This window comes from Daejeonella lutea (assembly GCF_900168015.1).
Taxonomy (GTDB): domain Bacteria; phylum Bacteroidota; class Bacteroidia; order Sphingobacteriales; family Sphingobacteriaceae; genus Daejeonella; species Daejeonella lutea.
Genome location: NZ_FUYR01000005.1, coordinates 57,672 through 115,342 on the forward strand (window position 1 = coordinate 57,672; position 57,671 = coordinate 115,342).

The window sequence follows — 57,671 nt, forward strand, 5'->3', positions numbered from 1 at the left end:
ATCTTAAAAATGTTCATTAGGGCAAAAATAACAAATTAAATTCAGCCCTGCGGATGCTTATGCAAATTGACTATGCTCTGACTTAGCTTCTTATAAAGGTCCTGCAATTCAGGTTGATCCTTCAGCATTTCAAGGTGCGAATTTATGATCTCCATGTCCTCACGGACAGCCGGACCGGTTTGAACGGATACGGGATCATACAATTGCACTTTATGAGCTGTTTCAGCTATCAGGGGCCTTATAAGATCAAAGTCCAGATTCTCTTCTTTGAGTAAATTTTGAGAAACTGCAAACAGGTGATTAGTAAAATTACATGCAAATACCGCCGCTACATGCAAGGCCTTTCGCTGAGCAGAGGAAAGTTCTGTTACCTTTTCTGAAATACGGTCTGCGATGGCCCTTATGGCTGCTAAGTCGTCCGGATTATTTGCCTCGATCGCTATAGGAATTTGTCTGAAATCGACCGCCTTATTTTTAGAGAAAGTTTGTAAGGGATATAAGACGCCGATATGATCGGATACACCTATTAAAGCATCGATGGACGTTGAACCCGAAGTATGAACAATCAGTTTATCTGTTAGATCCAAAGATTTTGCAAGCTCTGTGATTGCGCTATCTTTTACGGCAATAATGTATAAATCAGCGGATCGGTTTATATCATCTATATCAAAAATCGCTTGAGAAGCAAGGGTATCCGCCAACTGCTTTGCATGTTCAAGATCACGACTCCAAACCTGGTCGATTGTTTGCCCGGCCATCTTAAAAGCACGGCCTAAGTGTGTAGCAACATTGCCACTTCCTAATAAAACGATATTCATCAGGCTGCCTTTAACTCTTTATTTCGTCGGAAAATAGAAAGCAGGAAACCAACGACCATAATAATCGTTCCGCCCCAGAAGAAATTTATATAGGGAAATTCTATTGCTTTTAACACGACCCAACTCTTCTCCGCTTTAGGTTTCTGATATACCATAAGCTCAAGTTTATCTTTATCCGGATAAACATTTGTAAAACGCAACTTCAATCCTGCCTCATCAACCTTTTTGCCAAAGTCAAACTTTGACCCGTCCTTCAGGAGATAAACTGGTTCCGAGTTGTAAGTCTTACCATTTGAATTGATTTCCAATTGCATACCGATAGCTATATCCTGCGCGGTAACAGGAATATTCTGAATTTTCGCCGCACGGTTTATCCCCTTAACAGTAATGAATCCCTCACGGAAACGAACAGTATCGCCCACATTAACTTCATGATTAACTGGTTTTTCATAGCTTTCATCATCTGAATGCCCTTCATGATCCTCGTGGTCTTCCTCTTTAAGTGGTACACTGCTCACGTGTGTGTAAATATCATGGAACAAATAATGACGTGTATCCGGTGAAGCAATGATTTGCCTCATCTTTGCATTTTGCTGGGCATTGGGATACAAATTGAAGTTCTCTTTAACCTTACCGCTAACTGAGTCAACAACCTGGTAATTTATTCTATAATAGGTGTTGACGCCTTCGGTAGAATCCCCTTTATAAGTTACTGTGTACCGATCCATCTTGACAGGCTCGTCTTTATAAAGGATAATGTTTTCGCGAGGATTGTTGCTTTTTGCAAATTCATCGCCAAAGCCAATTCCTGTATTATTGACAGAGATCACATTGTTTGTTGCTGCAGCAATCAAAGCCCCCACGAGCAATAATGCAAACCCTATATGTGCAACCGCCGAACCTGCAAGCCGCCATTTGCCTTTAAATGCATCTCCGAGAATTTTGGCGTTTGCAAGAATAGAAAAAACTGCTGCATATGTAAGGATGATGTACATAAAGTTGGTGTACACCTTGGTGATATATACTGCCGCGGCTGTTATGAACAACGACAACACAAGCGAAATAGCGATGCTGACGAAAAATTTCTTGGCGTCGGTATTTTTGTATTTTAGATATTGAGAAAATGCAGATATAAATGCTATAACGACAGCAAATGGTACCTGCCACTTATTATAATGCTGAATTACATTAGGGGGAGGTGCGATCTCTGTGCCGAACATGGCATTAAAAACAGGTACGGAGGTAGTTGCAAGAATCTGTATACATGCAACTGATAATACCAGCGCACCGATGAATAACCAAAACTCTCTCGAATAGGTTTCCTCATCTTTCTTTGTAATAGGTAATTCCTTCCATCGGATAACTAGGAACGCGATCATCAAGCCAAAGAAAACCAACACGTAAGATACAAGATGCCAAAACATCCCGAGATCGGTAAACGCATGGACCGATGTTTCTCCAAGTATACCACTTCGCGTAAGAAACGACGCATAGAGAACAAGAACAAAGCTAATAAGCACTAAAAAAGTTGCCGTGAAGTATGAGTGCCCCGAATTTTTATAAGCGATCAACACGTGAACAGCAGCAATTAAGGTTAACCATGGAATGATTGAAGCATTTTCAACCGGATCCCATGCCCAAAAACCTCCAAAGTTCAGCGCTTCATAGGCCCAGAAGGAGCCCATAATGATGCCCGTACCCAGAATCATTACAGCAAAAAGAGACCATGGCAAAGCCGGTTTTATCCATTCGCTATAACGTTTTTCCCATAATCCGCCTATGGCGTAAGCAAAAGGAATTATCATTGAAGCAAATCCAAGAAATAAGGTAGGGGGGTGTATAACCATCCAATAGTTCTGTAGTAGCGGGTTTAGGCCGTTACCATCAGTAATTAGTGTCAAATAGTCTGGTCGGGAAAAAATAGGCCCTGGGACGGCGTCGCGAAGCAAAATAAACGGCGAACTTCCTATCCTCTGACCGAACAACTCAACTCCGACCAGCATTGATGCAATAAAAGCCTGCGACAGCATAACAGTCGTCATAACTGAGTTTTCCCAGGTTTTGCCCCTCAACACGATAATGGATCCTAAAACACCTTGCCAGAAAGTCCACAACCAGAAACTACCTTCCTGCCCTTCCCAGAAAGATGAGATTATGTAGTATACCGGGAGAGTTTTAGATGAATGTGCCCAAGCGTAGTGATATTCAAACAGGTGATTATAAATGATGTAAAATAGGCAAGAACCGATACCAACAACCGAAAGCAAGTTTAAACTGAAAGCAGTTCTCGCAATCTTTTGCCAACCGGCCACTGATTGTTTTTGAAAAGTATCTCCGTGAGAATTAACTGTTGCAAAGTAATAACTTACCGTTGCCAGCAAAGCTGAGCAGAACGATAGGATGATGAAGAATTGACCTAGCTTGCCAGGAAGAAGGTTTTCTCCAATAAATTGTACGTCCATTAAGATTTAGATTTTTGCGGTAGTAGCAGATACTTCAGTAACTTCTACCTCGTCTTTGGTGTATTTAGATGGGCATTTCATCAAGATTTTCGAAGCGTGAAATTCATTACCGATCATCTTTCCTGTCAGAACGATTTGCTCGGAACGCTCAAAATCTTGTGGTTTGGAACCGCTGAATACTACCTTGCACTCCTTACCGTCGTTATCTTTGAGGTAAAAGGAAAAATAGTTGGCATCTTGAACAGGATTGTAAAAAAGTTCTTTTTCTTTGTTTAATTGGCCTACAACATGCAATTCCGATTCAGTTTGACGAGCGTCAGTGAATGAACCGTATGTACTCGAATCTGCGTAGGTGCTGATGATGACACAGATAGCAATAGCTATAATGATCATACCTGCGATAGAACTTTTCTTCATTGTTGTGAATATTAGAACCTAAACGGCGATTGCCACCACAAAAGTACTAAATGCTAAACTTTTGAAGCAATTCTAACAACAATGTTTCTATATTAGAATCATTCTAAATAAGTTATACGTTTTACGTTGTACGTTCTAAGTGTCTAAACGCTGCACCAGCCGTCAAGGTCTAAAACGTGGTTGTTATACGATTTATAACGCTGCGCTGACCGCCCAGGCGTAAAACGTACAACGTAAAACGTATAACTCAATTATGGCCAGATTCCCATATTCATGTATGACACGGCAACTTTGTTAATTGAACTAACAAAAGCGGCAGTACGAAGGCTATCAATTCTGGAATTTTCCATTTTGATCTCACGAATCTCATGATATGAGCGAATCATTGTATCCTCCAAGCCTGAATTAACGAGCTCAAGTTCTGATGCACCTTTAATGATCATACTTCTTTGAGTTGCATCGAGGGTTACGCCTGTAGATTTTTCAATTGTGTTGACAAGATTGAGATTTGCATTCTCTTCATAACGCTTGTCCATACGGCCAAACGCAACATGCGAAAGGTTTTTCAACCACTCGAAATAGGATACGGTAACACCTCCGGCATTGCAGTACATATCAGGAATCAGAATACAACCTCTCTCAATCAAAGCAGACGCCGCATCAGGAGTAGTAGGTCCGTTTGCAGCTTCAGCTATAATTTTTGCCTTAATATTTGCAACGTTATGTTCTGTAAGTTGATTTTCAAGAGCTGCAGGAACTAAGATATCGCATTCCTGTTCAAGACCCTCAGAAGAATTCTTAAATTCTTTGTGAGCCTTTGAAAATCCAAGGATTGAACCTGTTGTTTTTCGATGATTAAAAACTTCATCAAGATCGAACCCTTCGGAACTGTAAATTGCACCCTCAAATTCGCAAATACCCACGATCGTGGCGCCAAATTCTGTAAGGTATTTGATGGTGTAATATCCTACGTTACCCATACCTTGAACAATTACCCGCTTGCCGGATAAACCTGCTTCAAGACCAAGTTTCTGCATATCTTCAGCAACGCTTACGCATTCGCGGATGGAAATGGCAACACCACGACCAGTAGCTTCTTTTCGTCCAGCAATACCATGAAGCGCCAGCGGCTTTCCCGTCACGCAACCCAGGGCATCCAGCTGGCCCGGATTCATTGTCTGATAGGTATCGGCTATCCAGCTCATTTCTCTCTCACCGGAACCATAATCAGGAGCAGGTACATCTATTCCGGGTCCAATAAAATTCTTTTTTATCAGCTCAACGGTGTACCGGCGTGTAATATTCTCCAACTCCGCAACCGTGTATTCTTTAGGATTAATTTTAATACCCCCTTTGGCTCCACCAAAAGGCACGTTGACAATCGCACACTTATACGTCATCAATGCTGCAAGAGCCATCACCTCATCCTCATTCACCATTTCACTATAACGAATCCCACCTTTCGTTGGTGACTTGTGATGAGAATGCTCAACACGCCATGCATCAATCACCTCAAATCCATTCCCTCTTCGAATCGGAAAACGGAAGCGGTATACACTGTTACATGATCTGATCTGATCAAGCAATCCTTCAGGATGTGATGTAAATTGCGCTGCATGATCAAAAAACTGGCAGACGTCTCCAAAAAAAGATGTTTCGGAATGCGCTGCGTCTATAGACTTAGCCATACTGTAAATAAATTTATTTAATAATTGGTTTATGCAAAGTTGAAAGAAATTAATTGATACTAAAAATGAAAATCACTTAGTGTACCAAGTACATTTTCCAAACCAATTCAAAAAACTTAACAGACAGATTTTAAAGGCAGATTTTTTACTTCTGTTGCTTCTCGATTTTTTTTAGCCTGTTGTCTATTGAGAACAAATAGAATGCCAGTCCAATGAAAATTGCGGCCAACACCGCCACCACAACATATATTTTGCCGGAGCTCCGTAGCTCTGTCGCCATTTCAACTTCAGAGCTTCCCTGTGCGAAAATTGAGGCCGCCGTCAAGCATAAAAAACAGATTACAAAAAGGAATTTTTTCATTGTTATAGTTTTGGGTATTATGTATCAAGTATCGAATATCGAGGCTGGCGTTTAACCTGAAGATCCGCCGCTCTCAACTGTCAACTTTCGAAATCAACTATTTAAGTTTTCTTGTTTCCGAATCCGGAATCTAAGATTTGTAATCCACAGGCTAACCAGAATCCATCCTAGACATGCAGGATAAAAAACAGGCCTTAACTCCGGAGCCATATCTTTTGTATTAAAACCCGGGTTTCCACCGTTTCCGGGATGCAGGGAATCTGTCATGCGCGGCAACACGAATAATAAGACAACCATAATAGGAAAAGCAAAAACGTTGTACACTGAAGATATTTTGCCTCTTTTTTGCTCCTCGTCCATTGAATTACGAAGAACCAGATATGCCATATAAATCAAAAGCGCAATAGCGGAGCTGTTTTGCTTCGGATCGTTACTCCAGGGTTCGCCCCAAGTAAAATTCGCCCAAATCATGCCGGTTATTAATCCCAATATTCCAAATACGATCCCAACGTTGGCGCTCTCTACGGCCATCAGATCATCATTCTCATTGCCTTTGTTGAGATATTTAATGCTGTAGACAAATGATACGGCCAGCATGGTGATCATTGCAAACCACATCGGAACATGAAAGTGAATGTTTCGGATTGATTCGTTAAGGATAGGCTTTGCGGGCACATGAAAAAGAAACCCGCCAATGATTGAAAAAAGTACCAGCACTATGGCCAAAATTTTCCACCAGCTTTTGTTCATAAGATAATATTGGTGAGCAAATGTAATATATGTTAAATTGATTTTTGTAAAAACAGAGGCAAATTGCGAGTGTCAGTGTAATTTTACTAATCTCGCCACAAGTAGGGGAACAAAAGAAGCGAAGTGGTAATTACGATGACATTGATAGCCAGCAAAATTGCAATTTCATCATATGAAACTGCTCTGTCTAAACCATCCAGTGCGTTTTTAGATAATTTTATCAAAACCAGCAGCAAGGGTATGACTACGGGAAAACTTAGTATCGCCATCAAAGCCCCTCCGTTCCCCGCTTTTGATGCAATTCCCGATATCATAGTAAATACCGATGCAAAGCTTATACTCCCTAACACAACCGCGAGCATATAAAAAAGCGGATCACCCACCGGATTTTTAAATACAAGGGAATAGAAGCCCAAAGCGATTATTGACAAGAGTAGCATCAATAAAACATTATAGATAATTTTGGATATTATAATTGCGTGGGGGCCTGCAATGGTGTAATAATAGAGTTGTCTGCCCCTACTTTCCTGCATAAAGCTTTTAGTGATCGCATTCACCGACGCGAAAAGCATAATGATCCAGAATAATGCGTTCCAGGTTGGAGGATTGCTAATTTCCCTGAATGACAGATAACAGACAAATACCGTTGAAACCACATAGAGGAGAATGCCATTGAGTGCGTAACGCGAACGCCATTCAAGCATTATTTCCTTTCGGATCAGAAATTTAATCTGGTGAATGAGGGTCATTTCAGGCAAAGATAGAGTTTGTTTTTGCATAATAATCGTAATTTGAGACATGTATAGTTCACTCCTCGATACACAAATCGGCAAGCTTGTCATCAGATCAAATGATCAGGAGGTCTGCTTCGTAGGCTTTCCCAGTGAAATTCCGGACGAAACACCAAATCAATTAACTCTTTATGCATTAGAGCAATTCAAATCCTACTTTAATGGAATTTCCTGTTCCTTTGATTTCAAAATGAAACAACACGGCACACCATTTCAGCAGTCTGTGTGGGATGAGCTGACCAAAATTGACGCCGGGAAACCTATAAGTTACGCCCATTTATCAAAGTTGATGAATAATCCGCTAGCGATCCGTGCAATAGCTTCTGCAAATGGAAAGAATAACCTAATGATCGTAGTTCCATGCCACCGGGTTATTGGAAGTAATGGTGACCTGGTAGGTTTTGGAGGCGGACTTTGGCGTAAAAAGTGGCTACTGGATCACGAAGCAAAAATGCTTGGGATCGGACAGACTAGCCTGGCATTTTAGGACTTGTCTTCAGGGAAACCTTCTCCTTGCCTGAAAATAAAATTATAATAAAAGTTCCCGCAAACATCAAACCCCATCCGATCCATTTAAACTTTATCATTCTTGTGGCTGCTGCAGCAAGTTTCTTTAAAGGAATAAAGCTGAAATAATCGTTCGCCTTAAAATATACTGCTGTAAGTGTGAAAACAAGCATCAATAATAATAACCATCCGGAAAAACGGAGGAGGCCTTGCTTCCGTGTTACCGCTGCAATAAGGGCAAGGGCACTCAATGAATATACGATTGATGCGAGTACAGTATCAATGTCCCAGTAATTCCAATTACCAAAAATTGGGACTCGTAACATGGGGCACATGCCACCAACCAATACGAGTATCACACCCAGAAGTCCCGTATAATTTTTAGCTGTCATATCGTAGTTTCTAACCTTTCAAGGCAGAATGCGGGGCATTTCCGTCAGTAAGCTCCATCTTCTCAGCAAAGTGGGCACAGTAATCGCGAAGGTCTTCCACAATGGCTTCCTCACCGGTGGCACGTAAAAAGCTATCACCCATCGTCTGCAGAGTTTCGTAAAAAAAGCGTTTCATCTCGTCAACGGGCATATCTTTAGTCCAAAGGTCAATGCGAAGAGAATTTTTATAGTTGTGATCCCAAAGTGCGAGCATCATGGATTTTACTGGCAACGCCTCTTTATTTTGAGCATCGGTAGATTCCCAAAGGATGTTTTCCGGTACGTTCTGTTCGTCTAGTTCAATGGTGAGTTTTATTTCAGCCTTTTTCATGTGTATTCGGGATATGAGAAACGAGCAGCTCAAGTGCCCGCTCGTAAATATTTTAATTTTTTTAACTGAATTGGGTTTTAATCAAAACAATTAATACGGCGACAAATATGAGAAATAGTAGTTCAAATAACCAAATTCGTTTCAGATCGACAATTAATCTTCTGAACAGCAAATCTGAAATTAAACTGACGAGTAACAACCCTGCCAGTGGTACAAGGCCGAGGAATCGCCAGCCATTTTCGTCGGGAAAAAGCAAAAGATAAGTCATGCTTACCAGTAGAATGGAGGAAAAGATGTTAAGCGGAGTCAAGCGTAACCTCATTTCTTTTTCTTATCCTTTTTATGTACGGCATCAAACTTTACACTCTTTCGCTTTCTGACTCCGCCAGGTTTATTGTTTCTAACTTTTGCAGTGGCACCAGCCTTCACAGCCGGCTTGGCTCCTTTAGAGTTTTTAGCCTTCTTTTCATGGAAGGCACCTTTAAACTCAGGGTCATCACGCCGCTTTTGTAAGTCTATCTCACGGGCTATATCCTGACGCTCCTCATATGGGGTATCGTCAATAAAAACTCCGTCAGGAATTTCAATTACCGGAATCTGCTGACGGATCAGCTTTTCAATTTTTTGGACGTAATATTCTTCCGATGGGCTGCAGAATGTGATTGCATCACCCGTTTGCAAAGCTCTCCCCGTTCGACCTATTCTGTGCACGTAATCTTCAATAATTATTGGCACGTCGAAATTTACGACATGGCTAACATCCGTAACATCCAGACCGCGCGACGCAACATCCGTCGCAACCAGAATTCTGATGTCACCATCTTTAAATGCATTAATCGAATTTATACGGGTATTCTGACCTTTGTTCGCATGAATCACTCTAACCTGCTCGGCGCCATACCGGCGTTCAAGGAAATGAAAGATGTTATCAGCTACTGTTTTTGTCTTACAGAATATGATAAGCCGGGTAAAGTCTTCAGTATCTTTCAGCAAATGCTGAAGCAAGTTAAGCTTAGTTTTGAGGTTCGGAACTTTATAAAGGACCTGACTAACTGTTTCGGCGGGAGTGGCTTGTGCAGCAACCTCAATTACAGTGGGATGCTTCAGGAAATCCCCGGATATTTTATGTACCAGGTCACTCATTGTTGCCGAGAAAAGAAGATTCTGTCTCTTTCTAGGAACTACTTCTAAAATTCGATGAATAGATCCAATAAATCCCATATCCATCATCTTATCTGCTTCATCCATGACCAGAAACTTCAAATACTGCGTATTAATGTTTCCGGCAAGGTATAGGTCTAAGAACCTGCCTGGAGTGGAAATAATTATGTCTACTCCTTTTTTAAGCTCAGCAATCTGGGTTTTTGGACCGAGTCCTCCGTATAACACAACAGTACGCAGATCGGTATACTTAGCGAAAGTTCGAACATTCTGTTCAATCTGCATTGCCAGTTCACGCGTAGGGGCAATAATTAATGAACGTGCGTCATTTCCCTGAGCATATTTAAGTTTCATCAGCATCGGCAGCACAAAGGCCGCAGTTTTACCTGTTCCGGTCTGCGCAATGCCCATGATGTCCTGCCCCGACAAAATAGGCATGATCGCTTTTTCCTGTATCGGTGTTGGCAAGGTATAGCCCGCGTCTGCAACAGCATTCAGGATCTGGCGGTTAAGCTTAAAGTCTTCAAAAGATAATGACATTTGGCAAAGGTAGGGATTAGCAATGAGCTATCGTTATCGGCTACTACACATAAAAAAAGGCGCACCTTTTCGATGCACCTTCTTTTATTGCTTATGGAGGTGATTAAAAGTGGAACTGAACTCCAATTTGCGGAGTAAAGAAATTAGTTCCGATGGAGAACCTGTCATAACCAGCACCTTTAACTTCGTTTCCAGCAGAATCTTCTACACGATAATTGTTGTAAGAAATACCTCTGAATGCGAACTCAATTCCAATTTTCTTAGTCGGAAAATAAGCAAAACCAGGAGATAGCGCTACGCCGACTGCAGTAGATGAACCTACTTTTGCACCAGCCTCACCATTTGCGTCTGTTGCTTTAACCGTTCCAAATGCCAAAGGCACAGCAGCCTGGCCAAAAAATTTGAATTGATCGCTTAATCCAACATAATATCTGCCAAAAGGACTTACAACGAATGCCTCATTGTAACCGCTTGGGCTTGCTGTTCCAACTTTAGAATAGTTGTAGCCAACACCTGTTCCCAAGGCGAAATTATCAGATACAAAATATCCTAAATTTGGAACCAACGACAAAGTTTCAGAGGCCTTAGCACCATCTGCGTCAGATTTTTGTGAGTCATAAGAAGCTGTTCCACCAAGAATCCATTTTCCTTTTTCGGTTTGTGCATTTGCGCTCAAGGCAATTGCAACTACTGCTGTTAATGATAAAATTAACTTTTTCATAATTGTGTATTTTAAAATAAATAAGTCGTTTACTTTCGACTACATGACAAAATTAGTCGAAAATTCTTACTCGCAAAATTAATTTATCATCACCAAAAAGACTGTTTTTGTAAGTGACTGATCTACTGCCAATATTATTTTCGTATTACTTAATGATTACGCTTAAGTGACAATAGGGTACAAAAACGAAGAATAGTTGATATTAAAATTTTAGAAGAACAAATTGGGCTGCCATTACAGAATCTTCAGAAAGAAAAATTAAACAATTCGGATTTAAATTTGTATTTTTAGAATTATAACAAACTTTAGTCGAATGGCAGACATTATTCCAAAAGATGAAATACTGATTAAGGAGATTCTAGAAGCTGCCCGGGAACTCTTCTCCAGATACGGACTTAAAAAAACCACAATGGACGATGTGGCACGGGCTGTTGGCAAAGGGAAAAGCTCCCTTTATTATTACTACACGGGAAAAAATGAATTATTTGAGGCCGTAGTACTTGATGAACTAAAGAAGATCCTTAAAGATATTCGTATTGCAATAAACGGCGAACCATCGTCAACCGGCAAACTTAAAGCATTTTTAGTTGCGCGTCTCCAATTGAAAGATAAAATGCATAATCTGGGAAAGGTTATTCATGATGATATCTTCGACAACTTCAAGGAAATTTGCCGCCTTAAAGGGGAATTTGAAGCTACTCAGGTGGAAATTGTCCGTGAAATCGTTTACGGAGGGGTCCAGTCTGGTGAATTCAGGGAGATGCCTACTGATGAAATTGGATTCTTCAGTCGATGGACGGTGGCTGCATTTGGTGGATTGGAGTTGCCGCTTAGTACTTCTCCACGCCTGATTGCTGATAAAAACTCGATAGACAAGATCGTAGATTTTATCCTTTTTGGAATTGGGCGGTGATACCATTCTTTACCGGAAGCGTACTTATATTTTTGTGCCCATAATTTCCGAAGTTTGCAGGATTAAAATCCCTGAATAGCAATGATCTCAATCCTCATAAAATCTGCCACAATTATAAACGAAGGAAAATCTTTTAAAGGAGATTTACTAATACAGAATGGAAGAATTGCGAAGGTTGGCGATCGCATTGATGCGTCTGCTGATAAAATAATTGACGCCTCCAATCTTCACCTCCTTCCAGGCTGCATTGATGATCAGGTACATTTTCGCGAGCCCGGGCTTACACACAAGGCAGATATTTATACTGAAAGCCGTGCCGCCGTTGCCGGTGGTATAACTTCATATATGGAAATGCCGAACACTGTACCTAATACACTAACCCAGGCCTTACTCGCAGACAAGTTTGAAATCGCCTCACGTACATCAGCCGCGAATTATTCATTTTTCATGGGAGCTGGCAATGACAATCTCGACGAGGTCTTAAAAACCGATCCTAAAACAGTGTGCGGCATCAAAGTTTTTATGGGTTCATCTACTGGAAATATGCTAGTTGATAATGAAAAAACTCTTGAGGGAATTTTTAGTAAAGCTCCGATTTTGGTTGCGGTTCATTGTGAAGATGAAGCGACGATTCGTGAAAATGCGCTGAATTTTCAAAACCTGTATGGAGACAATATCACTCCCGAGATGCACCCGCAAATCCGAAATGCAGATGCATGCCATAAATCCTCCTCTTTCGCAGTAGCATTGGCAAAAAAATACAACACACGTTTACACATCCTGCATATATCCACCGCGCTGGAGACTCACCTTTTTGAAAACAAGTTACCATTATCCGAAAAACGAATTACTGCTGAGGCCTGCATCCATCATCTTTGGTTTTCGGACAAGGACTATCCTAAAAAAGGCAACTGGATAAAATGGAACCCTGCGATTAAATCAGGCGAAGACAGGCAGGCAATTCTTGAGGCTGTTTTGGATGGAAGGATAGATGTTATAGCTACTGATCACGCACCTCATACTATAGAGGAAAAATCGCAAAGCTACATTAAAGCGCCTTCAGGCGGCCCGCTGGTCCAGCATGCTCTGATTGCGATGCTACAACTTTACGAACAGGGGAAGATCAGCCTGGAAAAGGTGGTTGAAAAAATGGCACATAACCCTGCGATATTATTTCAGATTGAGAAAAGAGGATTTATTCGTGAAGGATATTGGGCTGATTTGGTATTAGTCGATCTGGCTAAACCGACCGAGGTCAGCAAGGAAAATATACTCTCAAAGTGCAGGTGGAGCCCGTTTGAAGGATTAATCTTTAGCGCTTCAGTTGACACAACTATCGTATCAGGAAAAATAGCTTATGAAAAGGGCCATGTTATTGACGACGTCAGAGGCGAGCGGCTGATGTTCGACAGGGTTAAGCATTAAGCAGGGATACTAATCAAAATGTAATAATAATCCCCAACCTTCTCAATTGCTTCTAAACTAAGTACATTTGCCCCAATTATGGCTACAGTTTCAATTAACCTCGCTACGGGATCGATTCAAAAGGAAGAAATTATTGTTGGAATAGATCTGGGAACTACTAATAGTCTTGTCGCTTTTATTAACCCGGAAGGAAATCCGCAAGTGATTAACGATACTGGTAAAGGTGTACTTGTACCTTCAGTAGTACATTTTCAACAAGACGGAAGCGTTATTGTAGGTAATGATGCAAGGGAATATCTAATCTCCGATCCCCAAAATACCATCTTTTCAGTCAAGCGCCTCTTAGGTCGTTCGTACACGGATATTCAAGCACACAGCGATACGTTTTCCTATAAAATAATTGACGACAACACTGAAAGTCTTGTTAAGATCAACGCTGGCGGTAAATATTATACACCGATCGAACTTTCCGGAATGATCTTAAAAGAGCTGAAAGATCGTGCCGAACATGCCCTCAAAACAGCAGTAAACAGGGCGGTTATTACCGTACCAGCTTATTTCAATGATAGCCAAAGGCAGGCGACACGAGATGCCGGTAAACTAGCTGGCCTGGATGTGCTGCGTATCGTAAATGAACCGACCGCTGCAAGCCTGGCTTATGGCATTGGGCTTAATCCCGAGGAAGAAAAAACCATTGCGGTTTATGACCTTGGCGGCGGGACTTTCGACGTATCCATTTTGAAGATACAAAACGGGATTTTCGAAGTTCTTTCAACTAACGGCGATACTTTTCTGGGGGGTGATGATTTTGATCAGGCAATCGTAAATTATTGGATTGAATCCAATGGACTTGGCGAAAATATTGATAAAGGCCTTCGTCAGGCCCTGCGTTTAAAAGCTGAAGAGGCAAAAAAAGCGTTGAGCACACAAAATTTATTCAACGATCAGGTTAACGACATTCCTTGTGCTATCACGAAAATAAAATTCGAGGAACTTATTAGTCCAAAAGTTGAACAAACTATCAAATGTTGCCAAAATGCTTTGGCTGATGCCGGGCTGAAGGTTGACGATATCCAGGAGGTAGTTATGGTGGGAGGCTCGACCAGAACTCCTATTGTAAAGCGAAAGGTCTCAGATTTCTTCGGCAAAGTTGTTCACGACAAAATAAATCCTGACGAAGTTGTTGCTCTTGGCGCGGCCATTCAATCGGACGTACTGGCTGGCAACAGAAAAGATATTTTATTGCTTGACGTCACTCCGCTGTCTCTTGGGATTGAAACTATGGGCGGACTTATGGACGTGATCATTCCACGAAATGCAAAAGTTCCGAGCAAAGCTGGGCGACAGTATACTACATCAATCGATGGACAGGCTAACATGAAAATTGCTGTTTATCAGGGTGAACGAGATCTGGTGAAAGAAAATAGAAAACTTGCAGAATTTGACCTAAAGGGTATCCCGGGAATGCCTGCTGGCTTTCCTAAGGTAGACATTAATTTCCGCCTAAATGCCGATGGTATCCTCACTGTAGAAGCTGTAGAGCTCCGCTCCGGGGTTAAACAAGAAGTAGAAGTGAAGCCTACATATGGATTAACCGATCAGGAAGTCGAAAAAATGCTGATTGACAGCATAGAGAACGCGAAGGAAGACGTTAGCAAAAGGATGCTAATAGAATCTCGAACGGAAGGTGAACAAATGATTTATACAGTTGAACGCTTTCTTGAAAAAAACAAGGATCATGTTTCCGAACAAGAATTGACAGATACTAAAAAGCTTTTAGAGGAACTAAAAAAAGCTCTTAGCTCCGGTGACAAAGATCAAATTCATAAAGCAATTGATGAGCTTAATGAATTTACAAGACCATTTGCCGAGCGATTGATGAATGTGGCAATTAGTGCCGCTATGAAAGGGAAGGCTATTGAGTAAAAATAGTATGGTGTAAGTTGCAGCAATTAACTTGGAACGGCTGAAGTTACCGCTAGCAAAAAACCAGGAAGCAATGAAGTCTTCCTGGTTTTTTTACTCGTTGATACGATAGCAAAATAACACAGCACGGAGAAGTCTATTAAATCCCCGCTTCGCGAATAATCTCCTGTTCACGGAGACCTTCTATGTTATTTTTCTTTTCATAATCATCCTTCGCTTCCTCGAAGCTGGTCAATATTTCAGCTATTTTATCCAGATTATCTGCTACGTTCTGATGCATTTCGGGAAGAACTTTCTCAAGAGTTTTATTACCCAGATCAAAGTTATCTATTTCAATTTTGCCAATCTTCTGAACAATTGCAGTCTGGCTGTTCTTTAAGTCTTCCAGTTCATGCGTTATTTTCTCCATTAGATCGAATTTTTTCAACTTATCCATATTCTTTATGATTTGGTTTAGCAGGATAATGCAATTATGCTGCCAGTATTAGGATTGGTTATCACCTTGAATGGAATTTCTACCATCTAAGATTGTCAGGATTGAAAATTTATGTTGTTTGAGCTGTGACTCCCCCCTACTACCACCAGATACGGCCCTTGTGGAGCGCAATGAGGAAACTGTGGGTATTTACAGGATGTTTCAATTGGTTTAACGAATGAATTGAACTAATAACTTAGTTTGAATAATAAATTTTGTATCTTGAATAAAATTTCCGCTATGAAAAAAATAGTTGTCCTCATCCTGGTACTAATTGCATCCCATGCTCATTCTCAAGTTAAAGAGGCTGATAATCTACATTTGCTCGACCTTTTTCAAAGTCAGCGGTTTATCGAGGCATCAGAATATCTCAAACAAGTGTATCAGGAACCAATATCCGATAAGAAAATATTATCCCGGTTCGGTTACAGCCTGAAGATGGCGGGGAAGTTAACCGAGGCCGAAGGCTACTATCGCAGAATTCTCGAAAAAGATTCTACAGAGGTTTCTACACTATTTAGTCTGGCAGGGATTAACCAGACGAAAGGAAATTATAAAAAAGCGGGTGACTATTATAAACAGATACTCGCTATCGACAGCAACAACTTCGCCGTTTACAGTCGATTAAGTGACATGATTGAAAGCTCTGAGGGTTTGGTCTTTGCAACACCATATCTTGCCAAAGCGAATTCCCTTAATCCTTACGATGGCGACATTGCGTATAGCTATTCTAAGGTATTAAAATCGGTCAAGCAATATAAATTAGCTGGTGCAGTTCTGGATACTGCTATTGCTGCGGACACAACCAACATGTTCCTTTTACGTGGGAAAGCTGAGCTGGCCTATGCAGAAGATAAATGGCCCGTAGTAATTGAAATAGTAAACCGCCTGATTGCGCTGGGAGAAGAGAATGCACTTCAACTTAAAATGCTGGGAGAGGCCTACTATTCAGTCAAAAAATATACCCTGGCCATCGAGATCCTTTCCGGTCTTGAGGAAAATGATCAGCAAACAGAATCATCTTTATACTTTATCGCCATGAGTTATAAATCTCTTGAAAATTATCCCAAAGCAATTGAATATTTTAATAAAACCCTGAAAGAAAGTATCAGCCCCAATACATCTGAATATTACGCCTTGATCGGTGATTCCAACCAAAAAAGGAATCAAATGAAGTCTGCCCTGGCATCCTATCAAAAAAGCCTGTTTTTCGAAAATAAACCAATGACGATTTATTCAATGGCTACTATTTATGATCAAAAACTAAACGATAAAGCAACAGCTTTAAAATATTACAAGCGATACCTTGAAGCCAAGCCACCGAAGGATCATGAAAGTTATATAGAGTATAGTAAATACAGAATCGCACAATTAGGAAAATAATAAAGAGGGTAATAGATCCCTCAAATCAAGCCGGGATCAGGCTTGATTCATCAATCGTGCGACATACTTGCCGATAATATCAAACTCAAGATTTACGGAATCGCCCTGCCTCAAATTCTGCATGTTAGTATGCTCGAAAGTATATGGGATTATTGCTACAGAAAACGAATTTGCCCGCGAATTAATTACTGTCAAACTTATACCATTGACGCAAATGGAGCCCTTTTCAACCGTTACATTTCTTAAGGCAGCATCATAGCTGAACGTATATTCCCAACTGCCTTCAAGTGCCCGAACCTCATCGCAAATAGCAGTTTGATCGACATGACCCTGAACGATATGTCCGTCAAGACGTCCGTTCATTTGCATACAGCGCTCGAGATTTATAATATCTCCAGGCTTAAGTGATCCGAGGTTGGATTTTTTAAGCGTTTCATCAACAGCTGTAACCGTATGCGCACCATTTTCAATAGCAACTACTGTTAAGCAGACACCATTATGAGATACCGACTGATCAATTTTGAGTTCCTGAGAGATTTCTGACTTGACCGTGAAATGAATATTTCCTTTATCAGCCCGAACACCTATCAGGTGACCTAAATCTTCTATAATTCCTGTAAACATTTATCGAACCTTAATATTCTTTTCTATGCTTTTTCCAAGCTGATGTAGACTCAGTTGAGTTTTCCAATAGCGCGGAAGGGCTATCATTTTTCATGAATTTTGCAGCAATTACCGCGGCGATCATCGCTTCCTCCTCGTCACTGCTTTTTAAATCATCCGGTGAAAAATATTTACTTACAAAATGAGTGTCAAAATCTCCGCTAATAAATGCGGGATGCTGCATAACATATTTACCGAAGCCCAAAGTTGTCTGGATTCCGGTTATTGTATACTCGTCAATTGCCCTGATCATTCGTTCAATTGCTTCCTGGCGATCCTTACCATGGGTAATGAGCTTTGCTATCATCGGATCATAATAGATTGGGATATCCATACCCTGCTCAAATCCATCATCTACCCGTACTCCTGGGCCTTTTGGTGTAATATAGGTCTGCAGGTTTCCTATGTCAGGGAGAAAATTATTTGCAGGATCCTCGGCGTATACACGTACCTCGATAGAGTGGCCGTTAATTATCAGATCATCCTGTGTAAAACTCAATTTCTCGCCCCGGGCAACTCTGATCTGCTCTTTTACCAAATCGATTCCCGTGATCATTTCGGTAACCGGATGCTCAACCTGCAGCCGGGTATTCATCTCCAAAAAGAAAAAATCAAGATTTTCATCCAGGATAAATTCCACCGTTCCTGCTCCTGTATAATTACAGGAGCGTGCAGCATCGACCGCGCTTTGTCCCATTTTGTTACGTAGCTCCGGACTAAGTACCGATGAAGGTGCCTCTTCAACCACCTTTTGGTGACGTCGCTGGATTGAACAATCGCGTTCAAAAAGGTGAACAATGTTCCCATGATTATCCCCCAGAACCTGGATTTCAATATGCCTTGGCGAGGAAACATAGCGTTCAATAAAAACTGATCCATCCCCAAAAGCAGATGTAGCTTCAGATACTGCAAGATCCATTTGTTCGATGAAATCTTCGGCTTTCTCGACTATTCGCATGCCTTTACCACCGCCACCAGCCGCAGCTTTGATAAGAATAGGAAAGCCAATCTCAAGGGCTCTTGCTTGGGCGAGCGGAATATCCGTTATGGCCTCCTCTGTACCAGGAACCATCGGAATGTTATATTTTAGAGCAGCGGCCTTGGCAGACAGCTTATTTCCCATTATTTCCATCGCCTCAGGTGATGGGCCGATCAGTATCAAGCCAGCGTCTTTCACCTTTCGGGCGAACGCAGCATTTTCAGAAAGGAAGCCATAGCCGGGATGTATTCCTTCAGCGCCAGTTGCTTTACATGCATCAATGATTTTATCGCCGAGCAGATAAGATTGTGAAGAAGCAGGTGGTCCGATACAAATGGCTTCATCTGCATATCTGACATGTAAGGCATTACGATCTGCCTCAGAAAAAACAGCCACTGTTTTAATTCCCATTTCAGAAGCAGATCGCATAATTCGAAGCGCTATCTCACCACGATTGGCAATTAGAATTTTTTTCATCAATAAATTATCATTTTATCTGCTAATCCACTATTTATCAGATCACGATCCCGTGACGGGACTAATGGTGGAATTGCATTAGCAAAGATACGCCATTTAAAATCCTTTGATGCCGATAGTTGATGATCTTAGTGGATCTTCTTTAAGATTTCGAAAGTATACTCAAGCATGGAATCATTTAAGTCAAGGTGCGTTACAAAGCGTATCATTTGCTTCCCGAAGGTATTGCATTTGATACCCGAATGATTTAGATGCTCAACAAAGTCTTCTGACTTGTAATGGCCATCCAGTTCAAAAATCACAATATTTGTGTCAACAGGCATAACACTCTTTACATACGACAGACCTCCCACGGTTTCTCCTAATACTTTTGCCCGCTTGTGATCTTCAGCAAGTCTTTCAATATTATTATCAAGAGCATAAATGCCCGCTGCGGCCATGAATCCAGCCTGCCGCCATCCTCCTCCCATAACCTTTCGTACTCTTTTTGCCTTATGAATTAACTCCTTACTTCCCAGCAAAACTGAACCCACGGGTGCACCAAGCCCTTTTGACAAACAAACCGATATCCCATCAAACATATCCCCATACTCCTTAGGGTCATTTTTTGTTTCCACCAAGGCGTTAAAAATCCGTGCGCCATCCAGGTGAAGCGAAAGGCCTTTGAGTCTGCAAAGATGATATATCGGGGCAATTTGATCTGTGGTGTAATAACTTCCGCCCCCCCGATTTACAGTATTTTCCAAAACAATGAGGCTACTCTTAGGGTAATGGATATTATCGGGATTGATGTGGGGTTCAATTAAATCAGGGTTTAACCGTCCGCGGTCGCCATAAAGGAGGCGCACAGACGCTGAGGAGTTGAATGCTATACCTCCACCTTCATACCTGTAAACATGTGCAGTTTCATCACAAATGACTTCTTCCAAAGGATTTGTAAAACACTTAATAGCGATTTGATTTGTCATAGTGCCGGAAGGGCAAAACAGACCAGCCTCCATCCCAAAGATTTCAGCGGTTTTATTTTCCAGTTTATTTACTGTTTCATCCTCTCCGAAAACATCATCTCCAACTTCAGCGCTCATCATAGCATCAAGCATCCCTGGAGTCGGACGTGTTACTGTATCACTCCGAAGATCAACTGTCATTCTTTTTTCATCCATGGTTAAAATTAGATTTAATCTGCTTTATTAAAATATTTTTTGAAAGATTTTCATTCACAGATCTATGGTTAACACATTATTCCGAATCACTGATACACAATGAAAAGCAATGCCTGTTCCTGAGAACTACCTTTTATGCTGTACAGAATTTTATTTTGTCCATTTTTTTAACTTTCGTATAAATTCATACATTTAGCTTTTTATAAGCAAACGAAACTATGATCATTATTGCAGATGGAGGGTCTACCAAGACCAATTGGTGTTTATTGAATAAGGCTGGTCAAAAGATATATTTTAATACCCAGGGTTATAATCCATACTTTGTTGACACAAAATACATTACCGAGTCCCTACAAAATGACTTGCCTTCTGACCTTCAATTAGATGAGATTACAGAAGTAAATTATTACGGTGCTGGATGCTCAACAGACGATAAAGTCAAAATAGTTGCCGACGCAATGAAGGCCATTTTCAAAAATGCCGAAATACATGTCGGCCATGATTTGTTGGCTGCTGCAAGGGCTCTACTTGGGCTTGATACTGGTTTTGCTGCAATTTTAGGTACAGGAACGAACACTGGAATCTACGACGGAAAAGAAATCGTTCACAATATTGACTCTGCTGCTTACATATTGGGGGATGAAGGTAGTGGATGTTATATAGGTAAAAAATTATTGACTGATTATTTGCGTGGTTATATGCCAGAAGTCGTGAGGCAACGGTTTTGGGATACCTATAAATTAACCGTGGATGAAGTAACTGATAATATCTACACAAAACCATTGGCGAATCGCTTTTGCGCCAGCTTTAGTAAATTTGTGTACGATAATAATGTTCATGCAGAGTATTCCAGAGGCATTGTAAAAACTTCGTTCGTAGATTTTTTTGAAAATTTAGTCAGTCACTATCCGAACTACAAGGATTACACATTCAACTGCATAGGATCAGTTGGTTATAATTTCAGAAATGTTCTTGAAGAAACTGCTATAGAATATGGAATGGCAGTCGGCAAGATTATTCGTTCTCCAATAGACGATCTGGTACGCTATCATGTCGAACTTGCCCCAAGGGGAAATTAAATCGAAATCCTAAATTATTGTGAGGTAATTAGCGATTTGCTAATTCGTTTACTTTCCGAATGAAAGCTCTTTTTGGAAAAGTCTGGCGTATTTTCTCTTGTCGAACTTATAAAGTTTGGCTGCACGGTATGAAACACCCTTTTGTTTTTCATCGAGTTCCTTCAGGATGTCATAGTTTAACATCTTCTTCCGGAAATTCCGCTTGTCTAATTTTTTGTTGAGTATAACTTCGTAAAGATGTTGAAGCTGGGTTAAGGTAAATTTTTCGGGCAGCAATTCGAAGGCTATTGGCTGATAGCTTATTTTGTTTCTGATCTTATCAAAGGCCCTCTTAAATATCTTATCGTGATCGAATGCGAGCTTTGGTAGGTCGGCGAGCGGTGTCCATACTGCTCGACGTGCATAATTCGTTATCGGTGCTGGTTTGAGATCTTTGTTTCCACTCAACCTTATCATTGCATAATACCCTACCGTGATCACCCTCCCCTGCGGATGCCTGTTAACATCCCCAAAAGTATAAAATTGATCCATGTATATTCCTTTCAGTCCCGTTAGCTCATACAAAATCCGCTCGGCGGCGTTATCAAGGCTCTCTTCCTGTTCAACAAGATATCCTGGTAGGGCCCACCAATCCTTGAAAGGTTCGACGTTACGTTCTATCAAAAGGACTTTAAGTTCTCCCTCATCGAAACCGAAGATTACGCAATCGATTGAAAATACTGAATCAAATTTGGGCAGAATTGTTTCCAAAGCTTTCAAGAATATTAAAGACTAAATATATATGATTAAAAGGAACTGGATGAAAAAATAACGGAAAAATTACTTAGTGTAAAAAATACACACTATATTCGTTTGCACTTATAGATTATTTAAGCTTGGCTAGGATAAAAAAAATTGGTGTTTTTACTTCTGGTGGTGACGCCCCGGGAATGAATGCTTGCATACGGGCTGTGGTAAGAACTGCTATCCATGACGGACTTGAAGTTGTTGGGATACGTCAGGGCTACCAGGGAATGCTTGAAAGCAATTTTTGGGATATGAGCGCCCGCGATGTCGGAAATATCATTCACATTGGCGGAACGATTTTGAAAACCGCCAGATGTCTCGAGTTCAAGACTCCCGAGGGTACAAAAAAAGCATATGATAACCTTAGGTCATATGGGATTGATGCCCTTGTAGCCATTGGCGGAGATGGCACAGCAAATGGCGCAAGCAGGCTTTCTCTGACCCATGGAATTCCGGTAATGTGTATCCCGGGAACTATCGACAATGACCTTTATGGCTCTGACTTTACACTCGGTTTCGATACCGCTACAAATACCGTTATCGAAGCAATTGATAAAATTAGGGATACTGCTGCTTCCCACAACCGACTTTTTTTTATTGAAGTTATGGGACGAGATTCCGGGTGCATAGCATTACGCGCTGGCATAGCGGGCGGGTCTGAAGCTGTTCTACTTCCAGAAAGAGATACCGCGATCGATGAGCTTATTGAAAAACTGTCAAGTCATGCAAATAATCATAAATCTTCCAGCATTGTAATTGTCGCCGAAGGGGATAAAAACGGAGGTGCATATCATGTTGCAGAGCGTGTTAAAGAAAAATTTGACTTTTACGACAGTAAAGTCACTATATTAGGGCATTTACAAAGAGGCGGTAGTCCGAGTAGTTTTGACCGCGTTTTAGCCAGCCGGCTTGGTTTCGCAGCAGTAAGAGCATTACTAAATGGAAAGGACAGGCAAATGGTTGGCTTGCGCGGGAATGCTATTGTTCTTACCCCTCTTGAAGAAGCATTGCATTTTTCTCATTTCAAACTTGAGGATGATCTGCTTGAAATGATAAATGTGTTATCAATATAGTTAATATGATTGCGGTAGTATATAGTGGGTCGAGGTTTGCAGACTGGAAGCTGGCAGAAAAAGGAAAGATTGTTTCAGAATTTAAAACACAGGGAATCAACCCTTTTTTTAACGATAATAGTTCTATAACACAGCTTTTAAACAAAAATGTTCAGCTGATCAATAATGCTGAAAAGATTAAATGGGTATACTTCTTTGGAGCCGGGGCATCTTCCTCAGAGAGGAAAGAAGTTGTTTCCGACGCCTTCGGATCATTTTTCCGTTATAGTCGGGTTGTCGTAGATCATGACCTTAAAGCAGCTGCTCTGGCAGCTTGCGGGGATGAACCTTGTGTTTTAGGGATTTTAGGAAGCGGGTCAAATGCTGCATATTTCGATGGTAAAAAAGTACACAGCAACAATTACGGGCTGGGCTATATTTTGGGAGATGAAGGATCTGCTAACTGGCTGGGTGTAAATTTATTGAAGGCGTTCCTTAACAATAAAATCCCTCAAGAATTCGAAAAATTGTTTCAAAAAAAATATGACCTGGACAGGACACAAATCCTCGATAAAGTCTACAGACAGCCACAACCGGCCTTATTTTTGAGCTATTTTGCAGATTTCCTGATGGAACATCGCAGTGAGGCTTTTGTCAAGCAGCTGGTGATCCGTGGGTTTGATATTTATTTTAAAACCTATATTATTCCGCTTAAAACTAAACATCCAGATACCCCCATACATATTGTTGGAACAGTAGCTTCGGGTTTTCAGGATTATTTAAATGAAGCTGCACAAAATAACGGTTTAACCATCGGGTCAGTAATAAAAGAGCCGATATATAACTTGTTAAAATATTACTCAAATAAAAATTAAAACCGTGAATCCTATATCGCTTGACTTGCATGCGACAAATTTTACCGGATTCATGACAATCAAAAACAAAATAACAGAACGATGAAAATTGGAATTAATGGATTTGGCCGTATTGGCCGTTTAGCTTTCAGAGCTGCTATTGAGCGTGATGGTGTTGACGTTGTCGGCATCAATGACCTAGTTGAACCTGATTACATGGCGTACATGTTACGTTACGATTCAACTCATGGTAAGTTCAATGGCACCATTGAAGTTAAAGACGGAAATCTTGTAGTTAATGGTAAAACAATCCGGGTAACTGCAGAAAAAGATCCGGCAAACTTAAAATGGAATGAAGTTGGCGCTGAAGTGATAATTGAATCTACAGGGCTCTTCCTGACACAGGCGGATGCTCAAAAACATATTGACGCTGGAGCAAAGAAAGTTGTGCTTTCCGCCCCTGCAAAGGATGATACTCCTACATTTGTGATGGGAGTAAATCATAAAGACCTTAAAGCAGATCAAAATATCGTTTCGAACGCCTCATGTACCACGAACTGCCTTGCTCCCCTCGCGAAAGTTCTTCATGATAACTTCGGCATACTCGAAGGCTTAATGACGACCGTCCATGCAGTTACAGCAACACAAAAGACTGTTGACGGTCCTTCGGCAAAAGACTGGAGAGGTGGAAGGGGTGCATATCAAAATATCATTCCATCATCAACAGGAGCTGCGAAAGCAGTAACTCTTGTAATCCCTGAATTAAAGGGAAAACTAACCGGTATGTCCTTCCGTGTTCCTACAGCCGACGTTTCAGTTGTCGACTTAACAGTTCGTCTCGAAAAAGGTGCGACCTATGATCAGATCAAAAAAGCTATGAAAGATGCATCTGAAGGTGAACTTAAAGGCATTCTTGGGTATACCGAAGATGAAGTAGTTTCAACAGATTTCCTTGGCGATGCACGTACATCAATCTTTGATGCGAAAGCAGGAATCGCTTTGAATGACAACTTCGTTAAGGTTGTGTCTTGGTATGATAATGAATGGGGATATTCAAATAAGATCATAGATCTTGTTCAGCATATCGGAACAGTAAAATAGGAATAGGATTTATAAAATTCGTACGATCTAATCGGAGAATTGTCTGGAATAGGATTGGTAGGTTGATTGGATTGTAGGATTAAGACAAAGGTTCTTTGGGACGGTCTCGCTTTACCTTCACCGACAGACGCCGCCATTCCGAACGCAATGAGGAAACTCATCTAACTGAGCCCTGCTTTATTCATAGAGCAGGGCTTTTTCGGAGTATAAAGAGCCATTTATCAAGTTTCGACATTGGGGATCAACTTCAAAGTAAAATTGAGATCAACATCCCTGATCCTGATTACCGGCCCCAAAATCTTGCTACTTGAATCTTGATACCTGGTACTTGATGCTTGTTACTAAATAAAACATGAAAAAAATATCCTGGGGAATTATTGGTTGTGGCAATGTCACTGAAGTAAAAAGCGGTCCCGCCTTTAATCTTGTACCTAATTCTGAATTAGTTGCTGTAATGCGACGAGACGCCGGGAAGGCAGAAGATTACGCAATGCGCCACGGTGTCAAAAAATGGTTTGCTGATGCTGGAGATCTGATCAATGATAGCGACGTCAATGCCCTTTACATTGCAACTCCCCCTGCTTTTCATGAGGCCTATACTTTGCAGGCATTTAAGGCGGGGAAGCAGGTGTATGTTGAAAAGCCCATGGCATTAGATTCTGCAGAAGCCGAAAGAATGGCCCAAGCTGCTGAGCACTATCAATGCAAATTAAGTATTGCACACTATCGCCGGGCCCAACCTCGTTTTAAAAAAATATTGAAACTACTGAATGACAAAACCATTGGCGAAATTCTCGCTGTGGAATTGCATTTTCACAGCCCTTATCAACCTGGTACGGAAAACACCTGGAGGATTAACCCGGCAATATCCGGCGGTGGTTTGTTTCATGATCTCGCACCTCATCAATTAGACCTCATGGTATATTTTTTTGGGAGGCCATTAAAAGTTGAGGGCTCGTCATTAAACCGTGCAAATCTATATGACGCTGACGATTATGCCCAAGCGAAAATTATATTTGAGAACAATATTAAATTTCATGGCATCTGGGATTTTAATGCGCCATTTGGTAGTGAAGAAGACCTATGTGTAATAAATGGCAGCCACGGTTCAATAAGCTTTGAAGTCTTTGGAAATGATTGCGATTTAACGATAGGGGAAAAAACTGAAAAACTCGAATTCGACTATTTACCGCACGTGCAGCAACCCATGATCGACCAGGTTGTAAAATACTTTATAGATGAAGGTAGTAACCCCTGTCCAGCCGAAGAAGCAGTTGCGGTTATGACAATGATGGATAAAATCACTGGTAAAACGGCTTGAATCTTAATAGTTTTATACTACAGTCATGAAACCAAGCAAAAACTAAATTCAATCGTTACTTCTTTAATAATCTTAACACCAAGCCACCCAAAGGAGGTAGGTTCATTAGTCCGGAATGTTCTTTACCATGCCAGAATATTTGCTCCGAAATCACCTCCTGATCTGTCGAAAATCCACTGCCATAAAATTTCACATCGTCGGAGTTGAGGATTACCTTCCATCTCCCTTCTGCCGGCAAGCCAATGCGCCAGCCTGTCCTTGGAACTGGGGTCAGGTTAAGTATTATTAGTAAATCGTTATCGCGTTCGTGACCCTTACGGCTATAAACCAATACCGAATTTTCCGCGTCACCTCCCTCAATCCATTCGAAACCAGTACTTTCAAAGCTTTTTTCATACAAAGCAGGTTGTGAAGTATATAAATGGTTTAGCGATTTGACCAATTCGTTAATGCCCTGGTGCGGAGCATGTTCCAATAAATGCCAGTCGAGTGAATGATCAAAATCCCACTCCCGACTCTGCCCTATTTCATTTCCCATAAAAAGGCACTTAGTTCCCGGATGTGTGAACATATACATATACAGTAAGCGCAGATTAGCAAATTTCTGCCATTCATCACCAGGCATCCTATTGAGGAGTGAACCCTTTCCGTGGACTACTTCATCATGGGAAAAAGGGAGCATGAAATTTTCTGTGAAAGCATACTCCGTGCTGAACGTTATCCGGTTGTGATTGTATTTGCGGTGAACCGGATCTTTAGAGAAGTATTCCAGCGTGTCGTTCATCCAGCCCATCATCCATTTCATGCCAAAACCAAGCCCTCCCGTATACGTCGGTTTACTCACTCCGGGAAAAGCTGTCGACTCTTCCGCGATAGTTTGCACATCTGGGAAATTTGAATATACCGCTTCATTAAATTCTTTAAGGAAACATATGGCTTCCAAATTTTCATTTCCTCCAAATTCATTAGGTATCCATTCGCCCGCGTCGCGCGAATAATCCAGATACAACATGGAGGCGACAGCATCAACTCTCAGCCCATCAGCATGGTAACGATCGAGCCAAAAGATTGCATTGCTGATTAAAAATGATTTAACCTCGTTCCGCCCATAATTGAAAATGTAAGATTTCCAATCGGGATGAAAACCCTTTTTCATATCAGCATGCTCATACAAATGTGTTCCATCAAATCGATATAAGCCATGCTCGTCTCCCGGAAAATGAGACGGAACCCAATCCAGAATCAAACCGATATCATTTCTATGAAGTTCGTCGATAAGGAACATGAAATCCTGTGGTGTACCAAATCGCGATGTGGCAGCAAAATAACCCGTAATCTGGTATCCCCAGGAGGGATAAAATGGATGCTCCATCATTGGAAGGAACTCGACGTGAGTGAACCCCATATTCTTGATATAGGGGATCAACTGTTCGGCCATTTGACGATAGGTTAAAAATTCACCTGGCGACTCAATGTTTCTTGCCCAAGAACCAAAATGCATTTCATAAACCGACATTGGCTTATTCAGTGCGTTCTTTTGAAAACGTGTTTTCATCCAATCCGCATCCCGCCATTCGTACCAGGTATCCCAAACTATGGAAGCTGTTGAAGGTGGCTCCTCCCATCTCAATGCAAATGGATCTGCTTTTTCGAGCTTATCACCAGTATTTGAGCTTATATAATATTTGTAGACTTCTCCTGTTGATATGCCAGGAATAAATGTTTCCCATATTCCCGAACCATCCCACCTAACTTGCATCGGATGGGAAGTTTTATTCCATCCATTAAAATTGCCTTCCACGCTGACATGCCTGGCGTTCGGCACCCACACAGCAAAATAGGTTCCTTGAAGGCCCTGATGTGTTACCACATGTGAGCCAAGTTTTTCATATAATTTGTAATGTTTGCCAGCCCGAAAAAGACTTATATCGAAATCAGTGAAACGCGAATACCAATCAGTGTTCGGATCTGCAATAATTGGTACGGAATCAGTTAGGGGTTTACTTTTTTTCGCCATATGTTAATCACAGGTATATCCAATTGAATAAATTGAATATACCTGTTTATAACAAAGATCAGGCAAGAATCTCAATTCGTTTGAAATTCTTGTTGGATTTCACTCGGACTCGACGAAGTTCATCAAAGCTTAGATCTCCTGAATACTCGCGTCCGTCTATATACACTTTTGTTGGCGTGAACGGAAGTCCGATTATTTTGAGATCATAGGTCTCATAACGCGGTGTGAAGAGCCCCTCAATTGATTGAGTAATAGTCATTGAGGATACATCTCCTTTTACTACATATTTCTTTTCGAGGTAAATATCCTGCTCAAAGGCAAATGTATCATCATGATCTTCATAGTAAAATGAATTTGCTTCATAATCTGAGTAATAAATTTGGAACATTAGTTCGTCAATCTCAAACTCACCTACATATTGCATTAGTGGAGATTCTGGAATAACCGAACCGGCTTTAACAAAAATCGGCATAGAATCAATCGGGGCATCGGCATAATGTTCTCCACCCCCATCAATCATATCGTGAGTCCAGTAATTGTACCATTTGCCTTTAGGAAGATAAACATTTTTATGCCTTGCGCCTGGGTCAGTGACTGGGGCAACCAGGATCTTGTCACCAAAAGTAAAGATATCCTGTATGTTATGAGTATGCGTGTTTTCCTGCTCTTGCATTACCAATGGGCGAAGGATTGGGAAATTATGCTTATGATGTTCCCAGAAAACAGAGTAGATGTATGGCATCAGGCGATACCTTAAGCCGATGAATTTGCGATTAATTTCTTCAAATTCCGATCCGAAGCTCCATGGTTCCCGCTCGGCTGTGTCACCGGCCGAATGTGCACGCATAAATGGCGAAAATACCCCCATTTGAATCCACCTCGCAAAGAGTTCGGCATCGGGTTCACCACTGAACCCGCCGATATCAGTTCCGCAGAAAGGAATTCCCGACATGGATAAACGCTGTAATTGAACAATCCCAATTTGCAAATGCTCCCATGAAGCAACGTTATCACCGGTCCATACCGATGCATAACGCTGTACCCCAGAATATCCCGCCCGGGTTATCGTGAACGGACGTTTATTTTTTTGCAGTTTTTTCAGCCCATCATAGGTTGCCCGAACCATTTGCATTCCGTAAACATTATGAGCTTTCCGGTGGGATCCATGGAACCCGTCATAGTTATGCCTCACATCGTTTGGAAAGGTCCCTGCCCCAAAAACAGCTGGCTCGTTCATGTCATTCCATACACCGGCAACGCCTGCATCTACTAATTCCTTGAATAATCCACCCCACCAGGTTCTAACTTTTGGATTTGTAAAATCAGGAAACTGGCACCGTCCGGGCCAAACATGACCTTCCATAAAGTAGTCATCACAGCGGCGGCAGAAATAATTATTTTGCTTGCCTTCTTTAAAGACGCTATAATTTTCGTCAACGCGAATACCCGGATCGATAATCACAACGGTTTTGAAACCGTCATCAGCAAGCTCTTTAATCATTCGCTGCGGATCCGGAAAGTACTTTCTGTTCCAGGTAAAACACCTGTAACCGTCCATGTAATCAATATCAAGGTAAATCGCGTCACAAGGAATCTTGCGTTCGCGGAAGTTTCGGGCGATATCCTTAACTTTTTTTTCAGGGAAATAACTCCAGCGGCACTGGTGAAAACCCAGGGCCCATTTTGGAGGCATCTGATGCGTACCAGTAAGTGTATGGTACCTTTTCACTACGTCCATTATGTGTGGACCATGAATATAATAATATTGCAGCTCCCCGCCGTCGGCCCAAAAGCTTATCTTATTACTATCCTCCTGAGCAAAATCAAACTGGCTTTTAAAAGTATTATCGAAAAAGATCCCGTAACTCACACCCTCGTTAACTCCCATATAAAATGGGACCGTTCGATAAAGTGGCTGCTGGCCTTTTCCGAATGAATATGCATCGGTATTCCAATTCACAAACCTGTCACCGCGCAGATTTAAGTCACTGGATTTATCGCCAAGCCCATAAAACGCTTCGGACAGCTGACATCTTTTCGTTGCATACACATAATAGCCGCCGAAGTCAGTGTTCTCTTCCCAGTGCATTGGTTCAAGATCCTCATTGATTACCTTCCCATTTATATCTTCAAATGAAATCTTAAAATCGTGTTTACGGATTACACATGCTACCGAATTTGTCTCAACCCTGTAGGATTCAGGTTCATCTTCTAACTTGAAAACCGTTACTTTATGTTCCAATGATTCAACTGCGTAGGAGAATTCCTCCAGGAAAACACTTTGGGGTGCCAGCCTCACTCGGATTATCTGGTCACTAATTACCCTTACTTCGACTTTAGAATTACCGTCCGAAAAGTAAAAATTATTGCGGTCCTGAACGTATTCAGTGACCGCGGAAAGATATTTTTTTACAATGGGCTCCAGCCCCACGACCGGATTATTAACGTGTTGCATATCACTTTCCAAATCATTGATATCCAGCTCCGTTATTATCGGATCTTTACTAACTTCCATATATACATAATATTTTAAACAGCTTAAGAGGACTTACTAATTAGCTGGTGATGACCTGTAGTGCGATTACGCAAAGATAATATGCCGACAAAATACCAGTTTAGACACATACTAAAAAATATATCTCACTTTATACAAAATAGCAAGTCCCGTTCCAAATTAATGAAACGGGACCTACTAAAGTATTGGTTAGTTAACTTCTTCGAAAAAATCTTATTGATTAAATGTAAATCCTACATAATACATACCGCCCATCAAAGGATTACCAAATGATGTGGTGTAGTATTTATTCAAAAGATCCGATGCGCCGATTTTAATGACTGATTTTACACTTGGTATCTTAAGATTCACCTGTGCGTCTACTGTGCCGAATGCCGGAACATTGCCTGAGGCAAATGAGGACGTCCAATAGAAAGAATCCTGCCAGCGGTAGGATGCATTAAAACCAACGTTCTTTACAACTTCACGGTTACTGAGTCCAATATTGTAGCGAACTGTCGGGGTATTGAAATCGTTAACATAAGTAACAGGGATTTCACCCAGCTTATTATAGGACAGATTACCATTTAGATTGAAAGTGCCGATCATGTAGTCGATACCCACAGCTGTTCCATAAGCCGTTACTTCACCCGCTGCATTCACCGGAACACCGAATCTAGTGAACACGTTCGACACGTTTTGATACACATCAACTGCTGTAATAAAATCTTTGTACTGGTTATAGTAACCATATGCATCAATTAGAACTTTTGAACCTAGTAAACCTCTATATCCAAGTTCATAAGCCTTGACACTTTCAGGACGCACGCCTTTTGGATCGAAGGTATATGTTTGCAACAAGGCCGGATTAGGAGTTCCTGCAGACGCAGAAGCAAGGAAAGCTCTGTAACTCACATCCGTAAAAGGCTTATTAGTGTACAGGCTGTATTTTGAAATACTTTCAGGTAAACCTCCAATTAAACGTGTTGCTCCCCCAAGTACTGCCAGATCGATATACTGATTTTGCGTGGTTGGGTTACGGTAGCCAGTCTGAAAGGAAGCACGGATATTGTTGTTAGGTGCAACGGTAAATACTCCGGTAACTCTCGGAGTGAATCGGCCCTCAAAGTTCATATTTTTATCATAGCGGCCTGAAAGGGTTAGTTTGAAAATATCGCTGAATTTCTTCCCTGCCTGAATAAAAGCACCGTATTCATTGATATCAATTTCGCGATTCAGGTCGTCGAAAATCGTTCCGCCGGAATTCAAGTCATAAACACGGTATGAGGCTCCAACCTGTAATTCCAATTTATCCTGAAGGGCGTTCGTGAAATTGTACATCCCTTCGTAGTGCCATAGATTTGAATTATCGTCAAATTTAGCTCCTGCGCCGGAACTAATAGTTGAGTTCATGATCTTCTCTTTTGCAGCGTTAAATTGGGGAGTACCTACCTGATAACGTCCTACGTCAGCAGCAGACCTGGCAAGGCCATGAGCCTGTGCATCCTGTGCACCAGCAGCACGCGCACCTACATAATTGCCAACATATTGCGGAAACCAAGTCGAGTTAGCCTTTGATGTTTCGTTGATATACACACCGAGGATAGAAGATATATAAGAATCCCCCGAACGTTCCTGAGTAGTATAACCTCGGAGCATGAAATCCTGACCCTTTAACTCAAGTTTATATTGTCCGATACTGAAATTTCTTAATGAATAGCGGTCGGATCCTGTATAAACAGAGGTACCCGCTCCCCAGTTAACCTGTGCAATTGCTTCAACAGTATTACTTAATTTATAGTGTAATGAATTTGAAGTTTTGAACGAGCGTGCATCGTAGTCGACCAGATCTTTCTCATTATATCCTGTTCGGGATACCGATTGATCGGGGATCAATCCAGCACGCAAACCAATGTTAAAAGGAATGGCGTTTTGAATGGAAGGTCTAAGAGCTGCAGGAAATCCCCCCAGAAAGGCTCCAATTTGAGCTGGTGTAGCATTTACCGGAAGGGATGCTGTAATAATAGCGTTAATGTTTGGAATAGCTCCTCCACTTGCTGCAGCAATTCCCGCAGAAGTCGCTGTGAGGACATTATTCGCGACATTACGCATGTTCACATTCACTTCATCTCCATAAACATTTATTCCATCATAATTAGGGTCGGTCGTTCTGTCACCACCTTTAACACTGCGTGAGTTACGATCAAAATTGGTGTAATCAGTCGCTTGCCAGTCATCTGCAGTTAATAAGGATACGGTTGATTTAACTGCAAACTTATTCCAGGCTTTGGCAAATCGCACACCGGCTTCCTGGAACGGTCGTGCTTTTTGATTAGGATCATTGAGGTGATTCAAACCTGTTTTTAATTGAAAACTGACACCTTGTGAACTGTACGGGCTTTTAGACGTTAAAAGCATTGTACCATTTATACCTCCTGCACCATATAATGCTGATGAAGCGCCTGGTAAAAGCTCCACATTGTCTAAGTCCAGTTCACTCATTCCGATGATATTACCAACAGCAAAATTCAGCGCTGGTGCCTGATTATCCATACCGTCAACGTACTGGTTGAAACGAGTATTTCCGTTAGCGTTGAAACCACGAGTGTTTACTGATTTAAATGTGATACTCTGGGCACTCAACTCCACACCTTTCAAATTTGTTAGGGCATCATAAAAAGAAGGGGATGCTGTTTCTTTAATGGCCGTCTGACCCAGCCTTTCGATCGAAACCGGCGATTCCAATATCCTTTCCGGAGTACGTGAAGCCGCCACTACAACCTCTTGTCCCATGATGGCTTGAGCTTCCATCGAAATCAAAATTGCCGTTGCTGACCCAGTCACAGTCTGTTCAACTGTTTTATAGCCAAGGTAAGTAGCAACTAACGTGAACGGTGCAGTTGCAGACGTATTTAAAGTAAATTGCCCGTTTTCATTTGTAGATGTACTAATTGTTGTTCCTTTAACTGTTACAGTTACACCAGGGAGGGTTTCTCTGGTAAGGTTGTCGGTGACAGTTCCTGAAATGGTGCTATTTTGCGCGAATACCATGTTTGCACTCACGAAAAGTACAATCAACAGGCAAGCTAAACGGGTAAAAATTCTGCTCATAATTCTGAGATTAGTTTATGGTTATCTTAATTGTAATTATAAACATAAGTAGAATATTTTGAATCTGACAAGGACTTTCAATTAATTTTTTTATGCTTGCATAGTAAAATTGTTTGCCTATTAATCCGAGATTAACATTTTAACATAAAATAAAATGTAATACATCCGTAACATTTTGAAATAAGTCGTAACTTTTAAACCTGGTTGAAAGCCACAGTTCCCATATGAAGATTATCAAGGCCGTAATTTCATCACTAATTGCATTAACATTGGTGATTTCATTGAACAGTAAGTTTGGTGATATACCTCCTCTCGGTAAATTCATGGATCCATTCCGTGGATTTTGGAAAAATGCTGAAAATTCAAAATTGAATGCTGAACGAGACATTAAAATAGATGGCCTCCGTGGTTCAGTTGAGATCAAGTTTGATGAGAGAATGGTGCCTCACATTTTTGCCGAGAATAACTACGACCTGTACTTTGCTCAGGGTTACATTACTGCAAAAGACCGTTTATGGCAAATGGATTTCCAGACACGTTTTGCCTCGGGACGACTTTCAGAAGTTGTAGGCCCTAAGGCTATCGAACTTGACAGATACCAGCGCCGTATGGGGATGACATATGGAGCTGAAAACATGGTTAAGGTGATGATGAAGGATCCTGAAATAAAAGAAACCATGGAAGCCTATGCAGCCGGAATCAATGCCTACATACATTCGTTGAAGCCCGGTGATTATCCAATCGAATTCAAACTGTTGAATTACGTGCCTGAAGATTGGACCCCATTGAATTCAGCCCTACTTTTGAAACTTATGTCCGCAACTCTTGCAGGAGGCTCGAATGAGTTTTACATGACTAATATTTTGAATAAGTACGGCCCTGAAATTACAAAAGATCTCTTTCCAGATTATCCATTCCGTGAAGATCCAATTATCCCGAACGGCACAAAATGGGATTTTACCCCGGTAGCCATACCAGCAGCTCCCGAATTATTGAGCGATAAAAAAATATCCTACCAAATAAAAACTCATGAGATTGAAGAAGGCATAGGAAGCAATAATTGGGCGGTTTCTGGCGCGAAAACCGCGAGCGGGTATCCTTTACTGGCAAACGACCCCCACCTGGACATCACACTTCCCTCAATTTGGTATCAGGTTCAGGTGGTATCGCCTGACGTAAACGCCTACGGTGTGTCTATCCCTGGTGCACCTGGGGTAATTATAGGATTCAATCAAACCGTAGCTTGGGGTGTTACGAATGTAGGTGCGGATGTCCTAGACTGGTATAACATCAAATTTAAAGATTCTTCCAAAAAAGAATATTGGTATAACAACAAATGGAATGAAGTTAAAACCCGGGTTGAGACCATTGAGGTAAAAGGAGGCAAAACAATTGTCGACAGTGTATTTTACACCCACCATGGTCCAATTGTATATACCAGTGAACAACGACCTGACAACTTCTCTAAGATCAATAACATCCCTACAGGCCATGCACTACGCTGGGTTGCACATGATGGATCAAACGATGTTAAAACCTTTTATAAATTAAATCGAGCAAAGAACTACACAGACTATCGTGAGGCACTAACTTATTATTCAGCTCCCGCACAAAACTTTGTTTTTGCAAGCGTTGAAAATGATATTGCAATCACCCCGAATGGCTATTTCCCGGGAAAATGGAAAGGACAGGGCAAATTTCTGATGGACGGTTCTGATCCAGCTAACGACTGGCATGGGCGGATAGAAGCTGCACAAAATCCCACAGTTAAAAATCCTTCAAGAAATTTTGTAAGCTCAGCGAATCAATCACTAACTGATCAAACCTATCCATATTATATCAACTGGGAGTTCGCTGCATACGAACGTGCTCACCGTATCAACAAAAGACTTACGGTGATGACCAAAGCGAACGTGGATAGCATGATAAATTTGCAAAATGACAATTACAGTATTCTCGCTGAGAATATCTTACCTACACTTGTCCAACTTGTAGACACCGAGAAATTAAATGCAAGTGAAAGAGAAGGATTCGATATTGTAAGCAAATGGAATATGTTTTTTGATGCTGATGAAATTGGAGCAAGCATATTCGAGCTGTGGCATAAAAGCCTGGCAAAAGAAATCTGGGAAGATGACCTGGGTGATCCGAAAATTCCTATGCGTTACCCTTCCCGTGACAGAAACGTACAGTTGTTGTTGAACGAACCGGACTCGCATTGGTTCGATAATGTCCACACAGCCCAGAAAGAGACTCGAACCGACGCTGTAAATGCAGCTTTCAGGTTTACTATCGATAGTCTTCAGCGCAAATACGGGCCCATTGATGAAGCCTGGAACTGGGGAAATATTAAGCATACCAACGTCCCACATCTAGCAAAAGTAGCCGGATTTGGATCAAAATTTCTTAAGAATGGCGGATCAAAATCGTCAGTTAACGCGATGAGCGAAAGCAATGGTCCATCATGGCGCATGGTAGTTGCACTTGGCAAAGATGTAAAAGCTTATGGTGTATTTCCGGGGGGCGAATCGGGCAATCCTGGAAGCTTTTATTATGACAATATGATAGATACATGGTCGGAGGGGAAACTCAATGAGTTGCTATATCTAAAATCAAAGGAAGATAAACCTAAAAGCATTCACGCATCGTGGACGATGTCTAAGAAATAATTATTCAATTTATAATAAAGATTATGTTGTTCATTATAATAATCGCACTCTGCTTACTCTTCCAGTTATTTCTTCCCTGGTGGATCATTACTCCTCTGGCATTTGGAGCTGCCTTTTGGAAAGGCAAATCTGGAGTCCATGCATTCTGGTCGGGATTCTTCGCAGTATTTACTCTGTGGGTTGCTACAGGTTTATATTACAGCATTCCGAATCATCATATTTTAGCAAACAGAGTTGGCGCTATGCTTGGCTTGCCAGATACAAGCATAAACTGGGTTATAGTGCTTCTAATTTCAGGACTTATCGGAGGCGTGGCTGCAGGATTTTGTGCCCTGGCAGGATATTATTTCCGTCAGGCGATGGTAATTCCGGAGAAGACTGCACATTAATTAAAGAGTTCAGTTGTATCTTTGAAGGTGATTAATATTAGCTCCGGAGATATTTTTTCTATCCAAAATAAGGAACAATTTGAGTTTGTTGCGTTAGAAACATTCAGATTGCAGGCCAAAAACTGTAGGGTATACAGTGATTTTATCAAAAATCTTGGTATTCCCATTTCAAAGGTTAAGAGGCTCGGTGACATTCCCTTTCTACCCATAGAATTTTTCAAAAGTCATGAAATAATTAACGGAAATGGAAAGCCTGAAGAAATATTCACGAGTTCCGGTACGACAGGAATGGTGCAGAGCAAGCATTTTGTTCTGGATATCGAAATATACATTCAAAGCTTCAGGAAGGCACTTAATCTCTTTTATGGTAATTTTAGCAAATATGCGGTACTTGCCCTATTACCGTCTTACCTTGAAAGAGATGGATCTTCGCTGATTTACATGGTAGACGATTTGATCAGGTCTAGCAACATTCAATCCAGCGGCTATTTTCTCTACGATCATAAATTGCTTAACGAAACCTTATTAAGCTTAAAGGCATCGAACACTCCTACCATTCTCATTGGCGTTACCTATGCCCTGCTGGATTTTGCAGAAAGTCACTCTATAGAATTTCCTGAGCTGGTAGTCATGGAAACAGGTGGAATGAAAGGCAAAAGGCGTGAAATGGTAAAAAAAGAACTACACGGCACTTTGTGCGCAGGCTTTGGCGTGCCGGTAATTCATTCGGAATATGGAATGACGGAACTCCTTTCCCAGGCTTATTCTAAAGGTGCTGGCAGTTTCCGCTGCCCTCCATGGATGGCTATTCAAATCCGTGACACAAATGACCCTTTAGAAATACTGGGAAATGATCAAACAGGAGGAATTAATGTCATCGATCTCGCTAACATTAATTCCTGCTCTTTTATCGCAACCCAAGACCTCGGTAAAACCTTCGAAGACGGCACATTTGAGGTGCTTGGCAGGTTTGATAATAGTGATATCAGAGGGTGTAATTTGCTTGTTCAATAAGAGTTGTAGGGGATACGTTTTACGTTATAAGTTGCTGGTCGCTTACAGCTTGACGGATAACATTAACTGTTTGTTGAACGAACTTTGTGAATTAGGGAGATCCGCATGGCTTCGATTTCGTTTATATTATCATACAAAGAAAGGTGTTCATCTTTCTTTAAGTACCCGAGATCAGTTGATAATAACAAAAAGTATTCTCTTCATTCGCTGAACCGCGCGCAATATTTAAGAAATTACCTAATTCCTTTTGCGACACTGCAGGCTTCGGCAATGTTCGCTGGAATACTTGATGCGCATCGCCTCAATTGGTTGGTAGGACTATAAACCTCCTCTTTGGGAAATACTTTTGTAATAGTCTAAATTTTCAGAGTTAGCTGATGAGCTTTGTCCCAAACTTTTAATTCTTTGTAATTCTGCATGTCCTCCAATTTTGATTCCCATCAAACGTAAGAAACATGCAGTTTTACTTAAAATCCGTCTAACCACCGGTAGTTTCCGATGGGTTATCCGCCATACAACTTAAAACGTATAACGTACTACTTATAACTTAAATTTAAAATCATCAAACCCTTCTCTATACTTCCTCTGAACAAATTGATTAGCCAGGTCAAAGTTTGTAATTTTCATATTGGCCGAATCCCACAGGAATTTTTTGTTCCGCCCTGGATATTGGAAGCTATTAGGATTAGCTCCTGGCACGCGAATATCATAAGCGCGGATGGCGAGGTTACCGACCAATAAAGCTTCCGTTAATGGTCCCGATATAGCAAAGTCCGATCGTAACTCCATTTTTCCATATCCCGCGATCGACGCATCAACCCATTGGGTGTAGTGTCCTTCTTCCTGTCCTGGTACCCGCGGAAGTGTTTCAGGAACATTTAGATCATCCATTTTCGAGACAGGTAATAATCTTGGATTTCTTCCGTACGCATCGCAAAGTATTTTGCCCTTGGTCCCAATAAAAAGAACACCGTTACCGCCATCGCCGAATCTCTCTTCCGGGCCAAGTTCGGCAGGGCGCTCCGGCTGGATTCCGCCATCCATCCAATGCAAACGAACTGGGGTAACTTGTTTTGAAGAATTAATCGTCATTGTAACATGAGATGAAGGAGGGCAACTATCCGGGAAATAATTTCGTTGACCCTGATCGTTGTAGATGCTCCCGACACTGCAATCAACATCTGTCGCGTAGGTCAAGCCTAAGGTCTTAAAGGGTACATCAACCATGTGGCAGCCCATATCACCAATTGCGCCGGTTCCATACTCCCACCAGCCCCGCCAGTTAAAGGGAACAAGCTTGTCGACATACTCCGTGTAAGGGGCTGTACCCAACCATAGATTCCAATCAAGTTCTTTTGGAACTACACTTTTGGTTGCTGGCCATGGAATACCCTGAGGCCATACCGGACGGTTAGTCCAGGCATACACCGTGTGCACTTCTCCTATTAGTCCGGCATTATACCATTCAGTAATACTCGCAGAACCATCAGATGAAGAACCCTGGTTTCCCATTTGTGTCACCACCTTATATTTTTTAGCGGCTTCCGTTAATACTCTCGCCTCATATATATCATGTGTTAATGGCTTTTGAACATAAACATGCTTTTTTCTTCTCATTGCTTCAAGTGCAACTATCGCATGATTATGATCTGGAGTTGAAACCGATACTGCATCAAAATGACGGCGTTCTTTGTCAATCATCTCACGCCAGTCTTTATAATATTTTGCTTTTGGAAAGGCCTTTACAGAATTAGCGGCGCGTCTGTCGTCAACATCACAAAGAAATGCGATTTCTGCTTTAGGATTCTTTGCAAATCCGGCAAGGTCGCTCTGGCCTTTTCCTCCAACTCCAACACCTGCAATCAATAGTTTATCACTGGGAGCGATATACCCCTTGCCGCCCAGCACGTGCCGAGGTACAATCATAAAGCCGGCAGCAGCAACACCAGCAGTTTTAACAAAATCTCGTCTCGAAGTCTTACTCTTTTCTTGTTTCATTAATATCAGATATTTATTTTACGAATTTGCCCACATACGATCACCTTTTTTATAGGGCACATTTCCGTCGTATTTTCCTGGGGTTTCTATATAGCGCATTGCTTTTGTTGAACCAATCTCGGAAGTAAAAAAGCCTAGAAGTGTTAACTCCTTTACCATTCTAAAATAATGAGACGGTTGATCGGCAGTTTTTGCGTCCATATATGCTTTTTGCAACGCATCCATTTTTACAAAAAAATTGGTTCTTTCGTCGGGAGTGCATTCCATAAATGCCTTTCCGGTGTCTTCCTTACATCTTTTCTCTAAACGGTCTATACCCTCCCGGAATATACCCTGATCTTTTTTAGTATAACAATCCTTCACCATGACCGCCATAAATTCACCCACTTTTGCATCCTTTGCTCCGGGTGTCGTCGTTTTCGGCAAAATTGTTTCAGCCATCTCATTTAACAAAGCGATTGTTTCATTGTCAAAAAAGTCTTTTGCCTTTTCAGCGCTGGTTTTGCAGCCTGTTTCCAGAAAGATACTTGAGCCAATAATGGTTCCTCCCAATATCCAGCTTACCTGCGCTATTGCTTCTCTTCTGTCCATGAGCTTAAATATTACCTTTTTTTAATTCCGCAACAGCATAATCTACTGCACGGGCAGTCATCGCCATATATGTTAATGATGGATTCTGACATGCAGCTGAAGTCATGGCGGCACCATCAGTCACGAAAACATTCGTTGCATCCCAAACCTGATTGTATTTGTTCAGAACCGAAGTCTTTGGATCATGACCCATGCGAGCTGTGCCCATTTCATGAATGCCCATTCCAAGGGTATATCCATTGTCAAACGTTTCTACATTTTTTAACCCCGCGGCTTCCAGCATATCTTTGGCATCCTGCATCATGTCCTTCCGCATTTTAATCTCGTTCTCCTTAATCTCAGCATCAATAGAAAGGACATTCAATCCCCACTTATCCTTCTTAGTTTTGTCCAGGGTAACCTTGTTTTCATGGTAAGGAAGGGTTTCTCCAAATGCGGTGATCCCCATTCTCCAGCCTCCCGGCTCACATAGCGCATCTTTGAAGTCGCCACCTATACTCATCTCGGCTACATTTCTACCCCAGCCTTCCCGGCTGGCTGAACCCTGGTATCCAAATCCGCGAAGATAATCTCTCTTCTCATCTCCCAGATTACGAAAGCGGGGGATGTATATTCCATTTGCCCTGCGCCCGTAATAATATTTATCGTCGTATCCTTCCGCCTGGCCCGCAGCTCCCAGCCTGAAATGATGGTCCATGAGATTGTGGCCGAGCTGACCGCTGCTGCTCCCCAAACCGCCATCCCAAACGTCAGTTGCAGAATTCATCAATATCCAGGTTGAATTAAGGGCAGAGGCATTCAGAAAAATGACTTTAGCGAAATACTCGTACGTCTTGTTTGTTTCCGCGTCGAGTACCTCAACACCCTTTGCCTTTTTGGTGTCCTTATCATAAAGAATCTTAGTGACAATTGAAAATGGGCGAAGTGTCAGATTTCCTGTAGCAACTGCAGCTGGTAACGTTGATGATTGGGTACTGAAATAGGCCCCAAACGGGCAACCCAACCAGCATTTATTTCTATACTGGCAATTTGTGCGACTTTGCAGGGGCTGAGTAATGTTGGCAACCCGTCCTATTACCATATTTCGGGCTCCCTTGAAATGGGCTTTTATACGTGCTGCGACATCTTTTTCTACAACGTTCATTTCCATGGCAGGCTGAAAATCTCCATCTGGCAATTGCGAGAGACCGTCACGGTTCCCGCTGATGCCTGCGAAGCGTTCAACATAGCCATACCATTTCTCCAGGTCTTTATAACGGATCGGCCAATCTACAGCAACCCCTTCTTTTGCGTTAGCTTCAAAATCCAGATCACTCAATCGGTAACTTTGCCTGCCCCACATCAGGGAACGTCCGCCAACGTGGTATCCGCGATACCAGTCAAAACGTTTTACCTCCGTATAAGGACTCTCTTTATCTTTAACCCAATAATCAAGATTCTTCTCATTTAATGGATAATCTCTTTTCAAGACTGGGTAGTTTTCAATCATCTCCTGGGTCCTGCCACCGCGGTGCGGAAAATCCCATGGGTTTTTTGTGGCGTTCACATAATCCTTAATATGCTCAATATTTCGCCCGCGTTCCAGCATTATGGTTTTAAGGCCCTTTTCGGTTAATTCCTTGGCAGCCCATCCGCCGCTGATCCCTGAGCCAATTACAATTGCATCATAAGTATTGTCAGCCATTTGTGTTAAACTATTTAGGTTGTAAGTTATACGTTATTTGCTTTCATTAGACTATTAGTAGGCAAAACTTCCGTTACTTTAGCTTTCAAACTAAACGTCGCACAAAGCAACTGCCTGCCGCAACGAAGCCAGTTTGTCTGCTTTTACAGGAATAAACTCCTGAGCAACAAATCCTTTAAAACCAGTACCCACGATAGCCTTCATTATTGCAGGATAGTTTAATTCCTGAAGTTCATCTAATTCATGTCGCCCCGGAACACCAGCGGTATGATAATGTGCAAAATACTGATGGTTTGCCTTGATGGTGCGGATCACATCACCCTCATCAATCTGCATATGATAAATATCATAAAGTAATTTAAAATTATCAGAACCAACTCGTTTCACCAGCTCAACGCCCCATGGTGTTTTATCGCACTGGTAATCTTTATGATCAATTTTGCTGTTAAGCAGTTCCATTACAAGAGTCACCTTGTGTTTTTCAGCAAGGGCCATCAATTGCTTAAGTCCCTCGGTACTGTTGCTAAGCCCGGTTTCGTCATCCTTTCCAGCCCTGTTACCGCTAAAGCAGATGAGATTTCTATATCCCGCTTTAGCCACCAGGGGTATCATATCTGAGTAATTCTTCAGAAGTGTTGAATGATACTGCTTATCGTTAAATCCGTTTACAAGGTTAATTTCAGCTCCGTTGCACATGCTCGATTCGAGTCCATATTTTTGAAGGATAGGCCAATCCTTTGGACCAACAAGGTCTATCGCTTTAAGTCCCATTTCCTTTGCAGCAATAGCAAGTTCTTCTACAGAAAGCTGATTAAAACACCATCTGCATACTGAATGGTTGATATTTCCCTTAAGTAAACCTGAATGTGTATTCGTCATTTTACCAAATGATGAAAGCATAGTTCCCGTGGACAAGGCAGCAGTTCCAGCGATAATACTTTTAAGGGCGCGCCGGCGATTTTCGTTCTTTGCCATTCGTTTTGAATATATTACAACCTAAAATTCATCTCTTTCCCGTACACAGAAAATTGAAAGTCATACAAAATTTAACTTTTCACCTACAGTGACAATATCAATCTACATGCTGGCCAATAATCAACTGCCAGTTTTTAATCTTAAATCATCCTCTTTTTTCTGATTAAATGTTACCGCAAAAAGTACTGCTACAGCTGCAGCAATGCCGGCAGCCACCAACCATATTCCTTGCCAGTCGTGCTGAGTATCGGAGATCTTATAGGCATCACTGACCAAACCAGCTACCCAAAATCCGATCAGCATGCCTATACCATAAGTAGCGAGTGCGATAAGACCCTGAGCAGAGCTCTTGTATTTTTTCCCAGCTTTTGAGTCGGTGTATATTTGACCTGAGACGAAGAAGAAATCATAGCATATACCATGCAGGGCAATTCCAATGATCAGCATAAAGCTTAAATCACTTGGGTTACCATAGGCGAAAAGCGCATAACGTGCAGCCCAGGCCAGCATACCTACAAGTATTGTTTTTTTGAAACCATACTTGCTGAAGAACACAGGCAATAACAATAGGAACAATACTTCTGAAATTTGTCCGATTGTCATTTTACCTGTCGGATTTGCAACTCCCAGCTCTGAAAGGAAAAGATTCGCATTCTGGTAGTAAAATGCCAGGGGTATACAGATCAATATAGACGAAACAAAAAATATCAGAAAATTTTTATTGCCAAGCAGCTTTAAAGCGTCCAGGCCAATAATATCAGAAATCGTAACCTTCTCCCCTTTTTCAACGGCTGGCGGAGTTTTCGGAAGCGTGAAGCTGAATAAGCCTAAAACTGCGGAAACAATTGCTGCCATCATAAATGTATTTCTCAATAAGCCCTCAGAAACACCTTCTGCAGAGTCCCAATGGAAAACGAAGCTTATGCAAAGCCCGGCAACAATCCAACCAATCGTACCCCAGATCCGGATGGATGAAAACTCCTTTTCAGGATCCTTCATCTGATTAAAAGAGACTGAATTGACCAGGGCCAATGTGGGCATAAACATGATCATGTATGCGAATACATATGGATAGAATCCTGCAAAATCTGTCGAATTATACATTTGAAACATCAGAACTGCCCCGATCAGGTGAAGAATCCCGAGGATCTTTTCAGCATTAAAATACCTGTCGGCAATTAGACCGATAATGAACGGAGCTATAATAGCACCGAACGACTGAGTAGAAAAAACAGCTGCGGTTTGTGAACCTGTGGCAGAGAGCTCTTTACCCAAAAAAGTCCCGAGAGTTACAAACCAGGCCCCCCAGATAAAGAATTCCATAAACATCATTAGTGATAATTTGACACGATTGGTAGGGCTCATAGCTTCAAAAATTGGTTTTTAGTTTGAATCGAAATAATAAAAAATTAATGAAAATAAAGCAAAACGGCGATGTAAACTACTGATTATAAGGCTTTGGTGTAAGTTATACACGAAGTACTTATATTTTTATGGCTTAACATAGCGTAAATGCAATATTTGAATAATGTAATTTAGTTTACTTGTATTAAATAAATGTATATTTTTATTTTTAAAAATCATACTAGCCGAATAAAAAGACAACAAGACAGAAGCGAACGAACTTGTAATAACACCTTCGCTAGCTTTTCCGGAAGATGTTTGTTCAGCAATGGAACAAGTATGACATTTTACATTATGTACAAAGATCTGAAACGCTTGTTCCGTGTCTTCATTCCAATACCGTAATATAACCAACATGAGAAATTCTACCCTTGTATTAATAGCCACAGGAATACTGCTGTCGCTGTTTTCTTTCCGTTTACTGAAACAAACGGTAAAGCCACGGATTTTGGTTTTTAGTAAAACGGCCGGCTTTCGCCATGAATCGATTGCCGCCGGCAAAGCAGCAATTATTAAACTAGGTAAAGAACAGGGTTTCCTGGTCGACACAACAGAAAGTGTCAGCTATTTTACAGAAGATTCGTTGAAAAAATATAAGGCAGTTGTTTTCCTGAGCACAACGGGCAATATTCTAAACGCCCCTCAGCAAATTGCATTTGAGCGTTATATCCAGGCCGGCGGCGGGTATGCCGGAGTTCATGCAGCTGCCGATACAGAATACGACTGGGAATGGTATGGCAAACTGGTCGGCGGGTATTTTCTCAGTCATCCCAAAACTCAGGAAGCTGTTGTCAATGTTACCGATCGGGCAAATGCATCAACGAGTCACCTTCCGGAAAAATGGAAACGTACTGACGAGTGGTATAATTATAAAACGCTAAATCCTAATGTCAGGGTCCTGGCTTCGCTGGATGAATCGAGCTATGAAGGCGGCAAAAACGGAAGCAATCATCCAATTGCCTGGTATCATCAATATGACGGAGGTCGAGCGTTCTACACAGGAATGGGACACACCAAAGAATCTTTTGATGATCCTTTATATCTCAAACACCTGTTGGGAGGTATTAAATATGCGATTGGAAATAATGTTGTTTTAAATTATTCTAAAGCAACAACAGCGAAAGCTCCCGAGGAAAACAGATTTGTTCGTACAATTCTGACACAGGGAACTCTGTTTGAACCTACTGAGATGACCATCCTTCCAAATCTGGACATCCTCCTTGTTCAACGTCGTGGGGAAATCATGCTTTATAAGGAACAAACAAAGACCATAAGCCAGATCGCATCGCTGGATGTTTATTCTAAAACATCCGTTCCCGGAGTTAATGCTGAAGAAGGTATTCTAGGTCTTGCCGCCGATCCTAATTTTAAAGAGAACAATTATGTTTATATCTACTATAGTCCGATAGACACTTCCGTTAATCGCTTATCCCGGTTTAAATTCGTCAACGACAAACTGGACAAGTCCTCTGAGAAAATTATTCTTCAGCTTTATTCGCAGCGTGAAATCTGCTGCCATACCGGTGGATCAATTGCCTTTGGACCAGACGGACTTTTATATCTTTCAACTGGCGATAATTCAACCCCATTTGATGTGCCAAATCAACAGTTTACAAACAAAGGATTTGGACCTATGGACAATCGCCCGGGGCTTGAGCAATATGATGCGGGCCGAAGTTCTGGTAACACCAACGATCTGCGTGGAAAAATCCTGCGGATAAAACTTAAGCCTGACGGCTCGTATGAAATTCCTGCAGGCAACCTCTTTCCCCCAAATACTCCATTAACAAGACCAGAAATCTATGTGATGGGAAATAGAAATCCTTACCGGATTTCAATCGATAGTAAAACTAATTTCCTATACTGGGGTGAGGTTGGCCCTGATGCAAATGCCGATAGCCCTGAGAGGGGCCCTCGGGGATATGACGAATTGAATCAAGCCAGAAAAGCAGGTTTCTTCGGCTGGCCTTATTTTGTAGGAAACAATTATGCCTACAGACAATATGATTACAAAACGGGAACCAGCGGCGAGCCTTTTGACAAGTTGAAACCCGTTAACAATTCTCCAAACAATACCGGATTAAAAGAGCTCCCTTCGGTAGAACCTGCATTTATTTGGTATCCATATGCGGAATCAAAGGAATTTCCGCAATTAGGTACAGGTGGCAGAAATGCGGAGGCCGGGCCGGTTTATCACAGTGAGCTATATCCCAAAGAAACGCGTTATCCGGCGTATTATGATAATAAGCTATTTATGTATGACTGGATACGTGGATGGGTGAAGGCTGTTACTATGCACCCTAATGGGGATTATGATAATATGGAGCCATTCATGGGATCGTCACCATTTATTGCACCGATTGATATGGAAGTTGGACCGGATGGAAGACTGTATGTGTTAGAATATGGAAAAGGGTGGTTCACCCAAAATCCAGATGCCGGATTAATAAGGATCGATTATATTTCGGGAAATCGTCCGCCTAAGGTCGATGACCTTGTCATCACCAATACAAGCGGTACCATGCCATACAAGCTGCAGGCAAAGGTGATTGCGAGTGATCCGGACAACGATGCATTGAGTTACGTTTGGGATCTCGGTAACGGAACTAAAAAAACTACCATTCAACCTTCAATCGAATATGTGTATCCCAAAGCGGGTGAGTTCCCTGTCAGCGTAGAAGTAATCGACAAAACAAAAGCAAGCACTTCGAGTGTAAAGAAAAATGTGTTTGCGGGTAATTCCAGACCGAAGCTGAACGTCGCATTAAAAGGAAATAAAACATTCTATTTTCCGGGCAAGCCAATCAGCTATGAGATTTTGGTAACTGATCAGGGATCAAATGTCAACAGAAGTAAAATATACGTTGCCAGCAATTATACCAAAGGGACCGATATGGCCGGGGCGGCTCTTGGTCATCAGGAAGTACCTGATGTCCAAATTGGCGAGGGATTAATGCTAAAGTCAGATTGTTCCGCATGCCATAAAGTAAACGCTGTTTCAGTTGGTCCGTCATTTACAGCAGTCTCCAATAAGTATCAAACACAGGCAAATGCAATAAATTATATTGCGACAAAGATATTGAAAGGCAGCAGCGGAGTCTGGGGCGAGGTGGCGATGCCGGCACATGCAACAATGCCTGAATCTGATGCACAAAAAATTGCGCAATATGTATTATCGCTTGGGAGCAAAAGCTCTTCAAAACCAAGCTTACCCGCGCAAGGTCAGATAATCCCTGAATCAGGCTCAGAAGAAAATAACACTTTTGTGATCAATGCATCGTATACCGATGCTGGTTCTGCCGGGGTAAATCCCCTGACCGGTACTGGAGCTGCTTACCTTCGAAGTAATGTCATTAATGCGCGTGAAATAACTCAGCGGGCACGTTTAGCTTTGAAAGATTCCACTTCAACCGGCCTGATTGCTTATCCGCAAAATGATGGGTGGATAAAACTTAAAGGTATTGACCTTACCGGCATTGGCAGTATTGACCTGAGTTCCTTAAATGGAAATGAGGCTGGATCTTATTCGGTCGAAGTGAGGTTAGATCAGGAAAATGGAAAGTTAATAGGCAGTTCCGAAATAAATTCAGGTGGTACGCAGAAGCAGCTCAACTCCCTGATTAATTTACAGTCGGCGGGAGATTCAAAGTTCCATGATTTGTATATCATTGTTAAATCAAACAACGCGATCAGACGAAGGCCATTTCTTCAATCGATAAAATTTAATTCTATCTAATATTAATACAGTTTATGAACAGAAAATTAAGAATGGGCATGGTTGGCGGCGGAAAGGATGCCTTCATTGGCGCCATCCACAGAATTGCTGCCAATATGGATGGGCTTGTAGAACTTAGCTGCGGAGCTTTAAGTATAAACCCCGAAATAGCACGCGAAAGTGGTAAAATGTTATTCCTTCCGGAAGAGAGAACATATCTCACTTTCGAAGAAATGATCGAAAAAGAAACTAAGCTTCCGGCGGATCAGAAAATTGACTTCGTAACTATTGTAACCCCGAACTTTGCACATTTTGCACCTGCGATGATGGCCCTCGACAATGGATTTCACGTAGTTATCGAAAAGCCTATAGCATTTACACTGGATGAAGCAAAACAACTTCAGCAGAAAGTTAAGGAAACGGGCCTTATCCTGCTTCTCACTCATACATATGCAGGTTATCCAATGGTAAAACAAGCCAAGCAGATGATTAAGGATAATGTGCTTGGCAAAGTTCGAAAGATATGGGTAGAATATCCGCAAGGATGGTTAAGCCGCTTATCTGAACGTGAAGGAAATGCTCAGGCAGCTTGGCGAACAGATCCCAAGAAATCCGGAAAAAGTGGAAGCATGGGAGATATCGGGACGCACGCAGCTCACTTAGCTGAATACATTTCAGGCCTAAAGATCACTAAAGTATGTGCTGATCTAAACATAGTTGTTGAAGGGCGCCAGCTGGATGACGACGGAAATGTATTGTTGAAGTTTGATAACGGAGCAAATGGTGTGCTTATGGCATCACAGGTTGCAGCTGGTGAGGAAAATGCACTAAAAATCCGGGTTTACTGTGAAAATGGCGGTCTGGAATGGGCTCAGCATGAACCTAATACATTACTTGTAAAATGGCTGGACAGACCGACCGAAATATTACGCGCGGGTGCAGGTTACACCGACAGGCTCTCTTCATATGCTACCCATAATTGCAGAACACCAGGAGGCCATCCTGAAGGATATCTTGAAGCATTCGGAAATCTCTACCGGAATTTCGCACTTGCACTTTCTGCCAGAATCGATGGGACAGAAGCTTCGGCTGAAATCCTCGATTTCCCTTCGGTAGAAGAAGGTATTCGCGGAATGGCGTTCATCGACAACGTTGTTCGAAGCAACGAGAGTACTGAAAAATGGACTGATTACACGGTTTAATTCTAGGATATGAAAACGATAAAAGGACCAGGAGTATTTCTTGCACAATTTATTAGCGACGACGCACCGTTTAACAGCCTCGAATCTATTTGCAAGTGGGCTAAAAGCCTGGGTTTTGTGGGAGTTCAAATCCCAACATTGGATCCCCGCTTCATCGATTTGCAAAAGGCTGCTGAAAGTAAAACCTATGCAGACGAGATTAAAGGTGTTGTAAATTCATGCGGGCTTGAGATCACGGAACTGTCAACTCACTTACAAGGTCAACTGGTAGCCGTTAATCCAGCTTTTGATCAGCCATTTGATGCCTTTGCGCCAGCTCATCTACAAAATAATCCGAAAGCCAGACAGGAATGGGCAGTTCAGCAAATGAAATATGCCGCAACAGCGTCCAAAAATCTGGGTTTGAATGCACATGCAACTTTCAGCGGATCATTATTATGGCATATGTGGCACCCCTGGCCTCAAAGAGCGGACGGTTTAGTGGATATGGCTTTCACTGAACTTGCTAAACGCTGGACACCAATCCTTGACCATTTCGATAAAGAAGGTGTGGATGTGTGTTATGAAATCCACCCGGGTGAGGACCTTTTTGATGGAGTCACTTATGAAATGTTCCTGGAAAAAGTTAACAACCATCCTCGCGCATGTCTGTTGTACGACCCGTCACACTTTGTCCTCCAGCAGCTGGATTACATTCAGTACATCGATCATTATCATGAACGCATTAAAGCATTCCATGTTAAAGATGCTGAATTCAACGCTACTGGAAAACAAGGAACCTTTGGAGGATACCAAAGCTGGGCCAATCGTGCAGGGCGTTATCGTTCTCCAGGCGATGGCCAGGTAGACTTCAAAAAAATCTTCAGTAAATTAACTCAGTATGATTATTCTGGCTGGGCAGTCATGGAATGGGAATGCTGTATTAAACACCCTGAGGACGGAGCCCGCGAAGGTGCTGTATTCATCAAGGATAACATTATACGGGTTACCGAGAAAGCATTTGACGATTTTGCGTCTGGCGCCAGCAATGATGATATCAACCGCAAGATTTTAGGAATTTAAATTTAAAACACTACATTCACAATCCTGTTGACACTAGACATATAAACTCTTTTGCGATGAAAAAAATAATCTTTATCCTGGGGATATGCGGTATCGTTGCTGCCTGCAGTAATAGTGGAGAATCAGGATCAACAGACACTACTTCAGCTGGGGCGAACCAATCTGCGACAGCCCAACAGTCAAATGCAGATACAAACGTCAATAATATTGGCACAGATTCACCTTCATCATCAGGTGGTAATGGCGAACAGCTAATAAATAAAAGTGATTGCCTGACATGTCATCAAGTTGAAGTAAAGCTGCTTGGACCTGCCTATCAGGAGGTGGCGGCTAAATATCCTGCTACAGAAGAAAATATTGCGATGCTTGCTGGCAAAATCATTAAGGGCGGAGCAGGAAATTGGGGAGATATACCAATGGCCCCGCACCCTTCGATTAGCGAAGGCGATGCGAAAGAAATGGTTAAGTACATACTATCCTTAAAAAAATAAATATGAGATCAATAAACGTAATGATTCTTGGAGCGGCTCTACTGGCTGGATGCAGCTCCTCAAAAGATGGTGTAAACAATTCGAATTCCAAAGGATGGCAAAAGCTGTTCGACGGTAAAACAACCACCGGATGGCATACCTATCGTAAACCAACAGCTGGTACCGATTGGAAAGTTGTAGATGGCGCCTTATTCCTGGATACCAAGAATAAAACAGCCGGACAAGGAGGCGATCTGGTAACTAACGAAGAATTTACCAACTACCATTTGAAATTGGAGTGGAAAATATCTCCGGGAGGGAATAGCGGGATAATTTTTAACGTGAATGAGGATCCTAAGTACGGCGCCACATATACAACTGGACCTGAAATGCAGGTAATCGACAATGACGGACACTCTGACGGCAAAATCACAAAACATCGCGCAGGAGATCTTTACGACCTGGTAAAAAGCCGCGTTGAAAACGTTAAGCCCGTTGGACAATGGAACACAGCCGAGATTATTCTAAACAACGGTAATCTTGAACTTATCCAAAACGGCGAATCGGTAGTAAAAACCACTATGTGGGATGATAATTGGAAAGCCCTTGTAGCCAACAGTAAATTCAAAACCTGGCCTGCCTTCGGTATTTACAAAACCGGTAAAATTGCCCTTCAGGATCATGGAAATGATGTTTGGTATAGGAATATTTCTATTAAAAGGCTCTAGATTTCAATGGAGAGAATTTTCTAAATAATGAATCGATAACTGAAAGCTGAAAACTGAAAGTTGAAGCACAGTTATCGATTCATGGAGGATTTTGTAGTTTTAACGGTACTCACTAGCATTTGAATTATTTCTTTGCAATCCGGCATAATGGCCGAAAATTCCTCAATTGTAAGATAGCTGGAGTCTTTCAATAGAAATAACCAAAATTTAGTTTCATTTGCTTCCTTCAAAGCAATGTTCATTTTATTCAAGAAATCGGCTTTGGACTGGGCATGTTCGGCTTCGTAACTTAAAGCACCAGGAGCTGTCCCACTTCTCAATAATTGTTTTGAAAGCACGAACTCCTTTTTATTCTCACACAAGAATTTATAGAGCTTTATGATTCTAATCGCAAACGCGTAGGTTTTAATCTGTATAATACTTTCTCTCATAGTTGTGCAAGTATGGTGCAACCTATTAAAGAGATATCCACATAGAAGGAAAAACTTAGTTCAGGGTATAGCTCGCTGATTTAACGGTATTAAACGTTTCGCTTCAATTTTCAGTTTTCCACTTTCAGCTCCTTATTGCGACTTACCTCGGGCCAGCACCGGTATAACCTGTACCACCTTGTCGTTCCGGGTTCCGTAAATAACATCATAAAGATTTACAATTGGATCGCAATGAGGAGCGACAAGTTCTAATTTATCACCTACTTTGTAGGTTTTATTAGACTTCTCAAATGTGATAACACCGTATTCATCGGATCCGGCGTTGTAGTTGAAATCTGGTTCGCCAAGTACTAGTGGATTTGGCTTGTTAAGAGTAAAAGCTTTGGAGCCTGAGTCGGTGGTGAGCCTTCCGGCATGATAGTTATTGACTATGGTCGACATCACCGTGAGGGAAGTTTCAAAATCATCAAACACCTTCTCATTCCTTGCACCGCCAATCTCGATGTATTGCCGGTCCATAAATACATAGCTGCCTACCTGCACATCAGTAAATCCAGGAACAACACTCATAATGTCATAGGTTCCGGTGCCTGCACCGCTAAATATTTCCATGTTCATTCCCGCCGCCTTCATCATCTCATAGGTTTTGATAACTGGTTCATAAGCCTTAAGCGCTTGTGCCTGCCGTTTCTTAAAACCAACGACATGCTGAACTCCCCCATCGTAGGCAAGAATACCGCAAAATCTAAGATTGGGCATTTTGTCAATCATCTGCGCTAGCAACATTGCGGGTTCGCCGGGTGGCACACCTGATCTTCTGATCACATCGATATCAAGAACGACTTCGGCTTTAATGCCCGCAGCTTTGGCCGCATCCTGAAGATCCTGAATGTTCTGAGGGTTATCAACTGCCTGAATAAAACCCTTGTGCTTCTTCCGCAACGCGATGGCTTTGATGATCTTCGGCGCCGTAACGTTCACAGTGGTCATGAGAACATTTTTGATCCCATTCTCGAGCATCACTTCCGCTTCACCCAGTTTGGCAGCACAGACGCCGACTGCACCAGCAGCAATCTGCATTTTCGCGATGAAAGGCGATTTATGAGTTTTAACATGCGGGCGAACACCAACACCGCTACCCTGCAAACGAGTGTGTACAGCCTTAATATTTCGATCCATTTTGTCGAGATCAACAACTAAGGCGGGCGTATCCAGATCCCATTTTGATTTACCAATTGAATCTTTGTCCAGAATCATATCCAGGTTATTTGCTTGTAAAGTAGATGTTAATAGAGTTCCGGTGCCGGCGAGAGCGCTTGTTTGCAGGAAATTGCGGCGGCTGAAAGAATTCGACATGTTGAAGGTTCTTATTATTGTAGTTAAAGCTAATAAATTTCTTTCAGAGGATCATACAACCGGCATTTAGACCCAACTAATCAACGTTAAACGATAAATACAACCTGCTATCCTTTTACACAATACACTTAGGCACTTTTTTCTAAAAGATTAATCAGCAAAACTGTATTTCCTGAGCTTCGATTGACCTTCGATCAAGCTTCGATTAAGCTTCGATTATGATTATGCGACATTTACCTCACGATGTGCCGTAATTTTGGACAATAACATACACTAAGATAATTCAGATCTCACTTCACTTCCTTTCTAAGAACCTTCCTGATCACCGTACCGTGCTCATCGATTCCTTCAACTACTATTTTGTAAGTCCCAGGTGTTTGAGCGGTAAAAAAGCTGAGATCTGCATCCCCTAATTTATTCGTCATAATATAGGGCTCCCAGAATATCGTCTTACGATGATCTTTTACCGGTTCGGGAACTTTAGGGTCGCCATAGCGTGGTGAATAAAACTGGCGTTCGAGCGCATAGCCCTCAGCGTTCCTAATTAATTCACCCATTTGAGGGCCCGGAGGCTTTGGCATACCTGATTTTAAGGTTACAAAAAGAATTTTGTGTTCTCCGTAAACCGCTGCATGCGGACCGGTCAAAATTTCTATTCCCGCGACATCATTTACGTTAATCTCATTGACACCCATATCGTCCTGTCGCACCCCGTCTATATATATAGCCATCGTATCGCCCCTGTAAACTACATCCTTTTTTTGCATCGGTCCTTGAATCCTGAAGGGCAACCCGGTCCTTGTTAAACCGTGTTCGACACTAATTGCGGTTTCCAGATCCTTTTCTGTGAAGATTAATTCAGCCTCGCTACCATTAATATTTAGCGACTCAGGTATTTTTTTTGTCCTTGTAGCCCTGACGGTAACTTCTGCAAGACTAAGTGCCTTGTTCAGATCGACAAAACGCTTCATTTCCAGCAGATATTCATCATCTGCATCCGTGATAACGGTGCTATCCAGCTTTGATAAAACATCCGCAAGTGGAACATTGAGGTTGTTTACAGGCAAAGCAACAAGTGAATCCAGCAAGATATTTACATTAGCTTTCTCGCGCTCATTTCTCGCCTGCAGCATGAGTTTGACCGGGCCTTCGAAATCCAGGGTGTCAAAAGTAAATTTACCTGCTTCGTCCGTCCGTGTATTTAATATCGGCATACCCTGACCGGGAATCATCAGGTTTACATTCGCGGAAGGAACAGGCGAATTTAACGCGGTTGTTATTCTACCGCTTACTTTCAGAGCACGCTCGGGAAGAAATTCTGGCTCCGGAACTTTTCTAGCAAACACATCCTTCCACTCAAAGCGCCGCCAGCCTTGTGTCATCATCAGGAGATCGAGATGGCGTTTCCTGTCCGTGTTAGCCTCATTAAAATAATAATTGGGATCTTCGACGAAGCCTTTAAGCTCGGAAGTTAACAGCAGGTTCGACAATATCGTAGTTTCCTTATCCTCATCAGACGGCACCTTTGCTTCATCCGTGACCGACAGAGAGAAACTCGCAAGAACCGGGTTACCAAATCCATCACGGGCATTGAATTTAAGTCGCACTCTTTCTTTCATCTCATACTCGTTCCGGGCTGGCGTAATTTGCAGCCGCGAATTATCCAGAGAATTATCCACGAATACGAGCCGCTCGGCCACAGGCGTATTCAATCCTGAAAAAAGTGTTAGCTGAACGATACCGCCGGGAAGTCTCAGTCTGGGGATGCGAACAGTCAGAAGTGATTTATCAACAATTGTACTGGATGTACCGTAAATCCTGCCCATGCTTTGAACCACCAAAGTCAGCTCATTCTCCTTTAATAATTGATAAATAACCCGAGCGTTTACGACAATATCCTGACCTTCTTCCGTAACAGTCATCACGTAACCGTATTCAAGCGCCGGCCGAATATCGACGATTTTTTCGAAACCATTGCTGAGCTTGACGTGAGCCTTGTAACTTTCACCCTGCTGCGGGTTTAGGCCAAACAAGCCCATCCCGGCATGATCGGTTTCAAAGTCTGTTATTTTAGCACCTGCAGAGTTGAGAATATATCCTGATGCATCTAATCCTAGTCCATTCGACCCTGTTACCTTAAAAGCCACTCTTGACGGTATATTGTTCACGAGCTCCCCTCCTTCAGGGAAAAACTGCACATCGAAATCTTTAAGGGCATCTGGTAGAGTAAATCCTTTAGCGACTGTATCCTTGTCCACTTTAATTCTGGTCGTTAAAATCTTTGAAAAGGAAAGATCAGATGTGTCGATGCTTATTCTTAATTTTCCACTTTCGTCGGTACGCCCACGGCCCGATAATTGCCTTTTATTGTCCTTTGGCACAGAGTACCAAACCTCCGCATTCGATAGAGGCAGGTTATCGATATTTTTGTAGTGAATATCAGCAACAAGCTGTTTCCCGGAATACGAGAATGAAGCTTTAGTATTAATTCTGCTTGTAAACACGTCGCTCACAGGAATATGTTTATTGAAGAAATAATCCTCGCCGAAATTGCGCATCCAGTTGGTATAGGCTCGTACCCTGTAATTTCCGCCTTTCAAGTTTTGATCCAGTACAAAATCACCGGAGCCGAGTCCAGCGTTGATCGCCACCTTGATGCCTTTAACGATTAGGTTTTTGTCATCGATGAGATCGACATAAAGGATCTTGCTATGCTCTGTGAGTAGATTTCCCTGATTGACCAGATAGGCCTTAAACCATATAGTATCTCCCGCTGAATAAAAAGGCCGGTCAAAATGAATGTGGACTTTTTCATGAGGTGTCATTTTGTAAAAGGTATCCAGCGCCTTTGATATTTCAGTGGGGCCAGTTTGAGAATATACCGCAATATGGCTTAGACAAAACGAAACATAGGAGAGCAACGTCAGTGACTTTTTAAATTTCATTTCATGTTATTTAACCTCACTAGTGAAGACTTTACTACCGAGATTTCCATTTTCGTCCACTCCCTCTATTACTATTCTGTATTTGCCAGGCTTAATTCCGGTAACGAACGTAAATTCGTTAGACTCAACGCTATTGGTAAATACTGAAGGGTTCCAGTAGATCGTTGCTCTGTTGTTATTTGACGGGGGGTTCAGCTCAGTTCTGTATAGTGGCGAGTAAAATTCACGCCGTGGCGCCATACCAACCATTTTCATTAATGAAACATTCATTGGTGGATCTATTTTCGGACCCGTCGCTCTAGAGGTCAGGAGAATGATTCCGCCTCCCCCCTGAGCCCCATAAATTGCTAGCTCATTATCTTCAGTTAAAACCTCTACACCTTCGAAGTCAGCGAGGTTAAATTCGTTGAGGTTATGTCCCGTTGGAACACCGTCCAAATATATCATCATGGGCGGAGCTCCCCGAAAGAGTCGGCTCATACTCCTTGCGGTCTTGGCCGTACGTTCACCCCGGGCATTGGTTTGAATGACCAGACCGGTAATTTTTGCTTGCAGCAGATCCGCTAAATTTATGTAATGACCGAATTGATTCTCGGGAAAAGAGTATGTCACATCCCGGTTGTTTAGATTTTTGGAATTGGGAATCTTCCTTGTAGCGGTAGCTTTAACAACAACCTCTTGCAGCAGTTGAGATTTTGTAACGTCTTGATAGCGTTTAAGATAACTGAGATATCCCTGCTCTCCCTTTTGTAAAATACTATCTGTTATACTTTCTGATGGGATGTATTGTCGCGGGCCAATAGCAGGCCGTACGTTTCCTGTGGTATCAATTACAACTTTA

General features: G+C 41.8%; 48 protein-coding genes (2 of these 48 cut by a window edge). 18 read left to right on the forward strand and 30 right to left on the reverse strand.

The annotated features are described in order from the left end of the window. The 8 genes from B5X60_RS16270 to B5X60_RS16305 form a co-directional block, all read right to left on the reverse strand. A protein-coding gene (locus B5X60_RS16270) for a 2Fe-2S iron-sulfur cluster-binding protein (RefSeq protein ID WP_079703792.1) crosses the window boundary here: on the reverse strand, positions 1-17 show its 5' portion. It extends 316 nt beyond the left edge of the window; the window shows 17 of its 333 coding nt (coding positions 1-17); its start codon is at positions 15-17; its stop codon lies beyond the left edge, outside the window. Between the two features lie 24 nt (positions 18-41). Then, positions 42-818: a Rossmann-like and DUF2520 domain-containing protein gene (locus tag B5X60_RS16275; RefSeq protein ID WP_079703793.1), complete on the reverse strand. Its 777-nt coding sequence runs from the start codon at positions 816-818 to the stop codon at positions 42-44. Further along, the gene (locus B5X60_RS16280) at positions 818-3,280 is read right to left on the reverse strand and encodes a heme lyase CcmF/NrfE family subunit (protein WP_079703794.1); all 2,463 of its coding nucleotides are present in this window, start codon (positions 3,278-3,280) and stop codon (positions 818-820) included. The genes B5X60_RS16275 and B5X60_RS16280 overlap by 1 nt, the downstream gene beginning before the upstream one ends. 6 nt (positions 3,281-3,286) lie before the next feature. Then, positions 3,287-3,697 (reverse strand): cytochrome c maturation protein CcmE domain-containing protein, encoded by a 411-nt coding sequence (locus B5X60_RS16285; RefSeq protein WP_079703795.1) that lies wholly within the window; start codon positions 3,695-3,697, stop codon positions 3,287-3,289. A 251-nt stretch (positions 3,698-3,948) separates the two neighbouring features. Next, positions 3,949-5,385, reverse strand: a complete 1,437-nt coding sequence (locus B5X60_RS16290) for a Glu/Leu/Phe/Val family dehydrogenase (RefSeq protein ID WP_079703796.1) — start codon at positions 5,383-5,385, stop codon at positions 3,949-3,951. Between the two features lie 145 nt (positions 5,386-5,530). Next, entirely contained in the window at positions 5,531-5,746 is a 216-nt protein-coding gene (locus B5X60_RS16295) for a CcmD family protein (protein WP_079703797.1), read from the reverse strand. A 93-nt stretch (positions 5,747-5,839) separates the two neighbouring features. Next, a complete protein-coding gene (gene ccsA, locus B5X60_RS16300) occupies positions 5,840-6,496 on the reverse strand; it encodes a cytochrome c biogenesis protein CcsA (RefSeq protein WP_079703798.1) in 657 nt (218 codons plus the stop codon). Positions 6,497-6,582: 86 nt separating this feature from the next. After that, entirely contained in the window at positions 6,583-7,245 is a 663-nt protein-coding gene (locus tag B5X60_RS16305) for a heme exporter protein CcmB (RefSeq protein WP_079703897.1), read from the reverse strand. A 49-nt stretch (positions 7,246-7,294) separates the two neighbouring features. On the opposite strand from B5X60_RS16305, the gene B5X60_RS16310 reads away from it, so the two are divergent. Further along, the gene (locus B5X60_RS16310; RefSeq protein WP_079703799.1) at positions 7,295-7,774 is read left to right on the forward strand and encodes a methylated-DNA--[protein]-cysteine S-methyltransferase; all 480 of its coding nucleotides are present in this window, start codon (positions 7,295-7,297) and stop codon (positions 7,772-7,774) included. On the opposite strand, the gene B5X60_RS16315 is transcribed toward B5X60_RS16310, so the two are convergent. The 4 genes from B5X60_RS16315 to B5X60_RS16335 all read right to left on the reverse strand — a co-directional run bounded on the left by B5X60_RS16315 (position 7,758) and on the right by B5X60_RS16335 (position 10,978). Continuing rightward, complete coding sequence (locus tag B5X60_RS16315; RefSeq protein WP_079703800.1) at positions 7,758-8,186, reverse strand: hypothetical protein; 429 nt, start codon at positions 8,184-8,186, stop codon at positions 7,758-7,760. The genes B5X60_RS16310 and B5X60_RS16315 overlap by 17 nt on opposite strands. Before the next feature lie 10 nt (positions 8,187-8,196). Then, entirely contained in the window at positions 8,197-8,556 is a 360-nt protein-coding gene (gldC, locus tag B5X60_RS16320) for a gliding motility protein GldC (protein WP_079703801.1), read from the reverse strand. Between the two features lie 318 nt (positions 8,557-8,874). Continuing rightward, positions 8,875-10,257 carry a DEAD/DEAH box helicase gene (locus B5X60_RS16330; RefSeq protein WP_079703803.1) on the reverse strand — a complete coding sequence of 461 codons (1,383 nt, stop codon included), beginning with the start codon at positions 10,255-10,257 and terminating at the stop codon, positions 8,875-8,877. Positions 10,258-10,360: 103 nt separating this feature from the next. Then, positions 10,361-10,978 (reverse strand): outer membrane beta-barrel protein, encoded by a 618-nt coding sequence (locus tag B5X60_RS16335; protein ID WP_079703804.1) that lies wholly within the window; start codon positions 10,976-10,978, stop codon positions 10,361-10,363. Positions 10,979-11,291: 313 nt separating this feature from the next. On the opposite strand from B5X60_RS16335, the gene B5X60_RS16340 reads away from it, so the two are divergent. The 3 genes from B5X60_RS16340 to hscA all read left to right on the forward strand — a co-directional run bounded on the left by B5X60_RS16340 (position 11,292) and on the right by hscA (position 15,242). Then, on the forward strand, positions 11,292-11,891 hold the full coding sequence (locus tag B5X60_RS16340; RefSeq protein ID WP_079703805.1) for a TetR/AcrR family transcriptional regulator: 600 nt from the start codon (positions 11,292-11,294) through the stop codon (positions 11,889-11,891). Positions 11,892-11,972: 81 nt separating this feature from the next. Beyond that, positions 11,973-13,316 (forward strand): dihydroorotase, encoded by a 1,344-nt coding sequence (locus B5X60_RS16345; RefSeq protein WP_079703806.1) that lies wholly within the window; start codon positions 11,973-11,975, stop codon positions 13,314-13,316. A gap of 78 nt (positions 13,317-13,394) precedes the next feature. Continuing rightward, positions 13,395-15,242: a Fe-S protein assembly chaperone HscA gene (gene hscA, locus B5X60_RS16350; RefSeq protein ID WP_079703807.1), complete on the forward strand. Its 1,848-nt coding sequence runs from the start codon at positions 13,395-13,397 to the stop codon at positions 15,240-15,242. Positions 15,243-15,381: 139 nt separating this feature from the next. On the opposite strand, the gene B5X60_RS16355 is transcribed toward hscA, so the two are convergent. Further along, positions 15,382-15,678, reverse strand: coding sequence for a hypothetical protein (locus tag B5X60_RS16355; protein WP_079703808.1), 297 nt, complete (start codon positions 15,676-15,678; stop codon positions 15,382-15,384). 279 nt (positions 15,679-15,957) lie between these two features. Here B5X60_RS16355 and B5X60_RS16360 point away from each other — a divergent pair, with 279 nt between their 5' ends. Further along, a complete protein-coding gene (locus B5X60_RS16360; protein WP_079703809.1) occupies positions 15,958-17,100 on the forward strand; it encodes a tetratricopeptide repeat protein in 1,143 nt (380 codons plus the stop codon). Positions 17,101-17,136: 36 nt separating this feature from the next. Here the strand turns inward: B5X60_RS16360 and B5X60_RS16365 are convergent, their stop codons facing one another. The 3 genes from B5X60_RS16365 to B5X60_RS16375 all read right to left on the reverse strand — a co-directional run bounded on the left by B5X60_RS16365 (position 17,137) and on the right by B5X60_RS16375 (position 20,382). Further along, positions 17,137-17,724, reverse strand: a complete 588-nt coding sequence (locus tag B5X60_RS16365) for a riboflavin synthase (RefSeq protein WP_079703810.1) — start codon at positions 17,722-17,724, stop codon at positions 17,137-17,139. Positions 17,725-17,734: 10 nt separating this feature from the next. Next, positions 17,735-19,219, reverse strand: a complete 1,485-nt coding sequence (gene accC, locus B5X60_RS16370) for an acetyl-CoA carboxylase biotin carboxylase subunit (protein WP_079703811.1) — start codon at positions 19,217-19,219, stop codon at positions 17,735-17,737. A 128-nt stretch (positions 19,220-19,347) separates the two neighbouring features. Next, positions 19,348-20,382: a threonine aldolase family protein gene (locus tag B5X60_RS16375; RefSeq protein WP_245803550.1), complete on the reverse strand. Its 1,035-nt coding sequence runs from the start codon at positions 20,380-20,382 to the stop codon at positions 19,348-19,350. A 218-nt stretch (positions 20,383-20,600) separates the two neighbouring features. On the opposite strand from B5X60_RS16375, the gene B5X60_RS16380 reads away from it, so the two are divergent. Then, a complete protein-coding gene (locus B5X60_RS16380; protein WP_079703812.1) occupies positions 20,601-21,461 on the forward strand; it encodes an N-acetylglucosamine kinase in 861 nt (286 codons plus the stop codon). A 48-nt stretch (positions 21,462-21,509) separates the two neighbouring features. Here the strand turns inward: B5X60_RS16380 and B5X60_RS16385 are convergent, their stop codons facing one another. Continuing rightward, on the reverse strand, positions 21,510-22,211 hold the full coding sequence (locus tag B5X60_RS16385) for an NUDIX hydrolase (RefSeq protein WP_079703899.1): 702 nt from the start codon (positions 22,209-22,211) through the stop codon (positions 21,510-21,512). A 125-nt stretch (positions 22,212-22,336) separates the two neighbouring features. Between B5X60_RS16385 and pfkA the strand changes: the two genes are divergently transcribed. The 4 genes from pfkA (at position 22,337) to B5X60_RS16405 (ending at position 26,575) form a co-directional block, all read left to right on the forward strand. Beyond that, on the forward strand, positions 22,337-23,320 hold the full coding sequence (gene pfkA / locus B5X60_RS16390; RefSeq protein ID WP_079703813.1) for a 6-phosphofructokinase: 984 nt from the start codon (positions 22,337-22,339) through the stop codon (positions 23,318-23,320). Between the two features lie 5 nt (positions 23,321-23,325). Next, entirely contained in the window at positions 23,326-24,174 is an 849-nt protein-coding gene (locus tag B5X60_RS16395) for a hypothetical protein (protein ID WP_079703814.1), read from the forward strand. Between the two features lie 81 nt (positions 24,175-24,255). Beyond that, the gene (gap, locus tag B5X60_RS16400) at positions 24,256-25,254 is read left to right on the forward strand and encodes a type I glyceraldehyde-3-phosphate dehydrogenase (RefSeq protein ID WP_079703815.1); all 999 of its coding nucleotides are present in this window, start codon (positions 24,256-24,258) and stop codon (positions 25,252-25,254) included. Between the two features lie 352 nt (positions 25,255-25,606). Continuing rightward, a complete protein-coding gene (locus B5X60_RS16405) occupies positions 25,607-26,575 on the forward strand; it encodes a Gfo/Idh/MocA family protein (protein ID WP_079703816.1) in 969 nt (322 codons plus the stop codon). A gap of 55 nt (positions 26,576-26,630) precedes the next feature. On the opposite strand, the gene glgB is transcribed toward B5X60_RS16405, so the two are convergent. From glgB to B5X60_RS16420, 3 genes are all read right to left on the reverse strand, one after another. Further along, entirely contained in the window at positions 26,631-28,592 is a 1,962-nt protein-coding gene (glgB, locus tag B5X60_RS16410; RefSeq protein ID WP_170878482.1) for a 1,4-alpha-glucan branching protein GlgB, read from the reverse strand. Between the two features lie 58 nt (positions 28,593-28,650). Then, complete coding sequence (locus B5X60_RS16415; RefSeq protein WP_079703817.1) at positions 28,651-31,107, reverse strand: glycoside hydrolase family 31 protein; 2,457 nt, start codon at positions 31,105-31,107, stop codon at positions 28,651-28,653. 213 nt (positions 31,108-31,320) lie between these two features. Beyond that, the gene (locus tag B5X60_RS16420; protein WP_079703818.1) at positions 31,321-34,197 is read right to left on the reverse strand and encodes a TonB-dependent receptor; all 2,877 of its coding nucleotides are present in this window, start codon (positions 34,195-34,197) and stop codon (positions 31,321-31,323) included. Between the two features lie 224 nt (positions 34,198-34,421). On the opposite strand from B5X60_RS16420, the gene B5X60_RS16425 reads away from it, so the two are divergent. From B5X60_RS16425 to B5X60_RS16435, 3 genes are read left to right on the forward strand one after another with little or no spacing between them, the layout of a single operon-like run. Further along, a complete protein-coding gene (locus tag B5X60_RS16425; protein ID WP_079703819.1) occupies positions 34,422-36,866 on the forward strand; it encodes a penicillin acylase family protein in 2,445 nt (814 codons plus the stop codon). A 23-nt stretch (positions 36,867-36,889) separates the two neighbouring features. After that, entirely contained in the window at positions 36,890-37,255 is a 366-nt protein-coding gene (locus B5X60_RS16430) for a hypothetical protein (protein WP_079703820.1), read from the forward strand. A 27-nt stretch (positions 37,256-37,282) separates the two neighbouring features. Then, a complete protein-coding gene (locus B5X60_RS16435) occupies positions 37,283-38,269 on the forward strand; it encodes a LuxE/PaaK family acyltransferase (protein WP_139377515.1) in 987 nt (328 codons plus the stop codon). Between the two features lie 233 nt (positions 38,270-38,502). Here the strand turns inward: B5X60_RS16435 and B5X60_RS18550 are convergent, their stop codons facing one another. The 6 genes from B5X60_RS18550 to B5X60_RS16465 form a co-directional block, all read right to left on the reverse strand. Further along, complete coding sequence (locus B5X60_RS18550) at positions 38,503-38,622, reverse strand: four helix bundle protein (protein WP_262485825.1); 120 nt, start codon at positions 38,620-38,622, stop codon at positions 38,503-38,505. A gap of 187 nt (positions 38,623-38,809) precedes the next feature. Continuing rightward, positions 38,810-40,267, reverse strand: a complete 1,458-nt coding sequence (locus tag B5X60_RS16445; protein ID WP_079703821.1) for a Gfo/Idh/MocA family protein — start codon at positions 40,265-40,267, stop codon at positions 38,810-38,812. Between the two features lie 18 nt (positions 40,268-40,285). Then, a complete protein-coding gene (locus B5X60_RS16450) occupies positions 40,286-40,858 on the reverse strand; it encodes a gluconate 2-dehydrogenase subunit 3 family protein (RefSeq protein ID WP_079703822.1) in 573 nt (190 codons plus the stop codon). A 4-nt stretch (positions 40,859-40,862) separates the two neighbouring features. Then, a complete protein-coding gene (locus tag B5X60_RS16455; RefSeq protein WP_079703823.1) occupies positions 40,863-42,542 on the reverse strand; it encodes a GMC oxidoreductase in 1,680 nt (559 codons plus the stop codon). A gap of 90 nt (positions 42,543-42,632) precedes the next feature. After that, positions 42,633-43,517 (reverse strand): hydroxypyruvate isomerase family protein, encoded by an 885-nt coding sequence (locus B5X60_RS16460; protein WP_079703824.1) that lies wholly within the window; start codon positions 43,515-43,517, stop codon positions 42,633-42,635. Between the two features lie 120 nt (positions 43,518-43,637). Beyond that, positions 43,638-44,882, reverse strand: a complete 1,245-nt coding sequence (locus B5X60_RS16465) for a nucleoside permease (protein WP_079703825.1) — start codon at positions 44,880-44,882, stop codon at positions 43,638-43,640. A gap of 394 nt (positions 44,883-45,276) precedes the next feature. On the opposite strand from B5X60_RS16465, the gene B5X60_RS16470 reads away from it, so the two are divergent. The 5 genes from B5X60_RS16470 to B5X60_RS16490 are packed head-to-tail and all read left to right on the forward strand — an operon-like array spanning position 45,277 to position 52,098. After that, on the forward strand, positions 45,277-48,657 hold the full coding sequence (locus B5X60_RS16470; RefSeq protein ID WP_079703826.1) for a ThuA domain-containing protein: 3,381 nt from the start codon (positions 45,277-45,279) through the stop codon (positions 48,655-48,657). A gap of 14 nt (positions 48,658-48,671) precedes the next feature. Continuing rightward, positions 48,672-49,838, forward strand: a complete 1,167-nt coding sequence (locus B5X60_RS16475) for a Gfo/Idh/MocA family protein (protein ID WP_079703827.1) — start codon at positions 48,672-48,674, stop codon at positions 49,836-49,838. Positions 49,839-49,847: 9 nt separating this feature from the next. Continuing rightward, positions 49,848-50,900, forward strand: a complete 1,053-nt coding sequence (locus tag B5X60_RS16480) for a sugar phosphate isomerase/epimerase family protein (RefSeq protein ID WP_079703828.1) — start codon at positions 49,848-49,850, stop codon at positions 50,898-50,900. Positions 50,901-50,956: 56 nt separating this feature from the next. After that, complete coding sequence (locus B5X60_RS16485) at positions 50,957-51,391, forward strand: c-type cytochrome (protein ID WP_079703829.1); 435 nt, start codon at positions 50,957-50,959, stop codon at positions 51,389-51,391. 2 nt (positions 51,392-51,393) lie between these two features. Further along, positions 51,394-52,098 (forward strand): 3-keto-disaccharide hydrolase, encoded by a 705-nt coding sequence (locus B5X60_RS16490; protein ID WP_079703830.1) that lies wholly within the window; start codon positions 51,394-51,396, stop codon positions 52,096-52,098. 71 nt (positions 52,099-52,169) lie between these two features. Here the strand turns inward: B5X60_RS16490 and B5X60_RS16495 are convergent, their stop codons facing one another. The 4 genes from B5X60_RS16495 to B5X60_RS16510 form a co-directional block, all read right to left on the reverse strand. Beyond that, a complete protein-coding gene (locus B5X60_RS16495) occupies positions 52,170-52,529 on the reverse strand; it encodes a four helix bundle protein (RefSeq protein ID WP_079703831.1) in 360 nt (119 codons plus the stop codon). A 132-nt stretch (positions 52,530-52,661) separates the two neighbouring features. Then, positions 52,662-53,885, reverse strand: coding sequence for a DSD1 family PLP-dependent enzyme (locus B5X60_RS16500; protein ID WP_079703832.1), 1,224 nt, complete (start codon positions 53,883-53,885; stop codon positions 52,662-52,664). Positions 53,886-54,175: 290 nt separating this feature from the next. Then, positions 54,176-56,830 carry a TonB-dependent receptor plug domain-containing protein gene (locus tag B5X60_RS16505; protein ID WP_079703833.1) on the reverse strand — a complete coding sequence of 885 codons (2,655 nt, stop codon included), beginning with the start codon at positions 56,828-56,830 and terminating at the stop codon, positions 54,176-54,178. 6 nt (positions 56,831-56,836) lie between these two features. Then, on the reverse strand, positions 56,837-57,671 hold the 3' end of the coding sequence (locus B5X60_RS16510; RefSeq protein WP_079703834.1) for an MG2 domain-containing protein. Its footprint extends 1,802 nt past the window's final position; only the last 835 of its 2,637 coding nucleotides appear in the window; the start codon falls outside the window, past its right edge — the gene reads right to left on this strand; it ends in the stop codon at positions 56,837-56,839.

Excerpts from the sequence above, each read along its gene's own strand:
- B5X60_RS16495 (WP_079703831.1), bottom strand. The coding sequence starts at position 52,529 with ATGAGAGAAAGTATTATACAGATTAAAACCTACGCGTTTGCGATTAGA.
- B5X60_RS16480 (WP_079703828.1), top strand. The coding sequence starts at position 49,848 with ATGAAAACGATAAAAGGACCAGGAGTATTTCTTGCACAATTTATTAGC.
- B5X60_RS16490 (WP_079703830.1), top strand. The coding sequence starts at position 51,394 with ATGAGATCAATAAACGTAATGATTCTTGGAGCGGCTCTACTGGCTGGA.
- gap (WP_079703815.1), top strand. The coding sequence starts at position 24,256 with ATGAAAATTGGAATTAATGGATTTGGCCGTATTGGCCGTTTAGCTTTC.
- B5X60_RS16405 (WP_079703816.1), top strand. The coding sequence starts at position 25,607 with ATGAAAAAAATATCCTGGGGAATTATTGGTTGTGGCAATGTCACTGAA.
- B5X60_RS16275 (WP_079703793.1), bottom strand. The coding sequence starts at position 818 with ATGAATATCGTTTTATTAGGAAGTGGCAATGTTGCTACACACTTAGGC.
- B5X60_RS16285 (WP_079703795.1), bottom strand. The coding sequence starts at position 3,697 with ATGAAGAAAAGTTCTATCGCAGGTATGATCATTATAGCTATTGCTATC.
- B5X60_RS16380 (WP_079703812.1), top strand. The coding sequence starts at position 20,601 with ATGATCATTATTGCAGATGGAGGGTCTACCAAGACCAATTGGTGTTTA.
- B5X60_RS16505 (WP_079703833.1), bottom strand. The coding sequence starts at position 56,830 with ATGAAATTTAAAAAGTCACTGACGTTGCTCTCCTATGTTTCGTTTTGT.
- B5X60_RS16345 (WP_079703806.1), top strand. The coding sequence starts at position 11,973 with ATGATCTCAATCCTCATAAAATCTGCCACAATTATAAACGAAGGAAAA.
- glgB (WP_170878482.1), bottom strand. The coding sequence starts at position 28,592 with ATGGCGAAAAAAAGTAAACCCCTAACTGATTCCGTACCAATTATTGCA.
- B5X60_RS16315 (WP_079703800.1), bottom strand. The coding sequence starts at position 8,186 with ATGACAGCTAAAAATTATACGGGACTTCTGGGTGTGATACTCGTATTG.
- B5X60_RS16305 (WP_079703897.1), bottom strand. The coding sequence starts at position 7,245 with ATGACCCTCATTCACCAGATTAAATTTCTGATCCGAAAGGAAATAATG.
- B5X60_RS16500 (WP_079703832.1), bottom strand. The coding sequence starts at position 53,885 with ATGTCGAATTCTTTCAGCCGCCGCAATTTCCTGCAAACAAGCGCTCTC.
- B5X60_RS16335 (WP_079703804.1), bottom strand. The coding sequence starts at position 10,978 with ATGAAAAAGTTAATTTTATCATTAACAGCAGTAGTTGCAATTGCCTTG.
- B5X60_RS16485 (WP_079703829.1), top strand. The coding sequence starts at position 50,957 with ATGAAAAAAATAATCTTTATCCTGGGGATATGCGGTATCGTTGCTGCC.
- B5X60_RS16465 (WP_079703825.1), bottom strand. The coding sequence starts at position 44,882 with ATGAGCCCTACCAATCGTGTCAAATTATCACTAATGATGTTTATGGAA.
- B5X60_RS16280 (WP_079703794.1), bottom strand. The coding sequence starts at position 3,280 with ATGGACGTACAATTTATTGGAGAAAACCTTCTTCCTGGCAAGCTAGGT.
- B5X60_RS16360 (WP_079703809.1), top strand. The coding sequence starts at position 15,958 with ATGAAAAAAATAGTTGTCCTCATCCTGGTACTAATTGCATCCCATGCT.
- gldC (WP_079703801.1), bottom strand. The coding sequence starts at position 8,556 with ATGAAAAAGGCTGAAATAAAACTCACCATTGAACTAGACGAACAGAAC.
- B5X60_RS16365 (WP_079703810.1), bottom strand. The coding sequence starts at position 17,724 with ATGTTTACAGGAATTATAGAAGATTTAGGTCACCTGATAGGTGTTCGG.
- B5X60_RS16455 (WP_079703823.1), bottom strand. The coding sequence starts at position 42,542 with ATGGCTGACAATACTTATGATGCAATTGTAATTGGCTCAGGGATCAGC.
- accC (WP_079703811.1), bottom strand. The coding sequence starts at position 19,219 with ATGAAAAAAATTCTAATTGCCAATCGTGGTGAGATAGCGCTTCGAATT.
- B5X60_RS16475 (WP_079703827.1), top strand. The coding sequence starts at position 48,672 with ATGAACAGAAAATTAAGAATGGGCATGGTTGGCGGCGGAAAGGATGCC.
- B5X60_RS16375 (WP_245803550.1), bottom strand. The coding sequence starts at position 20,382 with ATGGATGAAAAAAGAATGACAGTTGATCTTCGGAGTGATACAGTAACA.
- B5X60_RS16420 (WP_079703818.1), bottom strand. The coding sequence starts at position 34,197 with ATGAGCAGAATTTTTACCCGTTTAGCTTGCCTGTTGATTGTACTTTTC.
- B5X60_RS16295 (WP_079703797.1), bottom strand. The coding sequence starts at position 5,746 with ATGAAAAAATTCCTTTTTGTAATCTGTTTTTTATGCTTGACGGCGGCC.
- B5X60_RS16425 (WP_079703819.1), top strand. The coding sequence starts at position 34,422 with ATGAAGATTATCAAGGCCGTAATTTCATCACTAATTGCATTAACATTG.
- B5X60_RS16470 (WP_079703826.1), top strand. The coding sequence starts at position 45,277 with ATGAGAAATTCTACCCTTGTATTAATAGCCACAGGAATACTGCTGTCG.
- hscA (WP_079703807.1), top strand. The coding sequence starts at position 13,395 with ATGGCTACAGTTTCAATTAACCTCGCTACGGGATCGATTCAAAAGGAA.
- B5X60_RS16445 (WP_079703821.1), bottom strand. The coding sequence starts at position 40,267 with ATGAAACAAGAAAAGAGTAAGACTTCGAGACGAGATTTTGTTAAAACT.
- B5X60_RS16460 (WP_079703824.1), bottom strand. The coding sequence starts at position 43,517 with ATGGCAAAGAACGAAAATCGCCGGCGCGCCCTTAAAAGTATTATCGCT.
- B5X60_RS16415 (WP_079703817.1), bottom strand. The coding sequence starts at position 31,107 with ATGGAAGTTAGTAAAGATCCGATAATAACGGAGCTGGATATCAATGAT.
- B5X60_RS16310 (WP_079703799.1), top strand. The coding sequence starts at position 7,295 with ATGTATAGTTCACTCCTCGATACACAAATCGGCAAGCTTGTCATCAGA.
- B5X60_RS16355 (WP_079703808.1), bottom strand. The coding sequence starts at position 15,678 with ATGGATAAGTTGAAAAAATTCGATCTAATGGAGAAAATAACGCATGAA.
- B5X60_RS16340 (WP_079703805.1), top strand. The coding sequence starts at position 11,292 with ATGGCAGACATTATTCCAAAAGATGAAATACTGATTAAGGAGATTCTA.
- B5X60_RS16330 (WP_079703803.1), bottom strand. The coding sequence starts at position 10,257 with ATGTCATTATCTTTTGAAGACTTTAAGCTTAACCGCCAGATCCTGAAT.
- B5X60_RS16450 (WP_079703822.1), bottom strand. The coding sequence starts at position 40,858 with ATGGACAGAAGAGAAGCAATAGCGCAGGTAAGCTGGATATTGGGAGGA.
- B5X60_RS16430 (WP_079703820.1), top strand. The coding sequence starts at position 36,890 with ATGTTGTTCATTATAATAATCGCACTCTGCTTACTCTTCCAGTTATTT.
- B5X60_RS16290 (WP_079703796.1), bottom strand. The coding sequence starts at position 5,385 with ATGGCTAAGTCTATAGACGCAGCGCATTCCGAAACATCTTTTTTTGGA.
- B5X60_RS16395 (WP_079703814.1), top strand. The coding sequence starts at position 23,326 with ATGATTGCGGTAGTATATAGTGGGTCGAGGTTTGCAGACTGGAAGCTG.
- ccsA (WP_079703798.1), bottom strand. The coding sequence starts at position 6,496 with ATGAACAAAAGCTGGTGGAAAATTTTGGCCATAGTGCTGGTACTTTTT.